The organism is Corynebacterium sp. MSK004, from assembly GCF_030232515.1.
Lineage (GTDB): Bacteria > Actinomycetota > Actinomycetes > Mycobacteriales > Mycobacteriaceae > Corynebacterium > Corynebacterium hesseae.
On the sequence record NZ_JASPKB010000005.1, the window covers coordinates 172644 to 230314 of the forward strand.

At 61.7% G+C, this 57671-nt stretch carries 53 protein-coding genes and 1 tRNA gene (2 of these 54 cut by a window edge); 21 read left to right on the plus strand and 33 right to left on the minus strand.

Annotated elements, in window-relative coordinates:
* On the minus strand, window positions 1-604 hold the 5' portion of the coding sequence (locus tag QP999_RS07580; protein ID WP_284848010.1) for a hypothetical protein. Its footprint begins 173 nt before the window's first position; 604 of the gene's 777 nt are visible here — the first part of the coding sequence; it begins with the start codon at window positions 602-604; its stop codon lies off the left edge, out of view.
* Window positions 605-763: 159 nt separating this feature from the next.
* Between QP999_RS07580 and QP999_RS07585 the strand changes: the two genes are divergently transcribed.
* Entirely contained in the window at window positions 764-1903 is a 1140-nt protein-coding gene (locus QP999_RS07585) for an Mrp/NBP35 family ATP-binding protein (RefSeq protein ID WP_284848011.1), read from the plus strand.
* Window positions 1904-1910: 7 nt separating this feature from the next.
* Here QP999_RS07585 and QP999_RS07590 read toward each other — a convergent pair whose 3' ends face one another.
* The 3 genes from QP999_RS07590 to sigE form a co-directional block, all read right to left on the minus strand.
* Entirely contained in the window at window positions 1911-2489 is a 579-nt protein-coding gene (locus QP999_RS07590; protein ID WP_284848012.1) for a twin-arginine translocase TatA/TatE family subunit, read from the minus strand.
* A gap of 67 nt (window positions 2490-2556) precedes the next feature.
* The gene (locus tag QP999_RS07595) at window positions 2557-3006 is read right to left on the minus strand and encodes an anti-sigma factor family protein (protein ID WP_284848013.1); all 450 of its coding nucleotides are present in this window, start codon (window positions 3004-3006) and stop codon (window positions 2557-2559) included.
* A gap of 95 nt (window positions 3007-3101) precedes the next feature.
* The gene (gene sigE, locus QP999_RS07600; protein WP_070528939.1) at window positions 3102-3767 is read right to left on the minus strand and encodes an RNA polymerase sigma factor SigE; all 666 of its coding nucleotides are present in this window, start codon (window positions 3765-3767) and stop codon (window positions 3102-3104) included.
* Between the two features lie 163 nt (window positions 3768-3930).
* Here sigE and QP999_RS07605 point away from each other — a divergent pair, with 163 nt between their 5' ends.
* A complete protein-coding gene (locus tag QP999_RS07605) occupies window positions 3931-4578 on the plus strand; it encodes an O-methyltransferase (RefSeq protein ID WP_070745649.1) in 648 nt (215 codons plus the stop codon).
* Between the two features lie 81 nt (window positions 4579-4659).
* On the opposite strand, the gene glgC is transcribed toward QP999_RS07605, so the two are convergent.
* On the minus strand, window positions 4660-5877 hold the full coding sequence (gene glgC / locus QP999_RS07610; RefSeq protein ID WP_284848014.1) for a glucose-1-phosphate adenylyltransferase: 1218 nt from the start codon (window positions 5875-5877) through the stop codon (window positions 4660-4662).
* A 166-nt stretch (window positions 5878-6043) separates the two neighbouring features.
* Here glgC and glgA point away from each other — a divergent pair, with 166 nt between their 5' ends.
* Window positions 6044-7198 (plus strand): glycogen synthase, encoded by a 1155-nt coding sequence (gene glgA / locus QP999_RS07615; RefSeq protein WP_284848015.1) that lies wholly within the window; start codon window positions 6044-6046, stop codon window positions 7196-7198.
* An 11-nt stretch (window positions 7199-7209) separates the two neighbouring features.
* The gene (locus QP999_RS07620; protein ID WP_284848016.1) at window positions 7210-8667 is read left to right on the plus strand and encodes a GH32 C-terminal domain-containing protein; all 1458 of its coding nucleotides are present in this window, start codon (window positions 7210-7212) and stop codon (window positions 8665-8667) included.
* A 512-nt stretch (window positions 8668-9179) separates the two neighbouring features.
* On the opposite strand, the gene QP999_RS07625 is transcribed toward QP999_RS07620, so the two are convergent.
* The 7 genes from QP999_RS07625 to dapE form a co-directional block, all read right to left on the minus strand.
* Window positions 9180-10064 (minus strand): methyltransferase domain-containing protein, encoded by an 885-nt coding sequence (locus tag QP999_RS07625; protein WP_284848017.1) that lies wholly within the window; start codon window positions 10062-10064, stop codon window positions 9180-9182.
* A gap of 10 nt (window positions 10065-10074) precedes the next feature.
* Entirely contained in the window at window positions 10075-10242 is a 168-nt protein-coding gene (locus tag QP999_RS07630; RefSeq protein ID WP_010187237.1) for a DUF3117 domain-containing protein, read from the minus strand.
* 89 nt (window positions 10243-10331) lie between these two features.
* Window positions 10332-10631, minus strand: a complete 300-nt coding sequence (locus QP999_RS07635; protein WP_070530397.1) for a DivIVA domain-containing protein — start codon at window positions 10629-10631, stop codon at window positions 10332-10334.
* 3 nt (window positions 10632-10634) lie between these two features.
* Window positions 10635-11372: a glucosyl-3-phosphoglycerate synthase gene (locus QP999_RS07640; protein WP_284848018.1), complete on the minus strand. Its 738-nt coding sequence runs from the start codon at window positions 11370-11372 to the stop codon at window positions 10635-10637.
* A 3-nt stretch (window positions 11373-11375) separates the two neighbouring features.
* Window positions 11376-12188 carry a dihydropteroate synthase gene (gene folP / locus QP999_RS07645; RefSeq protein ID WP_198531060.1) on the minus strand — a complete coding sequence of 271 codons (813 nt, stop codon included), beginning with the start codon at window positions 12186-12188 and terminating at the stop codon, window positions 11376-11378.
* 26 nt (window positions 12189-12214) lie between these two features.
* Window positions 12215-12985 carry an LOG family protein gene (locus tag QP999_RS07650; protein WP_070530393.1) on the minus strand — a complete coding sequence of 257 codons (771 nt, stop codon included), beginning with the start codon at window positions 12983-12985 and terminating at the stop codon, window positions 12215-12217.
* 7 nt (window positions 12986-12992) lie between these two features.
* Window positions 12993-14081, minus strand: a complete 1089-nt coding sequence (gene dapE / locus QP999_RS07655) for a succinyl-diaminopimelate desuccinylase (protein ID WP_070562101.1) — start codon at window positions 14079-14081, stop codon at window positions 12993-12995.
* 91 nt (window positions 14082-14172) lie between these two features.
* Between dapE and QP999_RS07660 the strand changes: the two genes are divergently transcribed.
* The 6 genes from QP999_RS07660 to QP999_RS07685 all read left to right on the plus strand — a co-directional run bounded on the left by QP999_RS07660 (window position 14173) and on the right by QP999_RS07685 (window position 20227).
* Window positions 14173-15531: an amino acid permease gene (locus tag QP999_RS07660; RefSeq protein ID WP_070530389.1), complete on the plus strand. Its 1359-nt coding sequence runs from the start codon at window positions 14173-14175 to the stop codon at window positions 15529-15531.
* A gap of 18 nt (window positions 15532-15549) precedes the next feature.
* A complete protein-coding gene (dapD, locus tag QP999_RS07665) occupies window positions 15550-16521 on the plus strand; it encodes a 2,3,4,5-tetrahydropyridine-2,6-dicarboxylate N-succinyltransferase (protein WP_284848019.1) in 972 nt (323 codons plus the stop codon).
* A gap of 126 nt (window positions 16522-16647) precedes the next feature.
* Window positions 16648-18078, plus strand: coding sequence for an amino acid permease (locus QP999_RS07670; protein ID WP_284848020.1), 1431 nt, complete (start codon window positions 16648-16650; stop codon window positions 18076-18078).
* A gap of 561 nt (window positions 18079-18639) precedes the next feature.
* Window positions 18640-19500 carry a type IV toxin-antitoxin system AbiEi family antitoxin domain-containing protein gene (locus QP999_RS07675; protein ID WP_070562107.1) on the plus strand — a complete coding sequence of 287 codons (861 nt, stop codon included), beginning with the start codon at window positions 18640-18642 and terminating at the stop codon, window positions 19498-19500.
* A gap of 54 nt (window positions 19501-19554) precedes the next feature.
* A complete protein-coding gene (locus QP999_RS07680; RefSeq protein WP_070524916.1) occupies window positions 19555-19764 on the plus strand; it encodes a helix-turn-helix transcriptional regulator in 210 nt (69 codons plus the stop codon).
* Window positions 19748-20227 carry a transcriptional regulator gene (locus tag QP999_RS07685; protein WP_284848021.1) on the plus strand — a complete coding sequence of 160 codons (480 nt, stop codon included), beginning with the start codon at window positions 19748-19750 and terminating at the stop codon, window positions 20225-20227. The genes QP999_RS07680 and QP999_RS07685 overlap by 17 nt, the downstream gene beginning before the upstream one ends.
* A gap of 419 nt (window positions 20228-20646) precedes the next feature.
* Here QP999_RS07685 and QP999_RS07690 read toward each other — a convergent pair whose 3' ends face one another.
* The 8 genes from QP999_RS07690 to typA all read right to left on the minus strand — a co-directional run bounded on the left by QP999_RS07690 (window position 20647) and on the right by typA (window position 28450).
* Complete coding sequence (locus QP999_RS07690) at window positions 20647-21210, minus strand: GtrA family protein (RefSeq protein ID WP_070524912.1); 564 nt, start codon at window positions 21208-21210, stop codon at window positions 20647-20649.
* A 107-nt stretch (window positions 21211-21317) separates the two neighbouring features.
* Entirely contained in the window at window positions 21318-22124 is an 807-nt protein-coding gene (locus tag QP999_RS07695; RefSeq protein ID WP_070562112.1) for a pseudouridine synthase, read from the minus strand.
* Window positions 22125-23210 carry a succinyldiaminopimelate transaminase gene (dapC, locus tag QP999_RS07700; RefSeq protein WP_070562115.1) on the minus strand — a complete coding sequence of 362 codons (1086 nt, stop codon included), beginning with the start codon at window positions 23208-23210 and terminating at the stop codon, window positions 22125-22127. It abuts the gene before it with no gap.
* A gap of 3 nt (window positions 23211-23213) precedes the next feature.
* Window positions 23214-23537 (minus strand): ferredoxin, encoded by a 324-nt coding sequence (gene fdxA / locus QP999_RS07705; protein WP_070524905.1) that lies wholly within the window; start codon window positions 23535-23537, stop codon window positions 23214-23216.
* A gap of 50 nt (window positions 23538-23587) precedes the next feature.
* Window positions 23588-23980 carry a hypothetical protein gene (locus tag QP999_RS07710; RefSeq protein WP_070562118.1) on the minus strand — a complete coding sequence of 131 codons (393 nt, stop codon included), beginning with the start codon at window positions 23978-23980 and terminating at the stop codon, window positions 23588-23590.
* Complete coding sequence (locus QP999_RS07715; RefSeq protein ID WP_284848022.1) at window positions 23977-24843, minus strand: PIG-L family deacetylase; 867 nt, start codon at window positions 24841-24843, stop codon at window positions 23977-23979. Before QP999_RS07715 ends, QP999_RS07710 begins: the two co-directional genes overlap by 4 nt.
* The gene (locus tag QP999_RS07720) at window positions 24836-26437 is read right to left on the minus strand and encodes an ABC transporter family substrate-binding protein (RefSeq protein ID WP_070562123.1); all 1602 of its coding nucleotides are present in this window, start codon (window positions 26435-26437) and stop codon (window positions 24836-24838) included. The genes QP999_RS07715 and QP999_RS07720 overlap by 8 nt, the downstream gene beginning before the upstream one ends.
* Before the next feature lie 102 nt (window positions 26438-26539).
* Window positions 26540-28450 carry a translational GTPase TypA gene (typA, locus tag QP999_RS07725; RefSeq protein WP_070562126.1) on the minus strand — a complete coding sequence of 637 codons (1911 nt, stop codon included), beginning with the start codon at window positions 28448-28450 and terminating at the stop codon, window positions 26540-26542.
* Window positions 28451-28722: 272 nt separating this feature from the next.
* Here typA and QP999_RS07730 point away from each other — a divergent pair, with 272 nt between their 5' ends.
* The 3 genes from QP999_RS07730 to QP999_RS07740 are packed head-to-tail and all read left to right on the plus strand — an operon-like array spanning window position 28723 to window position 30941.
* Window positions 28723-29442, plus strand: a complete 720-nt coding sequence (locus QP999_RS07730; protein ID WP_070524895.1) for an Rv1157c family protein — start codon at window positions 28723-28725, stop codon at window positions 29440-29442.
* On the plus strand, window positions 29442-29978 hold the full coding sequence (locus tag QP999_RS07735; protein WP_070530369.1) for a ribonuclease FAU-1 family protein: 537 nt from the start codon (window positions 29442-29444) through the stop codon (window positions 29976-29978). The genes QP999_RS07730 and QP999_RS07735 overlap by 1 nt, the downstream gene beginning before the upstream one ends.
* Window positions 29979-30020: 42 nt before the next feature.
* A complete protein-coding gene (locus QP999_RS07740) occupies window positions 30021-30941 on the plus strand; it encodes a DUF808 domain-containing protein (RefSeq protein WP_284848023.1) in 921 nt (306 codons plus the stop codon).
* On the opposite strand, the gene zupT is transcribed toward QP999_RS07740, so the two are convergent.
* Window positions 30934-31731: a zinc transporter ZupT gene (gene zupT / locus QP999_RS07745; protein WP_284848024.1), complete on the minus strand. Its 798-nt coding sequence runs from the start codon at window positions 31729-31731 to the stop codon at window positions 30934-30936. The genes QP999_RS07740 and zupT overlap by 8 nt on opposite strands.
* A 9-nt stretch (window positions 31732-31740) precedes the next feature.
* Window positions 31741-33678, minus strand: coding sequence for a BCCT family transporter (locus QP999_RS07750; protein ID WP_284848025.1), 1938 nt, complete (start codon window positions 33676-33678; stop codon window positions 31741-31743).
* 139 nt (window positions 33679-33817) lie between these two features.
* On the opposite strand from QP999_RS07750, the gene QP999_RS07755 reads away from it, so the two are divergent.
* The gene (locus tag QP999_RS07755; protein ID WP_284848026.1) at window positions 33818-34675 is read left to right on the plus strand and encodes a hypothetical protein; all 858 of its coding nucleotides are present in this window, start codon (window positions 33818-33820) and stop codon (window positions 34673-34675) included.
* A 71-nt stretch (window positions 34676-34746) separates the two neighbouring features.
* Here the strand turns inward: QP999_RS07755 and selB are convergent, their stop codons facing one another.
* The 3 genes from selB to QP999_RS07770 all read right to left on the minus strand — a co-directional run bounded on the left by selB (window position 34747) and on the right by QP999_RS07770 (window position 37940).
* Window positions 34747-36537, minus strand: a complete 1791-nt coding sequence (gene selB / locus QP999_RS07760) for a selenocysteine-specific translation elongation factor (RefSeq protein WP_284848027.1) — start codon at window positions 36535-36537, stop codon at window positions 34747-34749.
* Window positions 36538-37821: an L-seryl-tRNA(Sec) selenium transferase gene (gene selA, locus QP999_RS07765; protein ID WP_284848028.1), complete on the minus strand. Its 1284-nt coding sequence runs from the start codon at window positions 37819-37821 to the stop codon at window positions 36538-36540.
* 24 nt (window positions 37822-37845) lie between these two features.
* Window positions 37846-37940: transfer RNA gene (locus tag QP999_RS07770), tRNA-Sec, on the minus strand.
* Between the two features lie 35 nt (window positions 37941-37975).
* Between QP999_RS07770 and selD the strand changes: the two genes are divergently transcribed.
* Complete coding sequence (gene selD / locus QP999_RS07775) at window positions 37976-38953, plus strand: selenide, water dikinase SelD (protein ID WP_284848029.1); 978 nt, start codon at window positions 37976-37978, stop codon at window positions 38951-38953.
* Here selD and nrfD read toward each other — a convergent pair.
* The 3 genes from nrfD to fdnG are packed head-to-tail and all read right to left on the minus strand — an operon-like array spanning window position 38943 to window position 44359.
* Window positions 38943-40037, minus strand: a complete 1095-nt coding sequence (gene nrfD / locus QP999_RS07780; RefSeq protein ID WP_070524875.1) for an NrfD/PsrC family molybdoenzyme membrane anchor subunit — start codon at window positions 40035-40037, stop codon at window positions 38943-38945. The genes selD and nrfD overlap by 11 nt on opposite strands.
* Window positions 40034-41077, minus strand: coding sequence for a 4Fe-4S dicluster domain-containing protein (locus QP999_RS07785; RefSeq protein ID WP_070524873.1), 1044 nt, complete (start codon window positions 41075-41077; stop codon window positions 40034-40036). The genes nrfD and QP999_RS07785 overlap by 4 nt, the downstream gene beginning before the upstream one ends.
* Window positions 41078-41086: 9 nt before the next feature.
* Entirely contained in the window at window positions 41087-44359 is a 3273-nt protein-coding gene (gene fdnG / locus QP999_RS07790; RefSeq protein ID WP_246823655.1) for a formate dehydrogenase-N subunit alpha, read from the minus strand.
* Between the two features lie 86 nt (window positions 44360-44445).
* Between fdnG and QP999_RS07795 the strand changes: the two genes are divergently transcribed.
* Both QP999_RS07795 and QP999_RS07800 read left to right on the plus strand, forming a co-directional pair.
* Window positions 44446-45516: a lipoate--protein ligase family protein gene (locus tag QP999_RS07795; RefSeq protein WP_070597043.1), complete on the plus strand. Its 1071-nt coding sequence runs from the start codon at window positions 44446-44448 to the stop codon at window positions 45514-45516.
* 117 nt (window positions 45517-45633) lie between these two features.
* A complete protein-coding gene (locus tag QP999_RS07800) occupies window positions 45634-47004 on the plus strand; it encodes a dicarboxylate/amino acid:cation symporter (protein ID WP_070597044.1) in 1371 nt (456 codons plus the stop codon).
* 312 nt (window positions 47005-47316) lie between these two features.
* Here the strand turns inward: QP999_RS07800 and QP999_RS07805 are convergent, their stop codons facing one another.
* The 4 genes from QP999_RS07805 to QP999_RS07820 form a co-directional block, all read right to left on the minus strand.
* Window positions 47317-48597, minus strand: coding sequence for an HNH endonuclease signature motif containing protein (locus QP999_RS07805; protein WP_284848030.1), 1281 nt, complete (start codon window positions 48595-48597; stop codon window positions 47317-47319).
* A gap of 187 nt (window positions 48598-48784) precedes the next feature.
* The gene (locus QP999_RS07810) at window positions 48785-49975 is read right to left on the minus strand and encodes an MFS transporter (RefSeq protein WP_284848031.1); all 1191 of its coding nucleotides are present in this window, start codon (window positions 49973-49975) and stop codon (window positions 48785-48787) included.
* A 101-nt stretch (window positions 49976-50076) separates the two neighbouring features.
* On the minus strand, window positions 50077-51360 hold the full coding sequence (locus QP999_RS07815; RefSeq protein WP_284848032.1) for a D-arabinono-1,4-lactone oxidase: 1284 nt from the start codon (window positions 51358-51360) through the stop codon (window positions 50077-50079).
* On the minus strand, window positions 51357-52529 hold the full coding sequence (locus tag QP999_RS07820) for an alanine racemase (protein WP_070564357.1): 1173 nt from the start codon (window positions 52527-52529) through the stop codon (window positions 51357-51359). The genes QP999_RS07815 and QP999_RS07820 overlap by 4 nt, the downstream gene beginning before the upstream one ends.
* A 90-nt stretch (window positions 52530-52619) precedes the next feature.
* Between QP999_RS07820 and QP999_RS07825 the strand changes: the two genes are divergently transcribed.
* Window positions 52620-54167 carry a succinic semialdehyde dehydrogenase gene (locus QP999_RS07825; RefSeq protein WP_070530506.1) on the plus strand — a complete coding sequence of 516 codons (1548 nt, stop codon included), beginning with the start codon at window positions 52620-52622 and terminating at the stop codon, window positions 54165-54167.
* Window positions 54168-54178: 11 nt separating this feature from the next.
* Entirely contained in the window at window positions 54179-55141 is a 963-nt protein-coding gene (locus QP999_RS07830; RefSeq protein ID WP_284848033.1) for a winged helix DNA-binding domain-containing protein, read from the plus strand.
* On the opposite strand, the gene QP999_RS07835 is transcribed toward QP999_RS07830, so the two are convergent.
* Window positions 55127-56035, minus strand: coding sequence for a cation diffusion facilitator family transporter (locus QP999_RS07835; protein WP_284848034.1), 909 nt, complete (start codon window positions 56033-56035; stop codon window positions 55127-55129). The two genes, QP999_RS07830 and QP999_RS07835, sit on opposite strands and share 15 nt — an antisense overlap.
* Window positions 56036-56179: 144 nt before the next feature.
* On the opposite strand from QP999_RS07835, the gene QP999_RS07840 reads away from it, so the two are divergent.
* Both QP999_RS07840 and QP999_RS07845 read left to right on the plus strand, forming a co-directional pair.
* Window positions 56180-56833 (plus strand): HAD family hydrolase, encoded by a 654-nt coding sequence (locus tag QP999_RS07840; protein WP_284848035.1) that lies wholly within the window; start codon window positions 56180-56182, stop codon window positions 56831-56833.
* Between the two features lie 33 nt (window positions 56834-56866).
* Window positions 56867-57671, plus strand: the 5' portion of a protein-coding gene (locus QP999_RS07845; RefSeq protein WP_154736703.1) for a phosphate/phosphite/phosphonate ABC transporter substrate-binding protein. It continues 182 nt past the right edge of the window; only the first 805 of its 987 coding nucleotides appear in the window; it begins with the start codon at window positions 56867-56869; its stop codon lies off the right edge, out of view.

A 57671-nucleotide genomic window follows, 5' to 3' on the forward strand; every position in this document is an offset into this window, starting at 1 on the left:
TGAAGGAAGCGATCTCTAGCTTTTCATCGCGGTTAAATAGCCCGTCTTGGTAGACCACGACGTAATTCTGTGGAAGCTCCGGCTTTGATTTAGGGCAGCCTTCGGCACCGGCAGGCTCCACGACGGAGACCTCCGGGGGCAAAGACGCCATGAGCGCGACGTGGGTGCGCTCCAAAAAGTCCACGTCCTTCGTGCCCTCATCCTGGGCGGCCACATAGTCCTTGGAAATTGAGCGGGCTTCCTCCGGGTTGTAGACGCTTAAGAATTCACCCGTGCAGCCCACGAAGAAATTGCCGTTAGTGCTGACCCCGCTGACGTGCTCACCGCCCCGACGCACCAGCATGTTTTCCTGAGAAACGGTGGCCGCGCGCCCCTCATCGCGCAGGGTCTGGCGGTAGATTTCCGCCAAGAGGCGCTGCTCACGGGATGTCGGATCAATCATGATGGTGATCGGCGCCGAGGCCACTGGGTCCGGCTCCGGCTTGGGTTCATACCCGGAGCAGGAGCTTAGCGACGCCCCCGCAACCCCCACCAAAGCCACCCCAACAACGCGGGCAAAGGTGCGGGAACGTGCAGCAAGGCGGGGCATCAGAATCAGGCGCATTCTTTCCATTCAACCGGACATGCAGGACACATGTCACTGTTCTTCAGGGTTCTCAGTCCGCAGCACTGGGCCGCAGCATCTGGCTGAATCTTACACACCCTGCTGGCCAGAGCGCGGTGTGGCTCTCCCCGATAGCAAGTGACTAGACTAATGCGCGTTATGACTAGCGCTATTACTGAATCTTCCGTTCGCGACGCGCTCGCCCGCGTCGATGACCCAGAAATCGGACGCCCCATCACGGAGCTGGGCATGGTGAAGTCCGTGACTGTTAACGCCCCCGACGTCGACATCGAGCTTTATCTCACCATCGCGGGCTGCCCGATGAAGAGCACCATCGAGTCCAATACCCGCGCGGCCGTGGCGGAGCTCGATGGTGTCGGCAACATCAGCATCTCCATGACGCCGATGAGCGACGAGCAGCGTAAGGAGCTCAAGCAGAAGCTGCGCGGCGGGCAGGCCGAGCCGGAGATCCCCTTTGCCAAGCCCGAGTCCACCACCCGCGTATTCGCGGTGGCCTCCGGCAAGGGCGGCGTGGGCAAGTCCTCCGTCACGGTGAACTTGGCCGCGGCCCTGGTCAACAAGGGGCTCAAGGTGGGCATCGTGGACGCCGATATTTACGGCCACTCCGTGCCCAGCCTGCTGGGTTCCACGGCGGGCCCCACAGTGCTTGATGACGAAATGCTGCTTCCCCCCGTCTCCCACGGCATCAAGCACATTTCCATTGGCCAATTCGTGGAGGGCAACGCGCCCGTCGTCTGGCGCGGGCCGATGCTCCACCGCGCCCTCCAGCAGTTCCTCGCGGACGTCTTCTGGGGCGACCTCGACGTGCTCCTGCTGGACCTGCCGCCGGGTACCGGCGACGTCGCACTGTCGGTGGCCCAGCTCATCCCCAATGCGGAGCTGCTGATTGTGACCACCCCGCAGGCGGCTGCGGCCGAGGTGGCTGAGCGTGCCGGCTCCATCTCCCAGCAAACGCGCCAGCGCGTAGCCGGCGTGATTGAAAACATGGGTGCCATGGTCATGCCGGATGGTTCCACCATGGATATCTTCGGCTCCGGCGGCGGCAGCGTGGTGGCCGAACGCCTCAGCGTGCTGCTGGGCCACGAGGTTCCCCTGCTGGCCAGCATTCCGCTGGATCCGAGCCTGCGCGCCGCGGGCGATGCCGGAACCCCCATCGTCATTTCCGCGCCCGACTCCCCCGCTACCCAAGCCGTCACCAAGGTGGCGGATTCCATTGCGGTGCGCTCCGATTCCCTCGTGGGCAAGAAGCTCGGCTTGGGTGTCACTCGCAAAGGCTAAATAGCCTTTAGGTGACATCCTCCCAGGAGGAGCTGCCCTCGCCAGTGGGTGTAGTCCCACCGCGCGGGGGCTGTGTCGTTTTAGTCGCCTTCTCCCCCGCCGGCCGCTGTGCTCCGGCATTCAAGTCTGGGTAGACCTGCGAATAATCAAAGGTCGGCCGGCCAGTGTTCTGCTCCGGCGCTGGCTGCGCCGGACGCTGCTGCGTGTGCGCGGGCTGGTTGTTCATGTCCGCATCGTGCTCATAGGGGCTGGTGCTCTTCTTGATGTCCTCGGCCATCTTCTTGGGGTTGAAATCATCCCAGGCGGAATCGTCGCCGTCGAAAAGCGCCTTGGTGATAACCCCGCGCGGGCCCATGCGCGTCCACTCCGCTGCCTGGCTTAGGGGCACCCGGAGATCGTCGAACTCCGCGCCGAGACCACTCATCTCGCCGTTGAGCTCCGCCTTGGCGTTGGCAATGGCCTTGCGCGCCGCATAAATAGCCGCACGGACATCCATAATCACGCCGGGCAAACGCTCGGGGCCAATGATCACCAGCCCCAGCAGCACGATGACGAGGATCTCTACCCAACCAATTGAGGAAAACACGAAACTATCTTAACTACTTCGCTAGTGGTGACTGGGCGACGGGCGCGCGGAAGGCTTCGGCCTCTTGTTAGCCCCGCTGGTTATGCCGGATGGCGCGCACGACCATTTCCACCTTGTCCAGGAAATCCTGGCGTGGCTGGTGCGCAGGAGCTTCGGCATCCGGCCCGGGGCTTGCGCCCTGATGGGCGATGCCCGCGAGCTTTGCCATCAGGGAATCAGGAGCCTTGACATGGGATTCCACACTGCATTCACGAACCCACTCGGCGGCGTTGCGCTGGTGGTGGATTTCTGCCCGGCATTCCGGGCAGTGCACGAGGTGGATGCGTACGCGGTGGGCATATTTGGCTGCCATTTCGCCGTCGACAAAAGCGACGACTGCCTCGGGCCCCAAATGGCCGATAGTATCTGCCCGCTGGGCGCGGGCCTTTGCCTTATCGCGGACTTTGGCTTGGGCCTCGGTGAAGAACCCGGACAGGCTCAGGGAATGGCCATCGCCGCTATGTCCTTCTGCTTTCACCTCAACGTCACCTCAACTCAGTGCGAGTTTTCCCTGCCTAGGCATGCTGCCTAAGTCCGAACGTCTCGCGGTCTCAGATTCAAACGCTGCCCAGTCTAGCGCGTACGCAGCAGGCTGCGGGTGTCCGCGTTGGTCTGGGCTTCCTTTTCCAAGGCCGCGCGCAGCTGGGAGCGGCCGCGGTGAATGCGGGAGCGAACGGTACCCATCTTGACGCCGAGAGTTTCAGCGATTTCGTCGTAGCTCATGCCCACGACATCACAGAGAACCACTGCCACGCGGAAGTCCGGCGCCAGGTTATCCAGTGCGGACTGCAACGCCGGATCGAGGTTGGCCACCGTGTAGGCCTGCTCCGGAGTCATGTCCGTGCCGGGGACGCGCTCATAATCCTCCGGCAGGGCCTCCATGCGGATCTTGGAACGGTGGCGGACCATGTCCAAGAAGAGGTTGGTGGTGATGCGGTGCAGCCAGCCCCCAAAGGTTCCCGCTTGGTACTTATCCAAGGAGCGGAAGACGCGCATGAAGGTCTCCTGCGTGAGGTCTTCGGCATCGTGTTGGTTACCGGAAAGGCGGTAAGCCAAGCGATAGACATCATCGGCGTGCTCGGCCACGAGCTCGCCCCACGAAGGCATCTCGGCCTGGCCGGCATCGAAAGCAGCGGTTCCGGTCAACTTCTCAGTTTCAGCACTGGCATCATGGCTGCCAGTGGCGGAGGAATCGGTGGAACGGTGAGCGGGCTCAAACTCGCGCTGCTGTGTGGTCATGGCGAATATCTTTCTATAGTGCGCGCCGAAACTCCAGCCAGCATACTGTGAGCAGGCTGTGAATTCGTCACTCCTCTTACATGCGCTTCTTGAGTCACAGGCAAAGGCAGTTGCGGGCGATTCTCAGCACGCAGGCGTGGGGATTTCACTATGGTTTTCTTTTGTGACTACTACGGCTTATGACGCAATGCGAACCTACATCGAATCCACCAGCGAGGTCTCCGAGGTTCTCGCCGGCGCCCGCGCCCATGCGGAGGAGTATGGCCTGCCGGCCCCCGATGAGGCGACCGGACAGCTGCTGAGCACGCTCGCGGCTGTCTCTTCCGGCACCACCTCCCGCCCGCAAGCGGTGGCGATTACTCCCGCTGCATCCGTCGTGGGCCTCTACCTGCTTGCCGGCATGCCGGAGAATGGAATTCTCACCTGCATCGATCCGGAGGCCGAGCACCAGGCCAGCGCCAAGCAAACCTTCCGCGAGGCCGGCTACTCCCCCAGCCGCGGCCGCTTCCTGCCGTCCCGGCCGCTCGACATCATGGGCCGCCTGGCCAATGACACCTACCAGGTGATCTACGCCGAGGCCCCCGCGCTCGATATGCCCGCGCTGCTCAAGGCCGCTTGGCCTTTGCTGCACCAACACGGCACCTTGGTGTTGGCCAATGCGCTTCTCGACGGCACCGTGGCCGACCCCTCCCGCACCGACCGCGACACCGCCGCCGCGCGCGAGGCCGACGAATTCGCTCGCTCCCTTGAGGGTGCGGCCGTGACCCGTCTGCCGTATGGGGCGGGCCTGACGCTCATCACGAAGCTGTAGTCCGCCAAGCACCACAAAAGCGGGCGTGGAGTGGAGTTCAATCCACCCGCACGCCCGCCTTCAGCGCTGAGATAACGCGGCTTAAACCTTGACGTTCTTGCCCACGACAACCACGCCGCCTTCGGAGACCTTGAAGCGCTCCTCATCGCGCTCGCGGTCCACACCGATGATGGCACCATCACTGACCACCACGTTCTTGTCCAGAATGGCGTGGCGAACCACCGCGCCCCGGCCAATGCGCACGCCCGGCAGGATGACGGAGCCTTCCACCGTCGCGCCATCCGCCACGTGCACGTCCGAAGCCAACACGGAGTTGCGCACCGTACCGCCGGAGACGATGCAGCCCGGAGCCACCATCGAGGACTGGGCGATACCATTCTGCACAAACTTCGCCGGCGGGAAGTTGGAATCATCCGTGGAGTGAATGGGCCACGAACGGTTGTACAGGTTGAAAATCGGGTGCACCGAAATCATGTCCATGTGCGCCTCATAAAAGGAGTCGATGGTGCCAACGTCACGCCAATAGCCATGGTCACGCTCCGTGGAGCCGGGCACTTCATTGGCCATGAAGTCATAGACGTGCGCCTGCTCGCGCTGTACAAAATAAGGAATGATGTTGCCGCCCATGTCATGTGCGGAGTCCTCATCCTTTTCGTCTTCCAGCAAAGCGTCGATAAGCGCCTGCGTGGTAAAGACGTAGTTGCCCATGGAGGCATAGGTCATGTTCGGGTCGTCCGGGGTCGCCGGAGGATTGGCAGGCTTCTCGACGAACTCCGTGATCGTGCCCATCCCATCCGCCTGGATGCAGCCAAAGGCGGAAGCCTCCGAGCGCGGGACGCGGATGCCCGCTACCGAGCAGTCCAGGCCAGTCGCGATGTGCTCCTCCACCATCTGCGCTGGGTCCATGCGGTAGACGTGGTCAGCGCCGAAGACGATGACATAGTCCGGCTTCTCGTCATAAATCAGGTTCAGCGACTGCAGGATGGCATCGGCCGAACCGTTGTACCAGCGCTTACCGCGGCGCTGCTGGGCGGGCACGGAAGCAATGTACTGCGGGGTCGGGCCAGACAGGTTCCACGCTTGGGAGATATGACGGTCCAGAGAGTGGGACTTGTACTGGGTCAACACAGCAATTTTGAGGAATCCGGCGTTGACAAGGTTCGACAGCACAAAGTCGATCAGGCGATAGGAACCACCGAAAGGTACGGCGGGCTTAGCGCGGTCTTCCGTCAGGGGAAAGAGGCGCTTTCCCTCGCCGCCGGCAAGGACAATGGCAAGGACATTTGGAAGGCTTCTCACACCACCCAATTTATAGACGTTTTCTGCATCGCGCAGAGGAAGTGCGTTTTGTTTCTACCCCCTATTGTCGGTCTCGCACCTCCCCCGCTGCTTCTCGACGTCCCACCGCGCTGACCTGTCCGTCAATGTTTAGCGCGAGCTGTGGTTAATCCGTATTCTGGCGAGTATGAGAGCCGGAATTTTTTCTAAGGAGTATCCGCCAGAAATTTATGGCGGAGCGGGAGTCCACGTTGCAGAGCTCACCCGTTTCATGCGTGAGATCATCGATGTCTCTGTGCACTGCATGGGTTCTGAGCGCGATGAGAAGGACGTCTTTGTGCATGGCGTCGATCCTGCGCTGAAGGAAGCCAATGCCGCAGTGCAGACGCTCTCCACGGGTCTGCGTATGGCCAATGCCGCCTCCGATATCGATGTGGCTCACTCCCACACCTGGTACACGGGCCTGGGTGGGCACCTTGCCGGCCGCCTGTACGGCATCCCCCACGTCGTCACCGCGCACTCGCTCGAGCCGCACCGCCCGTGGAAGCGCGAGCAACTCGGTGGTGGCTATGAGATCTCCTCGTGGTCGGAAAAGAATGCCATGGAATACGCCGACGCCGTCATTGCGGTATCGGCCGGAATGAAAGATTCCATCCTGGATGCGTACCCCCGCATCGACGCCGACAAGGTGCATGTAGTCCTTAACGGCATTGATACTCAGGTCTGGCAGCCGGGGGCGTCGGCGGTGCTGGATAAGTTGGGCGTCGACAAGCAGCGTCCCATCGTTGCCTTCGTCGGCCGGATTACCCGGCAGAAGGGCGTGAAGCACCTGCTGAAGGCTGCCCAGAACTTTGACCAAGACATTCAGCTTGTGCTGTGTGCCGGCGCACCCGATACGCCGGAGATTGCAGCGGAGACCGAGGCCCTCGTGGAGAAACTGCGCGCGCAACGTGACGGCGTGTTCTGGGTCAAGGACATGCTCTCGCGCGAGGAGATCAAGCAGGTCTATTCCGGCGCGGACGTTTTTGTGTGCCCCTCTATTTATGAGCCGCTGGGGATCGTCAACCTTGAGGCAATGGCCTGTGGCACCGCGGTTGTGGCTTCCAATATGGGCGGCATCCCTGAGGTCGTCGTGGACGGCGAAACCGGCGTTTTGGTCAACTATGACGTAGATGACGAAGCCACCTTTGAAGCTGATCTAGCTGCCGCTGTGAACCGCGTCGCCGCCGATAAAGAGCTGGCACAACGCTTCGGCTCCGCCGGCCGCCAGCGGGCCATCGAGGACTTCTCGTGGGCTACCATCGCGCAGCAGACCGTGGACATTTACCGCTCGTTAATGTAGGAAGGACTGCCGTGACGCATAAAGAAACGCACCATCGCCCAGAACTTCACTTCGTTCCCGATAGCGGGATCCTCGACGCCCCCGCAGGAATCGTTCGGGACGGTCATACCTGGCACCTGTTCCACCAGTACCGCCCTGACACCGGCAAGCCTGCACGCTGGGGTCATTCAACCTCGGAGGAAACGGCCTTCGAGTGGCTGGAGTGCGACGACGTCCTCGCCCCCGTCGGCGGCGAGCTATCGCTGCGTGCAGGGTCCGTGGCGGAAGGTAAGGACGCTCTCAACCTGTACTTCACGTCGGTGACCTCGGTCGGTACGAGTGTGCGCTTGGCACGCTACACCGACTACGCCGATGAATGCATCGTGTCAGATGACCCTTCGGCGCTCGACCCAGACGTTGTCCGCTTCGGGGAAGCCGTAGGCGCCCACACCAATTATGACCGCTTCCGCTCGCCCTCCGTGGTCCCGGATTGGGCTAAAGAGGACCGCGAAGAGGGACACGATGGCTGGCTCATGCTGGCGCTGACTGGGCATTCCGACGCCCCTGTGCCGGTGATTTTGGACAGCCCCAATGGCGAATCCTGGACGCTCCTTGGGCCCTTGAGCTTCGACGGTGACCCTGGCTTTGAAGAGGGCGAGGTTCCGGCCACCTCCCCCATCCCACCGGTGGTTTCACCGCGTTTGGTACGCCTGCGCGACGAGGTGGATAGGGAAATCTACGACGTCCTCTTCGTCACCTTGGAACGCGAGGGCCGTGATGTCTCAGGCTACATCGTGGGCCGCCTTGATGGCACCGTGTTCACCGTGGCAAAGGGTTTCCAGCGCGTGGACTTTGGCCATGACTTCTCCCGTCCGCGCAACACCAACACCACGACCGGAACGATTCCGCAAGAACGCCGCTACGACCGCGCAGTCATCCTCGGACTGCTCAACGGCAACGGCCGCGGTGACGACGCCACCAAGCACCCCACATGGGAGGCCGAGGGCTGGGCTAATAGCTTGTCACTGCCACGTGCAGTCACGCTGCAGGGCGGTGTGCTCTATCAGACTCCAGCGGAGGGGCTGCCGGATGCTGTGAAGCTCTCGGACTACGCACGGTCTTGGACAGGCGTATTGGAGGTGCCGGCGGGCTCGAGCGTGACTGTCACGCTGAAGGACGGCTCCGGTGACTCCGCTGCGGTCATCCGCCACACGGGCGAGGAAATCAGCTTGGATCGCTCCATGTCGAAGGCCTTCGACAACTACTTCAAGGAGTCCGCGCCAGCAGTGGCCAAGCTGGCCGAGGGCGATTCGGATACCCTCACCGTCATTCAGGACGGTGCCAGCGTTGAGGTGTTCGTAGACGGTGGATTGGTGGCTATGAGCTCCCGCGTCTACTTCGAGGGCGGTTGCTCCGCTATCGAGGTCAGCACCGAGGGCGAGGCCACTATTGAGCAGTCCTGGAACAGGAAGGGCACCAAGCTCTCTTAAGAGCGTCGAACGACGATTATAGAAGGAGGCCCAGGGCGACTGGGCCTCCTTTTGTGTGTGGGCCCACTGTGAAGTACCAACCCCCGTAGCGCCCCTGCGCTCGCGGGCATCTTTTCTCGCGCATGCCTCATCAGTTCCACTCGCCCCCCTTCCGCCCTTCGCGCTCACCGGGAGCGGTCTTGGCGGCTGATTGAGGCTCTTGGTGAGCGCGAAGGGAGGATTCGAGGGGAGGATTCGACGAGAGGGGTCAGCGAAATAGCCAGCGCGTCAACGCAAGCTCCAGATCACAGTGAGCAAAAGTCCCAGGGGCGGTTGCACCACAGGCCGCCCCGCCCTTCGCGCTCACCGAAGAGCTAAAACCTTCCGACGGACCCACTGCCGGTGAGCGCGAAGGGTCGTTCCGAAGAGAGAAGGGTCGTTCCGGAGAGAAAAGGGACGCTCGGAAGAGAGAAGGACCATTCCCCGAGGCTGAACAGCAAGGGCTGGCAATGAAGCCGAGCGCAAGCGATGAATTAGGCCGAGCGCAAGCGGTCCAGACGGGCGTGGGCGGTCACGGTCAACGTCTGCGGCAAGGAGGCCATGCGCTCTGCCAGCTCTTCCGGACTAATGTGGCGCGCCGAGGGGCTCATCCCTACCTGCGCGGCGATGGACGCCTTGTCCAAGACGATGGGGAAAGAAATATCGACCGGATCCGCTGCCTGCTTAAGGAACCCTTCCGCCTGCGTGTAGAGGCGATCCACCTTGCCTTCTTCCACGCCGAGAATTCCCAGCGGCTCTCGCAGCTCATCCAGGTGACCGGACTGCGGGGTCAAGACGATGACCTCCCCGCCGGGTGCGAGAACGCGCTGGAACTCCGCCGGATTGCGCGGCGCGAAGACCACCGAGATGGCATGGATTGAATCATCCTTCAAGGGCAGGCGCTCCCACACATCCGCAACCACGGCGCCGACGCGCTCGTGCGACTTGGCCAGATGCTTTGCCGCATGCGTAGAGATATCGAGGCCCACGCCGCGAGCGCCCTCGATCGAATCGAGCGTGTGCGCCAGGTAGTAACCCGTGCCAGCGCCTACCTCCAGGAGCGAGGAGGCGGTGTCCTCATTGAGGCCTGCTTGCTGAGCCGCGTCCTGACTCTCCAAAGAATCTTGCACCGCTCCAGTGACTGCCTCCACGAAGGGCGCGAAATGTCCCATAGCCAGGTAGGTTTCACGGGCGGTGACCATCGCAGCATCGTCACCTTGATGCTTCAGACCCGCACCAGCTGCCAACGTGACGTAGCCCTGCTTGGCCACGTCATAGGAATGGCCGGTCTCCGACACGAGGCGGGAAAAATCATCCGCACCCTCAAGGGCGCTGCCATCGGCGGGATCGGCCAGAATATCGACGATATGTGAAAGCATGCTCCCTAGACTAGCTAGAAACTGCTACGAGGAGTGAACCCAACTCCGCTGCTTCTTCTTTGCTGAGCTCAATAACAATGCGCCCACCCCCGTCAGAAGGAATGCGCATGACGATCTTGCGGGACTCCTCTACCGCTTCCATCTCTCCACCAGTGGTACGGGGCTTCATCGCTGCCATATTGAGTCTCCTTCGACTGTATTTTGTACGTCCTTCTAGTCTAGCTCTTTTTCGGCCGCCGGCGGCAGACTCGTCGCTGTAGGCTCGGCCTAGGCCTGAACCGAAGGTTCTGAAGGTTCGCCCGATGACGCCGCCTTGGCACCCCAATGGCGCTCCACTGCCGCCAACAGGGCATCCACTTGGTCCTGGCGGTAGCCGCGCGCAACCACGTCAAAGCGCAGGTCATCGAAGCGCCCCTCCTCGAGGGCCCGCAGATTCTCTCGATCGGTATCCACGGCCTTGTCGGGAGCGCCCATGACAGGTCCCCGGCCTACGAAGCTTCCCCACGCCCACGTGCCGATGATGATGAGGGCAATGAGCACAACGATAAGAAGAATCCAGGACATCATGCGCTAAATCCTACCCAGCAATGGTGGCCTTTGGGCAACAGGCCCAACCACGCCAGCACGGGACAGGATGGTGCGCGCAACCACATCGGCCATCGGGGCTAGCTCCTCCAATGGACGGTTACGGTGGGTGCGGGTGCCCAGGTCAACCTCGGCGAGGGCATAGGGGCCATAGCGCTTGGCGACGTCTATCAGCAGCCCCGCTTCCACCCCGTACCCTTCCACGAACGGCAGCTCCATGGCGGCCGCGCGTCTTAAGGCGTATTCGCCGCCGAGTGGTTGGTCAATGTGTGCGAGCTCCGGGAAGAACTGCCGCAAAAGCGGCTTGGCGGTCAGCTCGGTCACGCGCCCGCCACCGGTGGGCTTTCCTTGAAAGCTGCGCTGGTAGCGCGCCTTAACCATCTGGATGTGCGGATCGATGAAAGACTCTGTGAGCGCGGAAACCATTCCGGGCGCGGCGGATTCTAGGTCCGCATCGATGAAGACGACGATGTCGCCCTCAGCTGCCGCCACGCCGCGCCAGAGGGATTCACCCTTGCCGGGGCGGGGCTCCTCAGGCAGGATCTCCCGCCAATTGAGCACCTGAGCCCCTGCCGCCTGTGCCTCAGCCGCAGTTTCATCGCTCGAGTCCGCATCAATAACGATGACCTCTTGAGGTTCATCCGCCAGGCAAGCACGCACCACGTGCGCGACTGTACGCTCCTCATTGAGCGCAGGGATAACCACAGAAACGCTGTCGGTCATGGCTTAGGCTAGCCCCCGCGTCGTGGCCAAGGGAGCCATCTGGCCCTGGATGGCGGCGGTCATGCGGATGACGTCGAGAGTCGGGGCCACCTCATGGACGCGAAAGGCCGCCACGCCCCGTGCCGCCGACCATGCCGTCGCTGCCAGCGTGCCTGCGACGCGCTGGTCCACGGCGCGGTCGAGGGTCTCCCCCACAAAGTCCTTGTTCGACAATGCCATGAGCACCGGCCAGCCGGTCGCCACGATCTCGTCGATGCGCCGCAGCAGCTCCAAGCCGTGGAAGGTGTTTTTGCCGAAGTCGTGCGTAGGGTCGATAAACGTCAGCTCCTCCGGGCAACCGAGGTCGGCGGCTCGCTCGGCCAGCCGCGTGGTCTCGCTGATGACATCGGCAACCACATCATCGAAGTGCACGCGGTGCGGGCGGGTGCGCGGGGTGACGCCACCGGTGTGCGAGCACACGTAGCCCACCTTGTGGTGGCCAGCCACCTCGATGAGTTCGGGGTCCCAGCCGGCCCACGTGTCATTGACCAGACCAGCACCGGCGGCGATAGCCGCTTCTGCTACCTCAGCGCGCCACGTGTCTACGGAAATCAGCGCCTCTGGGCGGCGGCGGTGCAGCTCCGCGATGGTGGGCACGACGCGCTCGATTTCCTCGGCGGCGTCGACATGCTGACCCGGGCCGGCCTTGACGCCTCCGATGTCGATGATGGAGGCGCCGTCGTCAAGCGCTTGCTCCGCGCGCTGGATTGCTGGGTCGAGCTCGAAGGTGGCGCCCTTGTCGTAGAAGGAGTCTGGGGTGCGGTTCACAATCGCCATGACCCGCGCGAGGTTGTGCGCTTGGGTCACTTGCTCTCCTGCTCCCGCAGGCGCTTGTCCGACATGACCTTGTGCGCGGCCAGGATGTGGGCGACGGCTTCATCGATATCGTCGGTAACCAGGAAGAGATCGAGGTCCTCGGCGCTGATGAACCCGCCCTCGGCCAGGGTCTTCTTCATCCACTCCACCAGTCCGGACCAGTATTCAGTACCCATGAGCACGATGGGATAGTTGGTCACCTTGCCAGTTTGGACCATGCACATGACCTCGAAGAATTCATCCATGGTGCCCATGCCGCCGGGAAGACAGATGAAGGCCTGGGAGTACTTGAGGAACATGGTCTTGCGGGCGAAGAAATAGCGGAAGTTAAGCCCCAGATCCACGTAGGGGTTCAGGCCCTGCTCGTGCGGAAGCTCGATGCCCAAGCCCACAGACAACCCTCCGGCCTCGTGCGCGCCGCGGTTGGCCGCCTCCATGATGCCGGGGCCACCGCCGGTGATGACGGCATACTTAGCCTCCACGAGGCGGCGCCCCAAGGCCACACCTAGCTGGTAGTTCGGATCCTCCTCCGGGGTGCGAGCGGAACCGAAGACGGTCACCGCCTTGGGCAGCTTGGCCAGGGCGTCGAAACCATCCACGAACTCGCCTTGGATGCGCAGGACGCGCCAGGGATCGGCGTGCTGCCATTCGTGATCCGCGCCGGACTGCAGCAGGCGCTGGTCAAAGGTGGAGGACTGCTCTCCAGCAGTACGCACGAGAAGTGGTCCGCGCAGAGTGCGCAGTTGCTCAGGCGTCATGGTGGTCTTATCCCTTCAGGTAGTTCAAGAGTGCGGTCGAGACTTCGGTGATCTGGGTGACGGGCACTTGCTCGTCCTTCTTGTGGGCAAAGCCCGGGTCACCAGCGCCGAAGTTGACGGCTGGGGTCCCCATCTCGGAAAAGCGGGCCACGTCGGTCCAACCATACTTGGCGCGGACGTTGCCGCCGACGGCGTCGACAAGCGCGCGTGCCGCCGGCTGGCCCAGGCCGGGCAGGGCGGCGCCGGCGATGTCATCGACCTCCACGGTGATGTTCTCGTGTTCGCCGAGGACCTCCATCAGGTGCGCCAGCGCCTCCTCGGAGCTGCGGTCCGGGGCGAAGCGAAAGTTGACGAACATCCAGGCCTCATCCGGGATGGTGTTGGTGGCCACGCCGGATTCGAGGTGGACGATGTTGAGGCCCTCCTTGTAGGTGCAGCCGTCAATCTCCACATCGCGCGGCTGGTAATTGGCCACGTTGAGCATCACCGGCACCAAGGTGTGGGCGGCGTTGGAGCCCAGCCAGGCGCGGGCCGAGTGCGCGCGGGTCCCGTGGGCGGTAACGCGCACGCGAATGGTGCCCTGGCAGCCGGCCTCGATCATGGCGCCGGAAGGCTCCCCCAGCAGAGCGAGGGCCCCCTTCAGCCATTCCGGGTGATCCTTTTGCAGGTGGCCCAGGCCGTTGAACTCGGTGGCAACCTCCTCGCCCTCGTAGGCGATGACGGTGAGATCGTGCTTCAGCTCGTCGGAGTTATATAGCTGCGCAAAAGCGTTGAGGTAGACGGCCATGCCCGACTTCATGTCCACGGTGCCGCAGCCATACATGATCTCCCCGTCCTCCGACATGGTGTGGGGGACGTTATCGGCCAGAGGAACGGTATCGATGTGGCCGGCTAGGACCACGCGGCTTTCAAAACCCCGGTTCGTCCGGGCACACACGGTGTTGCCATAGCGTTGCACCTCCACCGTGTCCTGGTCCAGATCGCGCAGGGCCTCCTCGACGGCGTCGGCGATCGCCTCTTCGTGATGGGAAGGGCTCGGGATATCCACCAGGGCCTTAGTGAGCTCGATGGGATCGGAGAAGAGATTTAAAGTCACAACCCGCCATGCTAGCGCCCCCGGATGCTCAGCGCATTGCGTAAAGTACTTCCCATTACAAACAATCAATAGCGTTGAAGGTGATCACCCTATGGCAGCGGCCACACAACTTAAAACCCGCCACCTCACCATGATGGGTCTCGGATCCGCGGTGGGTGCGGGGCTCTTCCTGGGCGTGGGCCTAGGCATTCAGGTGTCCGGCACCTCCGTTCTCATCTCCTATGCGGTAGCTGGCGCGCTCATCGCCTTGGTGATGTGGATGCTCGGAGAGATGGCCGCGGCGCGGCCTTCGCTGGGCGCTTTCTCCACTTATGCAGGACAGGCTTTTGGGCCGTGGGCCAGGTTTACGTTGGGCTGGATTTACTGGTTCATGCTGGTCATGGTGATGGGCGCGGAGATTACCGGTGCCGCGGCTATCATCTCGAATTGGTTCGGGGTCGATCCGTGGATACCGGCTTTGGTGGCTGTGGTGTTCTTCGCCGTGGTCAACTTTGCCGCCGTGGGTGGTTTCGGCGAATTCGAGTTCTGGTTCGCCATTATCAAGGTGGCCACCATCGTGGCCTTCCTGGGCGTCGGCGTGCTCATGGCTTTAGGCATCCTGCCCGGAATGGACCTCTCACTGGCGGGCCACAACTTTACAGAGAACTTCCTGCCCAACGGCGGCCCCGGTTTTGCTGCCGGCCTGCTCGCCGTGGCTTTCGCCTTCGGTGGCATCGAGCTGGTCACCATTGCCGCGGCGGAATCCGAAGACCCAGCCCACAACGTCGCTACTGCCGTGCGCGCCATCATCGTGCGCATCATGGTCTTTTACATCGGTTCCATCCTGGTTATCACCCTGGCCTTGCCTTTCAGCTCCATCCAGGACGCCGACGTCGCCGCGGACTCGCCCTTCACGCTGGTCCTCGCCGCCGCGAAAATCCCCTTCGCTGCGGGATTCATGGAAGCCATCATCGCCCTAGCGCTGCTCTCTGCCTTCAACGCACAGATCTACGCCACCTCCCGTCTGGTCTATGACATGGCGAAGGACCATAGCGCGCACCACATCTTCCTTCGGACGAACGCCTCCGGTTCCCCCATTTTTGCGGTGGTGCTCTCCATCATCTTCGCCTTTGCATCGGTGGTGCTGCAGTACTGGAACCCGCCGGGATTGTTGGCCTTCCTCTTCAACGCGGTTGGCGGCTGCCTGCTGGTCATCTGGTGTTTCATCGTGGCCTCCTATATCAAGCTGCACCCACAGATGCAGGCCAACGGCGAGCTCACCACGCTGCGCGTCCCGGGCTTCCCGTGGCTGCCGTGGCTCACCGCCCTAGCGCTGGTCGGCCTCACAATTCTTATGCTTTTCGACGCCTCCGCCCGCAACCAAGTCCTCGCCGTCCTCATCCTGACCGTGGCCCTGGTTGTGATCTTTCACCTACTACCGGGTAACTCACGGCGCACGACAGAGGCGTAGCTGCTAGGGTGTGAGCCTATGACTTCAGCATCCGCACGCGGCCTGGCAACCATTACCCACGACGGCACCGTCCTGGACGTTTGGTTCCCGGCAGTTCACACCGATATTTCTGTAGACGCCAGCGGCACCGAGCGCTTGGAGGAGGTTCCGCAGCAGTTCGCTGACCTGGTTGGCCCCGATGAGGAGCGCGGCGTCGCCCGCATCGCCGTGGAGACTAAGATTGCAGACCTTGACGCAGCACCTGCCGATACCTACGACGCTTACCTGCGTCTGCACCTGCTCTCTCACCGCGCAGTCAAGCCTCACGGCCTGAACGTGGACGGGATCTTCGGCAAGCTGGCCAACGTGGTGTGGACCAACTACGGCCCCTGCGCGGTTGCCGATTTCCAGATGGTCCGCGGCCGCCTCGCTTCCCGCGGCCCGGTCGTGGTCTACTCCGTCGATAAGTTCCCGCGCATGGTGGACTACGTCGTCCCGTCCGGCGTGCGCATTGGCGATGCCGACCGCGTGCGCCTAGGCGCCCACTTGGCTGAGGGCACGACCGTGATGCACGAGGGCTTCGTTAACTTCAACGCCGGCACCCTGGGCGCCTCCATGGTCGAGGGCCGCATCTCCGCGGGTGTCGTCGTGGGCGATGGTTCCGATATCGGCGGCGGCGCCTCCATCATGGGCACCCTCTCCGGCGGCGGCAAGGAGGTCATCTCCATCGGCGAGCGCTGCCTGCTCGGTGCGAACTCGGGTGTGGGCATTTCGCTTGGCGACGACTCCGTCGTCGAAGCCGGCCTCTACGTCACCGCCGGCACCAAGATTGCGGTCTTTGGCAAGATTGCTCAGGCCCTGGGTCTGTCCGAGGGCGAGACTGTCAAGGGCTCTAAGCTCTCCGGCGTCTCCGGCGTTCTGCTGCGCCGCAACTCCGTCACCGGCGCCGTCGAGGCCGTGGACTGGAAGTCTGAGGCCGTGGCCCTCAACGAGGACCTACACAAGAACTAAGCGCTGCTGTTTGAGGCCCCCGTTTCTGCGGGGGCCTTTCGCGATCGTGGGATTGAGCCCTCCACTTTGTACAGAAGCGCTATTTAATCGCCCCTTTATGCCCAAACGCCTAGGCAGCTGCCTACAATGCTAAAGGTGACTGCTCAAAACGATTCCTCCTCTCGCTCACTCGGCAGCGGCTTGAAAGTCCGCCACCTGACCATGATGGGGCTGGGCTCCACCATTGGTGCCGGCCTTTTCTTAGGCACCGGCGTAGGTATTTCCGCCGCCGGTCCCGCGGTCCTTTTGGCTTATCTCATCGCTGGCTTCCTTGCCATCTTGGTCATGCAGATGCTCGGTGAGATGGGCACGGTCATCCCCGCATCCGGCTCCTTTTCCGAATACGCGGAGCACGGCATCGGCCGCTGGGCAGGCTTTACGCAGGGCTGGATTTATTGGCTCGCCACCGTCGCCGTCCTCGGTGCGGAAATTACCGGCGCCGCCGGGTTCATCGGCGCGTGGTTCGACTGCCCGCCCTGGATTCCTGCAGCCATGTGCGTGGCTCTTTTCGGAACCATCAACCTGCTGCGGGTGCGCTTGTTCGGCGAGTTCGAGTACTGGTTCGCCTTCATCAAGGTCGCGGTCATCATTGCCTTCCTCATCATCGGTGTATTGCTGATCTTCGGGCTGCTTCCTGGCCACACCTTCATCGGCACGTCTGTCTTCCTTGCCGACGGCTTCATGCCCAACGGCCTCGGCGGCGTGGCCGCCGGTCTGCTCGCCGTAGCGTTTGCTTTCGGCGGCATCGAGGTCGTCGCCATTGCCGCAGCGGAATCCGAGGACCCCGAGAAGTCCCTCGTCAACGCGGTGCGCACCACCATTACTCGCATTTCGGTCTTCTACTTGGGCTCGGTCCTCGTCATCACCTTCCTCCTGCCCTACTCTTCGCTCGGCTCCGCGCAGTCTGCCGCCGAGTCTCCGTTCACGATGGTCTTGGACCGGGCTGGAATCCCTGGTGCTGCGGCCATCATGGAAGTGGTCATCGTGCTCGCGCTACTCTCAGCGTTCAACGCGCAAATCTACGCATCCTCCCGCATGATGCACTCGCTGGCCTCCCGCGGTGAGGCGCCCAAGCTCTTCGCCGCAACAGATCGTCGCGGCGTGCCAACCGCCGCCATTGCGCTGTCCGTTGTGCTCTCCGCAGTCATGGTTGTTCTCAACTATGCGGATACCGGATGGCTACTGTCCTTCATGCTGAACGCCGCTGGTGCTTCGCTGCTCATCGTGTGGGTCTTCATTGCAGTGAGCCAGTTGCGCCTGCGCCCACAGCTTGAGGCCATCCACCCGCTGCCGGTGCGCATGTGGGCCTACCCCTACCTCACGTGGTTCGCGCTGGCATTGTTTGCAGCTATTGCGGTGCTCATGCTTAGCGACGCCTCCGCCCGCATCCAACTCTTCTCCGCCGCCGCCATGTTCGCTGTGCTCGCTGTCGCGGGCGTGATCAACGCTAAGGCCCGCGGAATCTCCCCGACCGCTCGCCTGCCCCTACCAACAGCCGAGGAGCTGAAGGCCCGCTAGCCGCCCCTCCCGCTGCCACTCCACTCCCTTCGCGTCCCTTCCTCACTCCTCCTCGCAGCCACCTCACTCCCTTCGCGCTCACCGGCGCACTGCGTAGCACCGTATCTCCGCTCCCTGTGGCCGCCAAGGGCATGCCGCATGAGCTGTCACCCCAGCAAGCGCCCTTCGCGCTCACCAACGAAGGGCGGACAATGACAGGCGCCTGCCCCGTGAGCGCAAAAGGTAGGTGGACCCGAACGGCGCTCGATGCAATTCCCAACCTCACCGATGCAATTCCCGACCAAGCCTATGCCCTTCGCGGTCACCGCCGAAAGCTCTAGCAGCTAATCAGCGAGCCCGGTGAGCGCCAAGGGCGCGGAGGGATTTAAGGGGCTGTGTTGGTCGACAACGCCGAATCGATGCGGCGATCCGAACACTGCAAAGCCCAAACGATAGGGAATGCGCTAGACAGGAAGACGACGCGTCAACATAAACCCTCAGAATCTGGCTTTGAGGCAGGGTTATCCACAGGCGGAGAATTGACTATCGACTCGTCGCCAAGCACTGCATACCTTGAGTTTCATGAAGGCATGGACTACCGCAGAGCTGCGCGAGATGGGGTTGAGCAAGGAGGCAATCCGGCGGAAGCTTCGCGCGGGAAAGCTGTTTCGCGTGCATCGGGGGATTTATAGCGATGAGTGGTCGCCGTTAGCTGTGGCACAAGCTCTGGCTCACGGGCTGAGTCGAATACATTTCACGGGTAAGACCGCGCAGGAGATTCACTTGGGGCGGAATTTGACGTTTCCGCTGGAGGCCGAGGGGCCACGAACGCTCAAGGGGAAGAACTTTCGGGTGACGCATTCGCGGCTTTCGGCCACAACCCTGGTCAACGGACTTCCGGTCATTCAGGTTCTCTGGGCGGCGCGGCGAATAGCCGCAGCGTGTGGTCAATTGCTGGAAGAGCATTATCGCGGCAAGACGGGCCCTGAGCGCTTAGACAACGACCGGCGGAGAATGCGTCGGATTCCCCGGCGTCTAAAGGAGGCTATTCGCCACACACCCATCGGCGCGGACAGTGTGCCGGAGCGCCAACTCAGTCGAAGACTGCGCACGACCGGAATCTTCCCTGAACACAATGCGCTCATCGCGGGCTACCGCTTTGACTTGAAGATTGGCAAGCTCATCGTCGAAGTCGACGGTTGGGAATACCACAAGGATGGCAGGGCTTTTCAAGCAGACCGTACGAAGCAGAATGCGGCCGTGGCACATGGATATACGGTTTTGCGCTTTACTGCCGACGATATCCGCTACCACCTCGATGATGCCTTTTTGCTTATCAAAGCGACTCTTGAGCTGCTCAAAGGGCGAAATCCCAAGCTCCCTTCTGCCGCGACCCAGCCTTATTGGACTTGGCACTTATGCATGCAAACATTGCCATCATGACAAGTTTGCTTTACACTAAGGCATGTAAGCGTTACACACCGTAAAGGAGACCAGATGGCCGAGCACCAGAACATGGTTCGCAAATGGCGGCGCTGGCTCGAGATGTCTCAAGCTGACCTTGCTGAAAGAGCCGGAGTTTCCCGCCAAACTATCGCCAATATCGAACGCGGCAACTACTCTCCCTCCGTCTACCTAGCGCTAGACATCTGCCGCGAACTAGGAAAAACCGTCGAAGAAGTCTTTGGAGATGAACAACATGATTAACGCCCTGGCCAACTACACCCTCAACGAGATCGAGCGCGCCTCCCGCGACGAATACGAACGCGAGACTTTCTACAAGGCGTATGCCATCAGCGCTACCCCGAAACTCTTCCTCGAGCTTGTCGCCGCAGCCATCCTCGCCTGGGTCCTCCCTGGTCAGATGAGCATGCTGTGCTTCCTCGCCATCGCACCGTCTATCATCGGCAATCTCTTCGGCACGGCGTGGCTGCGCAAACGAGTCGCTACCCCATCTGTTGGCCGTAATTGGTCCGCCATGGCCGTCTACCTCGTCCCGCTCATTGTGATGTTCGTCGGAATTGCCCATAACGCTTACGCACCGGACTCCACCTCCTACTTGGTTGGCGCTGGGGCTGGCGTGACCGCCGCCATCATCTTCACGCCATTCCTTCGCCGCCGCCAGCACCAACGCGACCAAGAGCGCCTCGACGCCGAGCTCGACGACTAGGCAGCTCTTCCCCGCCCACCTTCCTCCATCCCGCCCTTCGCACTCACCGCGGACGGCGGGTTCCTCTATTTTGCAGGCGCCGGTGAGCGCCAAGGGAGAATAGGGCCACGCCGAACCAAGCTCCGAAGTGCATCTCACCCCGCCATCTCACCGGTCAAACCGCTAACACGCCCTTTCGCGCCCACCGGTAGCAGTAGCTACCGAATTTATTGGACGCCCGTGAGCGCGAAGGAGGCATTTCCACCAATTACCCCTAAGCGCTCACCAGGGCGATGGAGCGCTTCCTCGCCGTGATTCTGGTAAGCGCGAAGGGAGCATGTGCTTGCCGACGCCCCCTTCCCGCTCACCGCGACATGAAAAAGGCCCCGCCGGCCGACGCTGGTGAGCGCGAAGGGTTGGGCGGGGCGAAGGGTCGATAATTAAGCCGGTTCGGTCTCGTGGACCACGACCGGCGCCTTGGGCTTCGAGCGGAAGGTCCACAGCTTGTTGAAGATGAAGTTAATCGGCATGGCTACCACGATTGAGATGGCATTGGCCCAGTAATACATCGTGCGGAAGCCCGTGGAGTCATTGAAAATATCGGGCGGCAGTTGCAACGGCGAGGTCGGATTCATCAGCAAGTACTGCACAGCAAGAGTCACCAAATACGCGCCAATGCCCGTAATGAGGAACGGGAAGAAACCCCGCAACCACGAGACTTTGCTAACGGATTTAAAAGTCCACATGCGGTTGAGCTGGTAATTCCACGTATTCGCAACGAGGAAGGCGATGGTGGAAAAGAGCATGAACCAGCGCACGTGAAACTGGGTGCCGAAGAGGTTGAACATCGCGTCATGCGGCGTAGCGCCGAACCAAGCCAACCCACACTTTGCGGCCAGGATTGAAACTGCAATATTGACCAACGCGCCCGAACCGCCAACCAGACCGAACTTAATGAACTGGCCAAAATTCGAGGCAAAGCGAGCAAAGCTCAGATCCGCCATGGACACGCCCTTCGTACAAAATGCTCAATTATGATGAATAAAACTTCATTTGAGTTTAGTCGTTCAATCAGCACAAACTAAAACGCACGCTGCATTAGCGCCCAATCTCACAGCTTGAACTCACGCTTGCGGCCGGTAACTGGATCGCTAAAACTCAAAGCGACATGGGAAAGCAGCAGCGGCGTGGAGAAATCATAAAGATCCAAGCCTCGATCCACGGGATAAGTATCATCCCCCACAATCGGATGTCCCAGGTGGTTAAGTACCACGCGGATCTGGTGGGTATGGCCGGTGAGCGGCCATACATCGGCAGTCGTTCCACTAGCACGCACGCGGGTCACCGTAGGCGTACCGGTGGAATCCACGAGGACCTGACGTTCACCACGCACGCGCCGCATCCCCAGCCGTACAGTGCCGTCGAAGGAGAAGGGCGCGGCCACCTGAGCCCGGTAGTGCTTCACCACCGCACGCTCCTGAAAGAGTTGCTGATACGCAGCGCGCGTGCGGGGATTGCGCGAGCACAGCACCAACCCCGAAGTCAACCGGTCCAGCCGCTGCAGCGGCACGATGGAGTCCTCATTAAAGTCCACGCGCAAGCGTGTCTGGAGCGTCTCGCGGACGATGCGACCATTCGACGTCGTGGGTAAGAAGTGCGGCTTGTCCGCGACTATCAGGTCCCCGTCCTCATATACCACCCGGTAATCAAAGGGAATGGGCTCTTCGGAAGGTACCGAGGGGTGATACCACGCCAGCGTAGGGCCAGGCAACACCGTGCCGGGCTCCAAGCGAGTGCCAGGAGAAAACGCGGAATCGCCCGCCTCACCTGCCCAATAGGTAGGTGTGGCGGGCACAGTGCCGGTGAGCATCACCTTGCGCGGGCTAATCCCCTCCCGCGCCGGCGGGCGAAAAGCCACTTACTCAGCCAAGCGCGCGACGGCCGCTGCAATGCGCTCGTCCGTACCGTTGAGGCCAATGCGCACGAACTGCTCGCCCGCTGGGCCATAGAAATCACCCGGTGCAACGAGGATGCCGCGCTCGGCCAGCCAGTCGACGGTCTCGCGGCAGTTCTCACCGCGCGTTGCCCACAGGTAGAGCCCAGCCTCGGAGTGCTCGATCCTAAAACCAGCTCCGGTCAGCGCCCGCATGAGATCCACACGGCGCGCGGCGTAGCGTTGGCGCTGGAGGGCTTCGGAGGGGTCGTCGTCAAGCGCGGCAACCATCGCCGCCTGGATGGGGCCCGGAACAATGAGCCCCGCGTGCTTACGCAGCTCCAGCAGCTCGGCGATGAGCTTGGCATCGCCCGCAAAGAAACCGGCGCGATAGGAGGCCATGTTCGCGCTCTTGGACAGCGAATGCATGGCGATAAGCCCGGTATTGTCGCCATCGGTCACGCGCGGGTCCAAGATGGACACCGGCGGGTTCTCATCATCCCAACCCAAGCCCATGTAGCACTCGTCCGAGGCCACGATGGCATTGTTCACGCGCGCCCAAGCGACGATCTCGCGCAGCTTCTCGACGCCCAGCACCCTGCCCGTCGGATTCGACGGCGAGTTGATGAACACGAGCGACGCATCCTGGAAATCCTCGTCGGCGCGCAACGGCTTAGCACCGGCCAAGAGCGCACCGACTTCATAGGTGGGATAAGCCACCGTCGGGAAAGCCACGGTCTCACCGCGCATGCCCAGCAAGGTGGGCAGCCAGGCGATGGCCTCCTTGGTGCCGATGACCGGCAGCACCGCGTCCACGTTCATGGTGTAGCGGCGCTCAAGTGCCTTCGCGATGGCCTCGCGCAGCTCCGGAGTGCCCTGAGTCTGCGGATAGCCGGGAGCCTCGGCCGCTGCGGACAGCGCTAACTGCACGCCAGGGGCAACTGGATCAACGGGATTGCCCACCGATAGGTCAACGATCCCGTCCGGATGCGCCTGGGCTTTCTTCTTGGCACCGGCAAGCGAGTTCCACGGAAAATCCGGAAGCGTGCGTCCAAGCGGCGTGCGGCTCATACTCTACTCCTGGTTCTGGGGTGGGAGCTTAGCGATCATCGGGACGTCAAAGTCCTGCGGTCCAAGTGCTGCTGCGCCACCCGGAGAGCCGAGATCATCAAAGAAGGCAGCGTTGGCGTCGTTGTAGTCCAACCACTCATCCGGGACGTCATCCTCGTAGAAGATGGCCTCCACCGGGCAAGCCGGCTCGCAGGCGCCGCAGTCCACGCACTCGTCTGGGTGGATGTAGAGCATGCGCTTGCCCTCGTAGATGCAGTCGACCGGGCACTCTTCAACGCAGCCGCGGTCCATCACGTCGACGCAGGGCTGCGCGATGGTGTAAGTCATAAGGTGTTTAAACTCCTGTGTGTCACGGGTTTTCTACGAATAACAGTATGCTACTCCGAGGCGAAAAATGGCCAAACGCTGCCCGCGATTCCCGCGGCGAACAGCAGCAGGCTGAGAATATTATTGGCCAGCAGGCTGCCCTCCCCGAAGGCGGCTCCCAGCATGAACGCGAGAAAACCTGCGACCCAGGCCAGTCCTGGCACGCCTGCGATGTAGGGATTCTCACTCCACAGACGCGCTGTGCGAGTCAACACCCCGTTGAACCAGAAGGCGATGAGGATGGTGATGGGAAAGGCCACGCTGGCCCCGTCAAACCACGGCACCCGGGCGGTAAGGTAGACCACCTCGAGCGTCAGCGAGCAGAGCGCTCCCACGACCAGCCACACCAGGCCACCTATTTGCTCGCCGCGAGAGAAGTCTGTGCGAATGGCGCGCTCGGTCACTTCTCCCCCAGCAATGAGTCCTGCGGCTCTCCCTGACCAAGCTGGTAGAACTCCTGGCGCAGCAGCGGCATCGTGAGCAGATTGGACAAGGCATAAGCGGCGGGGACTTGGGCGGGGTCCTGAAGTCCCGCCTGGGCGGCGTGGGGGTTGACGGTGGTGAGGGAGCCGTCGGCAAGCCAGATCTGCGTGGCGTGCGCCAGCATGGCTGCGCGCTTGGCAGCACGTGCCGCGTCGCGAAGTTCATAGGTCACGTCACAGCCGGCGTTGGTGAAGTTGTCCAGGTACGCCTTGTCCGGCAGGCTCCAGCCTTCGGGCGGCGTGATGACCTCCAGACCCCGATAGTGCGCCGCGCGCTCGAAGACCGCCCACCAAATGCGCTGCTCTGGTGCGGCGGCCGCATGCACAGCCTTGTGCACCGCGATGTGGTCTGGGTGACCGTAGCCGCCGTCCGGGCCATAAGTCAGCACCGCGTGCGGACGCAGTTGTTCAAGGCGGCCGCGCAACAGGTCTGCTGCTTCCTCCACACGGTTGACCAGGGCCCGCGGGTGATCATGGGCGGCGGAACCTTCCATCCCGGAGTCGCGAAAATGCCCGAAGCCGCCTAGCTGGATGCCATCAACGCCTAATGCGTCGAGCGCGTGCTTAAGCTCCCAAGCGCGGAACCCTCCCAGCTGATCTGTTTCCGCGAGGCCTTGGTAGGGCTCACCGATGATTTCGCCCTCCTCCCCCAGCGTCGCGGTAATCACGGTGACCTCCGCACCGCGCGCGGACAAGTCCGCCAACGTGCCGCCTGTAAAGAGCACCTCATCATCCGGGTGCGCGTGAACGGCCACGACACGGTAGCCGGTGAGATCCTTATTCATCGTCTTTCCTCCACTGCGGTGCACTAATCAGACCGGAGTCCCAGTCCTTGATGCTTTGTCCGGGGCCAACAATACCCTTGCCCAAAGCGTGGATTCGCACCTCATTAAGCAACGGGACGAAGAGAACTTCTTCTTTGTTGAGGTGCTCCACCTGCTCTTGAGCCGCTGCGGAGTCGAGCTTTCCCGACAAAATATCGGTAGCAGTCTTCGCGGACTCTTCAGGGCAGAACCCCGACTGCGTTGCCGCAGGCCGTGTGGGCGTTGCACACACGAAGTAGTTAGCCAGACTCAGCGCATCGATGCCGTTTTCGTCCCACGCCACCACGGCATCTACCTTGCCAGCCGGGAGCAAGTCAGAAGTTATGGTAGCCGGGCGTTCGGTGACGACCTCCGCGTCGATGGCCTTGGCTTGCAGCACGTCCACGATGGTGGTGGCCGCAGCCAGGGCAGTTGGATTGAGGGGATCCGCGGCGATGCGCACGGGTTTGCGGCCCGCACGCTCACGCAGCGGGGCAAGTTCTGCGTTGCTATCGAAGGGATTCTCCCCCGGTTCGAGCTCCGAAGCGCGGCCGGTGGCAAGCCGGGCCAGCTGGTCGGTGTTGAGCAGCGAAGCCAAGGCGCGGCGTTGCGGCTGTTCCTCGAGTGCGCCCTCGGCGGCCGACATCTCCAGGCGGAGCTGACGCTGCCGGGTCACCACACCGGTATTGACGTTGCTGAGCAGGCTCAGATTCTCCAGGGTGGTCTGCTGCGGGGTGAAGTCAGCAAACCCAATCTGGTGCGAGCGCAGCATGTTCACCGCCTGTGCGGTATCGCGCACAGCGCGCAATTGGATCACGTCGATATGTGCGGGATCCTCTCCCCAGAACCGGTCATTGCGGTTAAGCGTGATAATCCCTCGCCCGCGGTCCATCCCCTCGACGAGGTAACGTCCAGCAGAGGCTGGGATACCCTCAGCTAAGGCCGAGGTGAAGTCCTTGTCCTCCAGCACATGGGAGGGCAATAGGTGGGCAAAGAGCTTATGCCAGTCCTCCACGCGGTGGTCGAAGTCCACGGTGACCACTCGCCCATTACCGGAAGTCCGCACGGCCGAAATTGCCCGGTAACCGGACACGTTTTTAGCGCCCGGAGTGCGCGTGATCTGGGACCACAAGTAATTGAAGTCAGAGCCACTGATCGGCGTCCCATCGGACCATTGCGCTGGCGCGGCGATGGTGTAGCGCACCCGCATGGCAATACTGCCCGGAGCGTCGATTTCCTCGGCGGATTCGAGGACATCCGTGTCCATCTGGTCCCCGTGGAAGGCCGAGGGCAGCACTAGCTCAGCGATTTGGTTGACCAGTTCCGAATTATTCGCCACGAGGTGCGGGTTGAGCCCGCCGCGCAGCGGGTCCACCCCAATGGCCACGGTGCTGCGCTTCGGCAGTGCGTCTTCCTTGGGTGCTGCCTCCGGCGGCGGAGTGGTGATGCTTGAGTTCGTGGGCGTGGCGCTGCGATCTTCCTCGTCCACAACCGGCGGCGGCCCGGGGTTGGCTTGGCATGCAGTCAGCACGGCGGCTGCGAGAATGACTCCGAGCCGGGGCAGGAAACGGTCCACTCCACACAACCTTTACGTCCGGAAAACTCTTCCGCGCTATTTTAATACCCCGGGGCAGGTGGTCCTAGCGGTGGGGCGCCGCTTGGCGACGCCCACAGCGGCCTACTTGTTGAGCTGCTTAGCGCGTGCGGCCGCGCGCTTGCGGTCGGTGGCAGACAGTTCAACCTTGCGCACGCGCAGGACCTTCGGGCCCACCTCGACGCACTCGTCGGTGCCACAGAACTCCAGAGCCTCGTCGAGGGACAGGGTCTTGGCCTTAGCCAGCGTGACGGTGGCGTCGGCGGTGGCGGAGCGCATGTTGGTCAGCTTCTTTTCCTTGGTGATGTTGATGTCCATATCCTCATCACGGTTGTTGGCACCGACGACCATGCCCTCATAGGCCTCCATGCCCGGCTCCACGAAGAAGTCACCGCGGTCCGCCAGCTGCTGCAGAGCATAAGCGGTGATCTGGCCGGAACGGTCGGCCACGAGCGAGCCGGTCGGGCGAGCCTTGATGTCTCCGGCCCACACGTCGAGACCATCGGAGATGGAGTTAGCGATACCGGAACCGCGGGTCTCCGTCAGGAACTGGGTGCGGAAACCGATCAGGCCGCGCGCTGGGACGCGGAAGACCATGCGCACCCAGTCGCCCTCGCGGACATCCATTGACTGCATCTGGCCCTTGCGGGAGGCCAGCAGCTGGGTGATAGCACCCTGGAATTCCGATGGGGAGTCGATGGTGAGCATCTCGTAGGGCTCCATGGTCTTTCCATCGATGACCTGGGTCACCACCTGTGGCTTGCCGACGGTCAGCTCGAAGCCCTCGCGGCGCATATTCTCGATGAGCACGGACAGTGCCATCTCGCCACGGCCCTGAACCTCCCAAGCATCGGGACGCTCAGTCGGCAGCACCTTGATGGAGACGTTACCGATGAGCTCCTGGTCCAAGCGGGCCTTGACCATGCGGGCGGTGAGCTTGTCGCCGCCGCCCTGGCCTGCCATCGGGGAGGTGTTCACGCCGATGGTCATGGAGATAGCCGGTTCGTCGACCTTAATGCGCGGCAGCGGCTTCGGATCCTCAACGTCGGCGATGGTGTCACCGATCATGATGTCGGAGATACCGGAGATGGCCACGATGTCGCCGGCGATGGCCTCGGTGTCCGGCTGGCGCTCGAAGCCGACGGTGCGCAGCAGCTCGGCCACCTTGACCTGCTTGACGTGCATCTCGCCCTCGTCGTCGTAGTGCATCCAGGCCACCTGCTGGCCCTTCTTGATGGTGCCGGAGTAGATGCGCAGCAGTGCGATACGACCCAGGAAGTCGTCGGAGTCCAGGTTGGTCACGTGGGCCTGCAGCGGGGCGTCGACCTTGGCAGAGGGCTCGGGGAGGACTTCGTAGATGACGTCGAAAAGCGCCTGCAGGTCGTCGGCGTTAGGAACGTTGCCGTCACCCGGGTTTTCGGTCGAGGCCTTGCCCTCGCGGCCGGAAGCGTAGAGAACCGGCAGGTCCAAGAGTTCCTCGGCGGCAGCGGCTGCTTCCTCATCTTCGAGGCCGGCAGCGATTTCCAGCAGAAGATCCTGCGCTTCGATGACAACCTCGTCGATACGGGCGTCGGGGCGGTCGGTCTTATTCACGCAGATGATGACCGGCAGCTTGGCTTCCAGTGCCTTGGTGAGCACGAAGCGGGTCTGCGGCAGGGGGCCTTCGGAGGCGTCGACAAGCAGCACGACGCCGTCCACCATGGAGATACCGCGCTCGACCTCGCCGCCGAAGTCGGCGTGGCCCGGGGTATCGATGACGTTGATGATGAGATCCCCGCCATCCTTGCCCAGGCCCTTGCGGTGGATGGCGGTATTCTTCGCCAGAATGGTGATGCCGCGCTCGCGCTCCTGATCATTGGAGTCCATGACGCGATCCGAGTGTTCGCCATGGTCGCCGAAAGCGCCGGACTGCTCCAGCATGCCGTTGACGAGGGTGGTTTTACCGTGGTCAACGTGCGCGACGATGGCTACGTTACGGAACTCAGTATTACTCACGTGTGGGGTGCTCCTTTAAAGCATGATGCGTTAGCGGTATGAACGGCCCTTAAATATACTCTCTAGCCCTTTCATGTGCAGCATCGCGCGCATCGCACGCATTAGCGCGCGATGTAACGAAACGATATCAACCGCCGACATACCGCACAGTAGGTCTCTATTTAGAGTTGACTACGCCAAAAAAGTGAATATTGTGGCAGCAGATACTATTGCGACGCATGTGATTTAGTTTCCTGCCGCCACGATCCCCTACCCAAACACAAGGATTTTCCATGGCCCTTTCCGAACAGCGCTCTTCCCGCTCCGCCCGCCGTGGCGTCGCTGGACTAACTGCTGCCGTGATGATGGGCTTCCTCAGCATCACGCCAGCACATGCCGGCGCCCCCGACCTCTCCTCGCTGGTGAACATTCCACAGAGCAGTAACCCGCTGGACAGCCTCGGCCGCCCCACCCCGGAGACGCAGGAGCGTGTTCGCGCTTTCGCGGCACAGCCATGGATCCCACAGGAGGCCCGCAGCGCCATCCTCACCGCCCTTAACTTCTCCGCCGGTGACGGCGGCGAAGGCGGTGTGGCCATGCCGGAGGGAAACAACCCCGGCTTCCGCCAGTTCTACTGGCCTACGGTCTCCGCGCAGTGCATCGGCGGGCAGGGCGATTCGGTGGGCTCCGCCATCGCCGTGCCTGGCCCGACCGATATGCCGGCCCCAGGCGCAGGCGAAGGAGAAACCGTCTTCCTCTTCACCGCGCTGGGCACCCCCACCGCCGCTGAGCAGCAGGGTGCCATGAGCGTCCAGTGGTTCAACCTGGATACCTTCCAGTTCGGCATCACTCCCCTGTTCAACAACGGCATCAACGCCGATGGGCCGACCACGGTCTCGGGCCGCGCAGCAACGGGCAAGGGCACCGTCGTGGCGGTCCTCTCCGGTGCGGTCAACACTGCTGAATCCTCGTGTTCTTTCCCACCTACCGCGGCTTACCTCGAGGTTAACTAATGAGCACTGACCTGCACCCAGTCAAGCAAGAAACCTTTAACACCACCGACAACATCAACGTCGACCCGAAAGGTTTTCAGCGGGAGGTAGACACCTACCGGGTCACCGACTTTGGCCTTTACATGGCCCGCGGCGCCAACCACCCGCGCTTCGGCTACCTTGAATCCTGGTTGCTCCCGGAGCTGGGCCTGCGCGCCAATATCTTCCACTTCCGCGAGGGCGTGGATGTCCACCAAGATTTCTACATCGACGTCGCTGATATCGACGTCGACGGTGATGTGTGGACTACCCGCGATCTTTATGTCGACTTGGTCTCCACCTCCGGCGAGCCGGTTGATGTGCTCGACATCGACGAGCTAGCCGCCGCAACCTCCAACGGCCTCATCAGCGCCGAGGAGGCCGAGCGCGCCATGGAGCGCACGCTTACCGCCGTCGAGGGCATCACGCGCTACGGCGATGACGCCATGAGCTGGCTGCGCACGCTGGGCATGGAACTTACCTGGGCAGAAAATGTGGAGCTCGTTCCTGCCGAGTAACCTAGGGTAAACACTTACCCCTACACCACAAGGAAGTGAGCCATGGCCGGTGGCCTTTTTGCCCTGCTTGATGACGTCGCCCTGATCGCCCGCTCCGCTGCCTCCAGCGTCGACGACGTAACAGCATTGGCCGGAAAGACCTCGGTGAAAGCAGCGGGAGTCGTCGTCGATGACGCCGCTGTCACGCCCCAATACGTCCAAGGCGTCAAACCGCAGCGTGAGCTGCCGATGATTTGGCGGATTACCAAGGGCTCGCTCATCAACAAGCTCGTCATCATCCTGCCGATTGCGCTCATCCTGTCGTGGATCGCTCCTTGGGCGCTCACCCCCATCCTCATGTGCGGCGGCACATACCTGTGCTTCGAGGGCGCGGAAAAGATCTTCCATGCCGTCCTCCACCGCGGCGAAGAGGAGCAGCAGACCGTTGAAGAAAAGGGCACCGACGCGGAGGATTCCCTGGTCAAATCCGCGATCACCACGGACCTCATCCTCTCCGCCGAGATCATGGTGATTTCCCTCAACGAGGTCATGGACCAGCCCTTCTGGCTGCGCCTAGGCGCCTTGGTTGCCGTCGGAATTCTCCTGACTTTGGGCGTCTATGGCGCCGTCGGGCTCTTGGTCAAAATGGACGATATCGGCCTCGCCCTGCTCAAGCGCCACGATGGCGATTCGGCCGTGGGTACCGCCCTAGTCAAGGGCATGCCCATCGTGCTCAACGTCATCGGCATTATCGGCACCGCCGCCATGTTGTGGGTCGGCGGCCACATCGTGGTCAAGGGCTTGAGCGAGTTCGGCGCTGAGCAGCCCTATGGCTTCATCCACCACGTAACCGAGAGCATCAGCAATGGCGCGCTCGCCTGGTTGGCGGACACCGGCTTGTCCATGGTGTGCGGCTTTATTCTGGGCGCCGTTATCGTCACCATCATTATGGCGGTCAAGGCCACCGCGGAGCGCGTTAAATAAACATCGCGAGCGACACTGCCATGACCGCCATACCAGCGATGAGGCCGTAGATGGCGCAGTGGTGTTCGCCGGTCTCCTCCGCCGTGGGCAAAAGCTCATCCAGGGAGATGAACACCATGATTCCTGCGATGACGGCAAAGCTTATGCCAAACGTCATCGGGCCAATGAACGGCATGAGCAGAGCGAATCCAATAATGGCGCCGACAGGCTCAGCGAGCCCAGAAATCGTGGCCCACCAAAATGCCTTCGTGCGCGAGCCCATGGCGCTGCGCAAGGGAACCGCAACCGCAATGCCTTCCGGAATGTTGTGGATGGCGATGGCCACAGCAACGGGGATCGCAATCTCGGGGGCTTCGAGGCCCGAGAGAAATGTGGCAAATCCCTCGGGGAAGTTGTGGATGGCCAGCGCGAAGGCGGTGAATATGCCGGTCTTCATCAGCCTCTTGCGGCGTGCTTCTTCCTCTGTAGTGGCCGGCTCGTGCGGGTTAATCTCCTCGGGAACGAGGCGGTCGATAATGGCGATGACCGCAATGCCGGCGAAGAACGCCGCCATCATCGTCCACGTGGCAGTGGCCTCTCCCCCAAGGGTGCTTTCCAGCTTCTCTAGGGACTGCGGCAGGATCTCCATAAAAGAGACGTAGAGCATCACGCCCGCGGACAAGCCCAGGGCGGCGGCCATGAACTTCGGGCCGGGCTCGCGCTTGCCGACGGCCAGGGCGCCACCGATGGACGTCGACAAGCCAGACAGCAGCACGAGGCCGAATGCGAAGGCGACGGTGGCTAGATCCATAGTGGGAAACTATAGCTTGTCGGTGCTGTCCTCTGGCGGTAGCGCAAGTGACTCGCCGTCCTTGACTGTCGGGTCGTCGTCGGTGTATTCGCCGGTCTCATAGTCATAGCCCACGGCGTGTCCATCTTCATCCGTGCGCGCGTACCACTCGGTGACTTCAACCGCGGTGGAATCAAAGTCTGCACCAGTGGCGTAGGCGGAATCATCCGTTGTGGGCTCAATGGCCAACGCAAAGTTATCGCCGTGGTCCCGCACGCCGTGGATGATGGCATTGGACACTGCTTGTTCTTCATAGAACGTGCGGATCGCGGCGGGGTCGTGACGCAACTCCCGAATCAACGCGATGCACATGAGCACAATGATGACCGCGAAAGGCAATGCAGTCACGGTGATGAGGTTCTGGAGGCCTTGCAGCGCATTACGGCCGCCCGCGAGAAGAATCACTACGGCGATTCCCGCCATGCACATGACCCAGAAGATGGTGACCCCGGGCTTCGGCTTCGGGTTGCCGCGTTGCGTGAGCTGTGAGTTCACGATGGACGCGGAATCCGCCGTGGTGATGAAGAAGACGATGAGCATGACGAGCACGAGCGGCGCCATGATCTGCGACCCCGGCAGGTGATCCAGAACGGTGAAGAAGATATCTTCTGCAGGCGGCATGGAGTCAATCGTTCCATCGGGCGCAATATCTCCGTCGCGACGCTGCAGCCAGATTGTCGTTCCGCCCAGAATGGTGAAAGCACAGACAATGATGGCGGAAGGAATAAGCAAGACGCCCAAGATGTACTGGCGGATGGTACGCCCGCGCGAGATCTTGGCCACGAACACACCGACGAAGGGCGCCCAGGACACCCACCAGGCCCAGTAGAACGTGGTCCAGGAGGACAAGAATGACACCATTTCTTCGCCTTGTCCCATGTTGGCGGAGAGCATGCTCGGCATCTCATCGAGGTACTCAATGATGACGGCGGGCAGCATGTTGGCCAGGAAGGCGGTGGGCCCCACGACAAAGAAGAAGACCGCGAGCCCGAGCGCCAAGACAAGGTTGATGTTGGACAGCCAGCGGATTCCTTTCGATACACCCGAGACCGCGGAGAAGATCGTGCCGATGGACAGCACTATGATGATGACCAGTGCCGCCGTGTTGCCCGTGGTTGACCAGCCGCTGACGATTTCCACGCCGCGGCCGATCTGCAAGGCTCCAATACCAAGTGTTGCCGCGGTGCCGAAGAGCGTGGCGATGATCGCTAGCCCGTCGATGATGCGCGCGGGTATGGAGTCCGTCTCGCGGTTGCCAAAAAGCGGCATGAGGATAGAGCTCATCAACGGCACTCGCCCGCGGCGGTAGGACACGTAGGCCACGCACAGTCCGACGATGGCATAGATTGCCCACGCATTGATTCCCCAGTGCATTGCTGCTTGAGCCATCGCGCCCATGACGGCGTCATCGCTGGCGGCCTCATAAGCGCCGGGCCGGGGTGACAGGTAGTAGCTCAGCGGTTCGAAGGGGCCGAAGAAGATAATTCCGATGCCGATGCCGGCTCCAAAGAGCATCGCTGCCCAGCTCACAGTGGAGAATTCCGGCTTCTCTCCATCCACGCCCAAGGGGATTTTTCCGTACTTGGAGAAAGCAAGGATGAGGAGCAAGAACATCAGGAAGGTTGCCAGGGTGGTAAAGATCCATCCCAGGTTGCGCATGACCCAGTCCAAGGCCGCGGAGGAGGCGTTGAAAACCTGATCGGGCGCAAAGACGCCCCAGGCCACAAAGGCCACAATGAGTCCGCCCACGACGATCAAGATGGGCTTGTCCACCCCATACTTCACCTTCTGGTCCTCGATAGACACGCCCGGCACCAAGGCCGGGTGAATGTTGTGCGGATAGATAATATCTTTAAGAATCCGCTTAGCCTCGCGCGTACGCTTCTTGCTCTGATCGGTATTGTTCACCGAACTACGAGAATCAGCCGTGATGGGTCTTCACTCCTTATTCGATATGTTGTTGTTTAAGTCTTCTATCGACCGTATCGGAGATCCGGCTCCTGCGTAAGCTTGAGACAAGTCCGTCGATTCCCATCTGACCCACGAGGTGACTGACGCAACTATGGCGCTGTATCCGCTAGCTCCTTCTTATTTTGGTGTCGAGCACGTCGCGGTTCTTGAGCACGTGAACTTCTCCACCGCGTTGAGCATCCCTGGGTTGGCGCAGGAGCCTGCGCTCGTCGACGTTTCCTTGCTCCCCGACCCCACCACCGGGGGCTGGCGCGTACATTCAGCTTTCGGTTTCTTGGGTTCACTCGATGGCGAGGAGTCCGCAGAGTATCCCGCCCTGAATCGACTGCGCACGGCGGCGATGAACCCGGCGACGCATGCCACCGTCGACATTGTCGACGGTGAGGTGGAGATCGCCCTCGCCTTGGGGCTCGACCCGTGGATGGTTCCCGCCAACAACCAACCGGCGGGTACCGCGCTGCTCAACGGCGGACAGGGCGCGCTTGTTCGCGTCGCGGAAGGCGAGCTCACCGCATATCAGCTCCGCACGATGGGCACGGAACAGTTCTTCGTGACGCTCGTGCTTCTCGACGACACCGTCCTCGCCACCCACGACAACCTCGTCCTCGGTCCGTGCGCGGGGCTCTCCGATGCCCCAGCGCTGGCCGCCGCGTTCGCGGCCGCCACCCAATCCGGTGCCTCCCTTGCCGCCCGTGCTTATGCTGCCGCGGGCCGCATCGCAGTGGACCTTCCCCTCGACCCCGAAGACCCTGCTCACCCTGCTGAACTCTTCATGCCCGCGGCCCCACCTCTGCCAATCGACCCAGACAAGCCTGCCATCCCGCCAGTGCTCAACCCCAATGCCGATTGGGAGTTCACTGCCCCGGCCGATCCCCTTGCCTCACCGCTGCCGGCCGGTCCACGAGCCTTCGCGTCCCCCAAAGACACCTTTTAACTGGCACCTTATGCGCTTAACCTAATACACTGACCTGGGATTTCTCCGAAATCCGGCCACAAATGGTGCCTTTACTTTGGTTCCTTTGCCCCTGCCGCGCGCACGAATCGCTTTCCGTCGACTAGGCGCGTCGCACCCGTGGCGTCGAGGTGCTCCAGCACCGGGATGGCAACCCGGCGCGTCGTTCCAAGTGCCTTGCGCGCCTCCGAGAGGGTGAAGGGCTGTTCCAACTGTGAGACCACGGCGAGTGCCTCGCGCGGAGCTGAAGGCAGAAGCACCACACCGTTAGCCAGCCGGAGCAGGCGACCGGCGCGTTCAGCAGCGGCCAGCTCTTTCGGTCCCAGTCCCAGCTCTTTGAGGTCTTCCGCTTCCGGGGCAGCAAAGGGGTCCTCGCGCAGTCGCCGCTCGAGCTCCGCCACTCCCCTCTCCGCGGGGCCGAGGTCGACGGTCTGCCCGGGCATGCGCAGCACGCCATCAACTGTCTCGAGCTTGGCAGCTGCTACCGCTAGGCCTAACAAGGCCGGCTCGGTCAGTCCCAGTGCATCCATGGCCGCTGCCTTCGTCAGCCCCGGGGAGAGCGGATTCGCCTCGGCATGGGCTTCCACAGCCTGAATCAAAGCCCCTTTCCACGCAGTGACCTGACTGGCGGCGATCCACCAGTCGCGGAACTCAATGACTCCCGCCGGCTTCTCTGCCACAGAAAAGCCGTCGCGCACAAGACCACGCAGCTCCGCGTAGCCACAGCGCTTGAGCCACTGGGCCGGGTTCGTTGCTTCTAAAGCTTCTAGCTCAACAGCGCGCTTCTTGGCATCACCGCGCCTATTTAATTCAGCTGGGTGCACATCCACCACTTCTAAACCGGCCACGACGTGCCGCCCGCCCGGACTGCGCACCACAAACCTATCGAGCAAAGTAAGCGGTAACGGGCTTTCCAGAGTCAACCGCGCGAACTCACCTCTTAAAGGCCGCAGCCGCGCGCCCACTCCCGCGGTGCCGATGTGCACCACGAGGTTCTGCGGAAGCTCGCTCATGTCAGTACCGAACGTTCGCCGCACATCCACGGTGTCGAGCACACGCCAGCACCCAGGGCTAAGCAAAGCATCTCCGCGATGAACCTGGTCCGCAGCCACCCCGCGCAAGTTGAGCGCCACGCGCGTGACGGGTGCAGCGCTGTCCACTGCCTTGTTCTCACTGTGCACCCCACGCACCGTGACGCGTTGCCCACTGAGCTCAAGGCCATCGCCTACCGAAACCGTCCCGGCCGCCAGCGTTCCCGTCACCACGGTTCCAGCGCCCTTCACGCTGAAGGCGCGATCCACCCACAACCGCACGCGCGCCTGCGGATCCGACGTGGGCATACCGGCGAGAACCCGGTCCAGTTCGGCACGCAGCTTCTCCACGCCCTCGCCGGTCTTCGCCGAGACTTCGACTACGGGAGCGTCGGCAAGCGCTGTTCCAGCCAGTTCTGCTTTGACCTGCGCGGCTACCTCTGCCCGGCGGGCAGTATCAGCCCTATCAGCACGAGTCAGCGCCACCACGCCGTGCTCGATTCCCAGAGCGCGCAGAGCATCGCGGTGGTCTGTGGACTGTGCCTGCCAGCCTTCATCGGCCGCCACCACAAAGAGAACCACCGATGCCGGCCCCACCCCGGCCAGCATGTTGCCCAAGAACTTCTCGTGCCCCGGCACATCGACAAATGCGACGTCCGCGCCCGAGTCCAGCCTCGTCCACACAAAACCTAAGTCGATGGTCAATCCCCGCCGCTTTTCTTCCTCCCAGCGGTCCGGTTCCATCCCCGTCAACGCCTTGACCAGGCTCGACTTGCCGTGATCCACGTGCCCCGCAGTGGCCACTACATACACCTAGATCACCGCCCGCAATGCCGCGATGAGTTCTGCATCCTGTACCTCCGGCACGCAGCGCACATCCACCAGGCAGCGTCCCTGATTCACGCGCGCCACCACAGGAGGCTCACCCAACCGCAACGGCCGCGCCAACTCCTCTGGCAACGCCACGGCCCACCCCGGTAGCGGCACCTCGGGTGCCCCGCCGCCGCCGACGCGTCCGGCGTGTTCGACGACCTCACCGCCAACTGCCGCTGCCACCTTCTCCGTGCGCTCGCGGTGGCGCTGCGGATCAATGTGGAGCGCGTCCTGCACGGCGTTGGAGGGCGTGGACAGAGAGGCCTCGAGCGCGTTGAGCCGTAGCTTATCGATGCGCACCGCCCGCGCCAACGGGTGCTTCTTGCACGCAGCAATCGCAGCCTTCGTGCCCACGAGCACCCCGGCCTGCGGGCCGCCGAGCAGCTTATCCCCTGAAAAGAGGACAACGTCGGCGCCATCGCGAAGAGCCTCGCTGGCGGAGGGTTCTGCCGGCAGCGCGTCATCTGGTCTAAGCAACCCCGAACCGATATCCACGATGAGCGGCAAGTCGGTAAGCGCACGAAGCTCAGCAACCGATACCGACGAGGTAAACCCACTGATCAGGAAGTTGGAGGGATGCACCTTCAAGATGGCTCCCGTGTCCTCCCCCATCGCCCGCTCATAGTCCGCCACGTGCGTGCGGTTCGTCGCGCCGACCTCCCGCAAGCGGGTGGCCGTGGACTCGATGAGCTCGGGCAAGCGGAATCCCGCGCCAATCTCAATGAGCTCACCGCGGGAGATGATGACTTCCTTGCCAGGGGCCAAGGCCGCCGTAGCCAACAGCAGCGCGGAGGCACCGTTGTTCACTATCAGCGCATCCTCCGCGCCGGGGCATGCAGCCAATACCGCATCAACGGCCGCGCGGCCCCTATCTCGTGAGCGCAGGCCGCTGTCCAGATCCATCTCAACGTCCGTATACGATGCCGCGGACACTAGCGCATCTACCGCTGCCGGCGGTAAAGGAGCCCTGCCCAAGTTCGTGTGGATGATGACGCCAGTGGCGTTGATGACGTGGCGCAAGGAATATGGCTGCACAGCATCGAGCCTGGCGGACAGCTCCTCCTCAATCTGGGAGGGGGCGAGGGAGCCGGAGCGGGCGTCGGCAAGCACGGCGTCGATGATCGCGCGCACCGAGTGCGGCGCCAGGCGGTGGTGGGCATCCTGCACCGCCGGGTACTGGAGGATCTCATCCATCTTCGGGATAAAGCGGCGGGGGTCAGTCATCAAAGTTCCTCCTAGCTGCGCACATGGCGGAGACGGACAGGAATCGAACCTGCCAGACCGAGATACTCGGCCTCACCGGTTTTGAAGACCGGGGCGCCCACCAGGACACGTACGCCTCCGTCTGCTCACCTTACACGGGGCTAAAGTAGGACTTATGACTGACATTAAACTTACGTCCTTTGCCGCCGGTGGCGGCTGCGCCTGCAAGATTCCCCCGGGAGAACTCGAGTCTGCTGTGGAGGGCCTCGTGGGTACCGCGGACCCCAACGTGCTGGTGGGGCTTGACGACGGCGACGATGCCTCCGCCGTGCGCATCCCAAACGGCCTGGCGGTCATCTCTACCGCGGATTTCTTCACGCCGATGCTCAATGATCCCTACGACTGGGGCCGCGTGGCTGCTGCCAATGCGCTTTCCGACGTCTACGCCATGGGCGGCACCCCCATTACCGCCATCAACCTGGTTGGCTGGCCACGCGAGGTGCTTGGTCTCGACATTTTGCGCGAGGTTCTGCGCGGCGGCATGGACGTGGCATCTCAGGCCGGCATCTCCATTACCGGCGGTCACTCCATCACCGCACCGGAACCCACCTATGGTTTGGCAGCCACGGGTATCGTCCACCCGGACAAAATCCTGCGCAACGACGCCGCCGAAGCAGGGCTTCCCATCACGCTGACCAAGCCGATTGGCGTGGGCATCCTCAATAACAAGCACAAGGCCACCGGCGATGTCTCCCAGGCCGCGGTGGACTCCATGACCGCGCTTAATCGGGATGCCTCTGCGGCAGCCGTGGCGGCCGGGGTGCGCGCGGCAACCGATGTCACCGGCTTTGGTCTTCTGGGCCATCTCTACAAGATGTGCCGCGCCTCCGGTATAGGCGCAGAGCTGGACTTCTCAGCTGTTCCTGCGATTGAAGGTGCCAAGGATGCCTTGGCGGATGGCTTCATCCCGGGTGGCTCGCGCCGCAATCTGGATTGGGTGCGCCCCCACCTCGACACAGATTTGAGCGAGGAAGACTTGATTTTCCTCGCCGATGCCCAAACATCCGGTGGACTCCTCGTCATCGGCGAGGTTCCCGGCTACCCAGTCATTGGCCGGACTGTGCCGGGCGATGCACGGATTTCTATCCGCTAGTCACCGTCGAATGGCTGAGGCCCTCTGCCCTGCGGCGGGCTTCAGCGCGCCGCTTTTGGGGGCCAATGCTTGTCGACGGATCCTTCACCGCCTCCAGCCCAGCGTTGAGCACGCCAAAGCGCGTGCACGCGGATCCCGCCATGAGCGCCACGCCGGATACCACCGACACCGCGCGCGACTTTGTCGCCGACGCGATTACGGTTCCCACCCCACCCGCGGCGATGAGCGCCTCAGAGGCCTTCATGAGTTTCCCGGGCGTGCCTTCGTGCAGCGGGCGAAGAGGCTCAGGCTCCATGTTCGCTTCCATGACACGGGTCGCGGCCAGATCGGCCGCTGCGGCAGTAATACCGAGCGCTCGTGCCGCGCCCGCATTCTCCACCGGGGTAAAGACCATGACAGCACCCGACGCCGCTGCCGAGGCCGAGGACACGAACACATAGGGCAGGTGCTTCTTCGCGTCATTCCACGTCGGGTTTGATGTGTTGGCCAACAGCACCGCGGTGTAACCCGCCAGCGGTCCGCCAAGCACGCCGGCGACAGCGCCTGCTGGGCCCGCGGCCTTATTGAGGAGGCGGCGAAGCGGCTCCGGCAGCACACCACCGACCAGCTCGTCCGCTTCCACGACCGCGGGCAGGGCCGCGGCGGAAGCGAAGCTGCCCAGGATCCACGAGCCGATGGACATCGGCGAGGTCACCTTGAAGACGCGGAACATGTTGAGCAGGCGCTCTGGGCGGCCGAGGTCCAGCACCAAAAAGACCGAACCTACCGACGCCGCGGAGAAAGCCGTCAACCGCGTCGAGCGTTTCAGCGGTGCGTTCCCAGTGGCCTGGGCACCGGCGGCCAACATCGCAGAACCGCCGGCCACGCCGCCGAGGAAGAAATAGCCGCCGATGGGCCACTCCCACGGCGGGGCCTTGACTACTGGCTTGCCGTAATACGAGGAGAACTCGAAGTCCTCGGCCATGCGCTCTTCTTTGGAACCATCCTGTGCGCCGGCTCCGACTCGTCCACGCCGGCGCTTCTTGCCGCCGCCACGCCTGCGCCTAGGCTCCTGCGGCGGGCGGTACTCATCAAACTCGCTCACTTGCGGCCTCCCAACATGAATGCCCCGGCCACAGCCAGCGCCATTCCTCCGATAGCTTTCGCTGCGGTCTTGTACATCTGCGGCAAATCCGCCGTGGGCACGCGCGGATCCGGCGGCAGCCCATAAACCTCAGGAGAGTCGAGCAACAAGAAGATTGATCCCGTTCCCCCAACACCATCTTGCGAGTTTGCTCCGTAGAGACGAGCCTCCGTCAGCCCTTGCTCGTGGAGGACGCGCACGCGCTCCCGCGCTGCGGCAAGCATCTCCTCGTAGGGGCCGAATTGGATGGAGTCCGTCGGGCAGGTCTTGGCGCAGGCAGGCTGCTCACCAATTTTCAGGCGGTCATAGCACATGGTGCATTTCTGGGCCACGCCCAGATTCTTAATGGGCATGGCCTGTCCCGGTGTATGGTCGGGGCCCTGCGGCTTGAGTTGCTTCAGCTTTGCCAACACGTTTACGCCCGCGTGGTCCGGAACCTGGTAGTCCACGGTGGCCGTTTTATCCGCCTTCAGCGTCACGCCGCCGTCATCGCGGCGCTCAATCACGCCGAACGGACAACCGGCCACGCATGTCCCGCAACCATTGCACACATCATCTTGGACCACGACGGTGCCGAATTCGGAACGGAACAGCGCGCCTGTCGGGCACACGTCCAAGCATCCAGCGTTGGTGCAATGCTTGCACACGTCGGAGGACATCAACCACCGGAAATCATCGGTATCCGGGGTCATGCTTGGGGCGGAAGCTTTGGGCATGCCTAGCGAAACAAGTTTCCGTCCCTCCTCGCGAGCCTGTTGAATACGCTCGTTGCTTTGCTCAATGAAGGCCACGTGGCGCCAAGTATTGGCGCCCAGCGAACCAGTGTTGTCATAAGAGTCACCGGTGACCGCGTACCCCTCAACCGGGTTTCGGTTCCACTCCTTACACGCCACCTCGCAGGCCTTGCAGCCAATGCAAATCGAGGTATCCGTAAAGAAAGCCATGCGCTGATAGGACTCATAGCCGTGCTTATCAGCCTTTTCGGTCAAAAGATTAGCCATTGGTCCTCCTTAGCTTTCTTTGCCTTCATAGTCGGCGACGTTTCCAGCGGTCGCATCATCACCCGTGTTGTCCTCAGTAGCTGCTTTCTCAGTGCTGAAGGCATCGTCAACATCCAGGATCCGGTTGCCGGAGTCCACGGTGAGGTGCGCTCGTTCTTGGTACTCGTGCAAGAGCTGAAGACGTGCCTCGCCACGCGGACGGCGGCCCGGCTGGATATCGCACGCGCCCACCTTGGAATTCTGGATGAATACGTTTGGTTCCAGGGTCAGGCCCAACAGGTCGTTGGCGCCATCGCCGGCTACCTCGGTGGTCTCCGATTCTCCGTAGTGATACGGCAGACCGATCTGGTGGAAGTCCTCACCATTGATAGTAAGCATCTCCATGCGGTCCGTTACCAGAACCTGTGCCTCGATGACACCGCGTGGGGACACGATGGTGGCCCACTCACCGTTGACCAATCCACGCTTGGCGGCCAGCTCCTTGTCCACCTCGCAGAAGAGTCCCGGCTGCAGCTCCGCCAAATAAGGCAGGCGGCGTGACATCGCACCCGAGGTATACATCTCCGTCAGGCGATAGGTGGAGAAGACGAACGGGAAAACATCAGCACCGCGCTCCCCCGGCTCCGGGCGGGAGAGGTTGTCTTCGCGCTTAATTGTCAGACGCGTCGGCGACTGCTGCTGCTTGTACAGCGCATTGTGTACCGGTGATTCTTGCGGCTCGTAGTGAGTCGGCAGCGGGCCGTCAGACAATCCCTTCGGCGCGAACAGCCAGCCTAGGCCGTCGGCCTGCATGATAAACGGATCGTCGCCATCGAGGGCATCAGGGCCAATGGCGTCGACAGGTGCCACGTAGTCCGGGCGCTTCGTCAACGGGAAGTCGGGCACGTCATCGCCAACCCACTTTCCTTGCTCTTCATCCCACCAGATGTACTTCTTGCGCTCCGACCACGGAGTTCCATCCGGCTTTGCGGAAGCACGGTTGTACAGGATGCGGCGATTGGCCGGCCAGACCCAGCCCCAGTCGAGAGCAACCTCGTTTTGCTCCGAACCCGGAACCTTCTTCGCGGCATGGTTGATGCCGTCCTTGTACACACCGGTGTAAATCCAGCAACCGCCGGAGGTGGAGCCATCGGTACGCATTTCTGTAAAGGCAGGCAAGAGCTGCCCCTTCTTCGGGCCGTCGAGATAGTAACCGTTGATCTCCCGCAAAATCTCATCCGAGCTCGGATCGCCGTGTTCATCTTCGGTGTAGTCCCAAGTTACGGACTTGATTGGCAGGTCGCGCGGATCAGTCGAATCCGCGAGGCGCTCCCTAATCTTCTTGCCCAGCTGGTAGAAGAACCACGCCTCACTGCGCGCTTGCCCGGGCGGCGGAACCGCTTGGAAACGCCACTGGACCATGCGCTGAGTCTGGGTAAAGGTTCCGGACTTCTCCACGTGGGTAGCTGCCGGCATGAGGAAGACCTCAGTAGCAATGTCCTCAGTCTTCAGCTCGCCGTTCTTAATCTCCGGCGAGTCCTTCCAGAAGCTTGCGGTCTCAATCTCTTGGAAGTCGCGAACAACCAGCCACTTCAGGGAAGCGAGACCGCGGCGCTGCATACCACCGTTGGACTGCGCCACCGCCGGGTTCTGGCCGAAGACAAAGTAGCCCTCTACCTCATGGCGCAGCATGGCCAGCAAGGTCTCATAGGTCGAGTGCGCACCAGAGAGACGCGGCATGAGGTTAAAGCCCCAGTCGTTCTCCTTAGTAGCGGCATCGCCCCAGTAGGATTTCATGAGCGAGACCGCGTAGTTCTCACCCAATTGCCAGAAGCCCTTCTGGTCCGCCGCGCGGAAAGAATCCAGGTAATCCGACCAGGTTTCCTGGTCCACATGCGGCATGGGCAGGTAGCCCGGAAGCGAGTTGAACAGGGTCGGGATATCCGTCGAACCCTGAATCGAAGCATGCCCGCGTAGCGCCATGATGCCGGAACCGGGGCGGCCCACGTTACCCATGAGCAGCTGCAGGATTGCCGCGGTGCGGATGAACTGTGCACCCAGAGTGTGCTGGGTAAAGCCCAAAGCGTAGGCGAAGCACGTCGTGCGCTCCGGGTTAGAGTTCTGCGCAATGGAATCCGCCAAGTAGTAGAAGTCCTCCGGCGAAATGCCGCACGTCTCCTCCACCATCTCCGGGGTGTAGCGCGAGTAGTGGCGCTTGAGAATCTGGAAGACCGTGTTCGGGTCCTCCAGCGTCATGTCCTTCTCCACGTTCCACGAGGAGCCCTCGGGCTTTTGGACATATTGCCACGAGTCCGTGACATATTTGCCCTTCTCTGCGTCGTATCCAGAGAACAGGCCCTCCAAATCCTCGGTGTCCTGGAAATCCGGCGAAATTATCGACGCCGCGTTGGTGTAATTCACCACATAATCGTGGAAATACAGGTCATTATCCAACACGTACTTGATAATCGCGCCGAGCAACACCACGTCGGTGCCACCGCGAATACCGATGTGACGGTTCGCAAAGGCAGACGTACGCGTATAACGCGGATCAACGTGAATAATGCGCGCGCCGCGCTTCTTGGCTTCAACGACCCATTGGAAACCAACTGGGTGGCATTCCGCCATGTTTGAACCCTCGATGACGATGCAGTCCGCATTCGCCATATCCTGCAGCGGTTGGGTTGCGCCGCCGCGGCCAAACGAAGTTCCTAGACTAGGAACGGTGGCGGAGTGTCATATGCGCGCCTGGTTTTCCACCTGAATGGCGCCGGTGGCAGTAAACAGCTTTTTGATGAGGTAGTTCTCCTCATTATCCAGCGTCGCACCGCCCAGTCCAGCGATACCCATCGTGCGGTTAAGGGGACGCCCCTGCTTATCGACGTCCTCCCAGTGCCTTGCGCGCGATTCCACGAAGCGGTCCGCGATCATGTTCATCGCGGTCTCTTCATCGAGCTCCTGCCATTCGGTGGCATAGGGTGCTCGGTACTTGATCGTGGTAATGCGAGTCGAGGAGTTAATGAGCTGCTCAGAAGCCGAGCCCTTAGGGCACAGACGCCCGCGGGAAATTGGGGAGTCCGGATCGCCCTCGATTTGGATGACCTTGTCGTCCTTAACATAAACGCGCTGGGAACAGCCCACCGCGCAATAGGGGCACACCGATTGCACCACGCGGTCCGCATCTACGGTGCGTCCGCGCAGATCTTCGCTCTTAGCCGACTGCGTAGACACATCGCGACCGAAGGCATCCTTGTTCCGGATCTGGCGCACGACGGGCCAGTTCAGTGGGCTAAAACGTGACATACCTTAAACCTACTTGCTTGCCCCAGCGTTTTCCAGCTGCCACTACCCCGCCTCTCCGAACAGCACCGCTGAGTACGCTGACAATTATGAACCACACTAAGCACTTTGAGCTCAAGGTCCCCGGCGGCAAGTTGCTCGTCGTTGACCTCGATTTAGACACCAACAACACGGTCACCGCCGCAAAGGTTTCCGGTGACTTCTTCCTCGAGCCTGAGGAGGCCTATGAGGCACTAGCCCCCGCCTTGGTCGGCATCACCACCGCCACCTCGACAGAAGAGATCCAGTCCCGCCTCGTTGCGGCCCTGGCTCGCGTTGACGCCCCGGTAGCTCTCCACGGCTTTGACACCCACCACCTTGCCGTCACCGTTAAGCGCGCGCTATCTGGTGGCACCGATTTCACCGACCACCACTGGGAGATCCTGCGCCCAGGTGTTCTCCCCACGCCCGTAAATGTCGCACTTGACGAGGTTCTCCTCAACGAAGTTGCTGAAGGAAAGCGCGGGCCCACGCTCCGCTTTTGGGAATGGGAAGACCGTGCCGTCGTATTCGGTTCCTACCAGTCCTATGCCAATGAGCTGGATCAGGAGGGCGTCGACAAGCATGGCATTGTTCCGGTGCGCCGAATCTCCGGCGGTGGCGCGATGTTCATGGAGGGTGGCAACTGCGTGACCTATTCCCTGTACGCCCCGGAATCGCTCGTGGCCGGCTATTCCTACGAGGCCAGCTACGAATACCTGGACCAGTGGGTGCTCGCGGCGCTGAACAAGCTTGGCGTCAATGCATGGTACGTGCCGATTAATGACATCACCTCGGACGGCGGCAAGATTGGCGGCGCCGCCCAGAAGCGCCGTAAGGGCGCGGTACTGCATCACACCACGATGAGCTATGACATCGATGCGGACAAAATGATGGAGGTCTTGCGCATCGGCAAGGTCAAGGTCTCGTCGAAGGGCCTTGCCAGCGCAAAGAAGCGCGTCGACCCGCTCCGCCGCCAGACCGGCGTACCCCGCGAGGAGATCATCGAGACCATGGCGCGCGAGTTCGCCACCCGCTATGGCGCCGTCGACGCCGTGCTTTCCGACGACTCCCTCGCCGCCGCCCGCCGCCTCGTCGACACCAAATTCCTCAACGATGAATGGACCAAGCGTATCCCATAATTTGCGGGGGAATTTCTGGGCAGCGTACGGTGTTATAAGTTCAAGTGAACCGATCGGTATGATCGTACCGAACTAAATGGTCCATTTCTATACAACACTGTCTAGAAGGAAAATCTCGTGTCAGACACTTCCTCTCGTGCATCCTCACGCACGCTGCCCTCGTGGGCCACCGGCTTTGGCGCCCAAGTTATCGCCGGTCTCATCATCGGCCTTATTCTCGGCTTCATCGCCTCCGGCATGGAGTCCGAGTGGCTCTCCGATACCCTGTCCGGCGTCGGCGGCGCGTACGTCCAATTACTCAAGGTGATGGTCCCGCCGCTCATCTTCGCGGCTGTCGTCACCTCGGTTGCCAACCTGCGCAAGGTGGCTAACGCCGCCTCGCTGGCGATCTCTACTCTGGTCTGGTTTGCCATTACGGCCTTCTTCTCCGTCTTGGCTGGCATTCTCGTCGCCCTCGTGATGAAGCCGGGCGTAGGCACAACTGTCGATGCTTCCACCGCCGCCGACCCATCCCACATCGGCTCCTGGACCGCTTTCCTCCAGCAACTTGTCCCCGCCAACTTCTTCGGTCTCACCGCTTCGCTGAGCGAAGATGAAATCTCCCTCAGCTTCGGTGCCCTTCAGCTCCTTGTCATTTCCCTTGTGCTGGGCATCGCCGCGGTCAAGGCTGGCAAGGCGGCCGATCCCTTCCTGCACTTCACCGAATCTTTCCTCAAGGTCATCCAGGTGGTCCTCTGGTGGATCATCCGCCTTGCCCCGATTGGCACCGCCGCCCTCATCGGCAAAGCCGTGGCCACCTATGGTTGGGACGCGCTTAGCTCCTTGGGCAAGTTCGTCCTCGCGATGTATGTGGGCCTTGCACTTGTAATTTTCGTGGTCTACCCCGCCGTGCTCGCATTCAACCGGATCCCGGTAGTTGGCTTCTACAAGCGAGTCTGGCCCGTCTTTTCCCTTGGCTTCGTCACCCGTTCCTCCATGGGCGTCATGCCAGTTACCCAGCGCTTTACGGAAAAGGCCATGGGCGTACCCCGCGAATACGCCTCCTTCGCCATTCCGCTGGGCGCTACCACGAAGATGGACGGCTGCGCTTCCGTCTACCCGGCCATCGCCGCCATCTTCATTGCACAGTTCTACGGCGTTGATCTCTCCTTCACCCAGTACCTGCTCATCATCTTCGTTTCCGTCATTGGTTCCGCAGCAACCGCCGGCACGACCGGCGCTACCGTCATGCTGACGCTGACGCTCTCCACGTTGGGCCTTCCGCTCGCCGGCGTGGGTCTGTTGCTGGCCATCGAACCCATCATTGATATGGGACGCACCGCCGTCAACGTCACCGGCCAATCACTGTGTGCCACCATCGTGGCCAAGCGCGCCGGCATTCAAGACGAAGCCGTCTGGGATGCTGCTGGTAACGGAGTCTCACACATAATGAACGAGGACCAAGACGCAGACGAGCCCGAGACACAGCCGGTCAACACGACTGCATAACTCTTCCTGCCCCTCCCCAAGCCTTCCTAACACGCAAGAGCCGTGTAGGAAGGCTTCGGTATTTCTGCCCAAGCGACGGGCTTTACCCGTCGTTCTTTTCGACGGTGTCAGTGTAGAGCTCGGCACTTGGAGCTATGGGGTCGTCGTTCTTTCCGACGGTGGGTGTGTTCTTGGGTTCTTTCCCTTCCGACTGTTTGGAGTGGTGTCGCCGTTTGATTCGACGAGGGCTAGGCCCCTGTTCTTCGTCATCGTCGTCGTTTGAATCGACGGGTATTCTCGCCTTTTTCGTCGTTTGATTCGACGACCCAGGTTTTAGAAGGGGATGTCCTCGCCGCTGTCAGTGTCGGTGTTGGCCTGGGTTTCGGCTTCGGCGTTGGCTTTGGTTTGGGCTTGTTGTTGTGCGTAGTCGTCGAGTTCTTGTTTGAGGTGTTGGGCTTCTTCGCGCACACGTTTCCTGGTGGCGGTGATGTGTTGGGCGACTGTTTGCGCCCACCGTTTTTGCTTGGGTGCCAGGGGCCCGTCGGCTTCGTTGATGGTCCAGGTACCGTCAGCGAAAAGCCAGATAACATCCCCACTGTAGGGGTCCAGCAGGTACTTTAAGGTGCCATCGGTTTTCATGTTGTGATGGCCTTGGCATAAACATGCCAGGTTCTTCGGATGGGTTGGCCCGCCTTCAGCCCAGTTATGCCGGTGATCCAATTGGGTAAGAAAGGCAGGTTCCTCGCATCCGCCGACCCGGCAGGTTCCGTCGCGGCCTTCGACATGCTTGCGCATAATCAGGCCCGGTTGGTAGCCGTCTGCTTCGGCTACCTCGCCGGTTAAATCCCGGGTTTTATCATGCGGCATGGGCGTTTGGCGCCAGCCGAAGCCTTCGATGAAGGTCGGGGCATCATCTATATCGCAGGCTTGGTAGGTGTGTAAGACTACGGTGGCTGGTGGCTCAATCTCACCGGAAAGCAGCTTTTTGACAGCATCCGGAATCGTCAGATCATGCTTGGCAGCGGTGTGGTGGATGAAGGCATCGAGTTTAATGCCGGTGTCTTCCCCAACCTGGAGTTCCAGCCAGGCAGAGGTTCCGTTGGAAGAAAAGCGGTAGGTGTCTTTGGGGCGGGTGTCGCGAAAAGCGATGGAATCATCCAGGGTTTTACAGATGTCGCGGACTTTACGCCTGATTTGGCTGCGGGTAGGAAAAGCCTGATTGGGTTTCGAAGGGGTGAAAAAGTCAGCCAGGATGGTGTCGATAAAATCCAGGGTTTCCGTAGTCAAGGCGGTTAGTGCCGACATGGGCTGGTCAATAGCGATGAGGGACTCGATGTCGAGCAGGCAGTGGGTGTCTTGTATGGCTTTGACTTTCGGCAGGCTATCAAGCCGGTGGATGGCACGCAGTCCGGATTTGATGTGACCTTCCGGAAGTGACCAGGCCGCCACTAAAGATAGGGCGGTGGTGTTGATATCGGCTTGTAGGCTGGGCATGGCAGCCTGCCAAGTGTCATAGATGGCACGGCGGGCTTTAGCGCGAGCAACCGCGTGTGGGTTATTAGGGTTGGTCGTTGAGAAGAAAAAGGTAGGCGGGCGTGTAGCGGTGGTGGTCATGGGTATCTCCCCCGAGATAAACCTGCATTAGAAGAAATGTTCTAAACATAATCCTAGCGGCCACCGCCACACATCGCTATAGCCAGTGGTAAATTCCCGTCAAATCATTACTATAAACGGGGGTAGACACCATGGGTTAGCCAGGACATTCGACGCCAACCAACGAAAAATCCCACCAACGTGGAATCTATTCGTAGCGCACGTCACCACGTGCAACGTCCTTGCGCCCATGAACAATGAAGTAGACCACCGAGGCCACCAGCATCAAGGCAGCCAACATCCAGTACATGACGGAGTAACCCGCCGCGGAGATGATCTGCCCCAGCAGAATCGGACCAAAGCCAATACCTAGGTCTAGCAGCAAGAAGAAGGTCGAGATCCCCGCACCCATTTCGTGCATCGGCACCAGGCGCACGGCGATAGCCTGGCCCGCCGGAAGAATTGAGCCGTAACCAAAGCCCACCAAGGCACCCGCAGCAATGATCTGCCAATCAGCTGCAGCCAGAGCAAGGACTACCAAGCCAGCAATAAAGAAGACGAGCGAGGAATAGATGATGATGTTGTCACCGCGACGATCTTGCAGCTTGCCCAGCACAAAGCGCAGAATGAGGCTCACCACCGCATAGGCCAGGAAGAAGTAGCTAGCGCCCTTCTCCAAGCCTGCATGGGAGGAGTAGCCGTTAAGAAACGTAATGATGCCCGTGTACGCGACGCCAACCAAAAGGATAAAGACGCCAAAAGGCGCCACCGCTGGGTGCACGATATTTCCCAAGGAGAAGGAGACGCTTCGACGCTCCTGCGCCGGTGCCTTGACGACGAGTCCCAACCCCAAGGCCACTACCGTGAGTGTCAGCGCCACCATAAACACGGTGTTATAGCCAGCGTGGTGGACAATCGCCAAACCAGCCGCTGGACCAAAGGCAGTGGCTAGGGTCGTCCCCAAGGCGAAGTAGCCGGTCCCCTCGGCACGACGGTGGTCCGGAATCACCGATTGCGCCACTGCCATCACAGCAGTCGAGGCCACCGCATAACCGAAGCCGTGCAAAATACGGACGGCAAAAAGCATCGGCAACGAGTGCGCTGGCATGTACAGCGCCATGGCTACAGCCACCACAATAAGCGAGGCCACCAACGAGCGTTTTCGCCCAGCCGCGTCAACGATGTAACCGGAGAAGAGACGAGCAATTGTCGCCCCCACCACAAAGGCACTGGACGCAAACCCGCCCGCCGTATCCGAAGCCTGAAACTGCTCCACGGCATAGAGCGCCATGATGGTCACAAGCAGATAGAAGACCGTGAACTGGGCGAAATTTACCAACCACGCAAACACGAATGTCGGCGTAATGAGGGACTGGGATTCAGAGGACGTTTGAGACACCTTCTTCGATAGCGTTATGGAATTAAGACTTCCACACGCTACCAAAGATCAGAGATACTTTCGAATCCAATTCACGGGTTGCACGGCGCTTGACGACGCCCCTACCCGAACAGTTTTCGCAGGTAGGATGAACCAAACTTCCACTCCGGATCCATCTCTTCACGCAGCTCACAGAACTCATCAAATCTTGTATAAAGTTGAGCAAAGTCGTTCCGGGACAGGGAGTTCATCTTCCCCCAGTGCGGGCGCCCACCGGCCGCGCGGAAAATGGGTTCCAGCTTCGGCATGTAGTCCTGCGGATTCAACGCACGCGGAATGTGGAATGCAATGTACATCGACTCACGGCCAGATGCCGTCGAGAGAGCAACGTCATCCGCGGCCGTCGTGCGCAGCTCCATCGGGAATCCGATGCGCCAGTCCTGTTCATCGATGAAGCGACGGATTTCGCGGACGGTGGCGGGGCCGTCGGCAAGCGGCACGGCGTACTCCATCTCGTGGAAACGAACCCGGCGCGGGCTGACAAACACGTCGTGAGCAGCGGAACGGTAGCGGTTATGAGAGATGACCGAGGTAGCGAACTTGTTGAGCGTCGGAATCGTTCCCGGAATCAGGCGCCCCAACGCCAAGGCGGCGGCAAAGGCGCCGTTGCCAATGAGCTCGTCGTCGATAAGTGCTTTGAGACGTGAGCGGCGCTCCCCGTTCGGTTCGAGGCGCGTGTTGGCCTTGACCATCGCGCGGTCGGTGTGCGGGAACCAGTAGGACTCGAAGTGATCGACGCCTCGGGAGAGCTCCTCCCAGTTGTCCATCAGCTCATCGAAGGCAATGCCAGATTCCTCAGCCAGCAGGTCGAAGGCATCCACGCACTGCATTTCGACCTCGACGACCACGCCGAGTGCGCCCACGCTGACCACCACGAGACGAAGGAGTTCTGGGTCCTCGTCGATGGAATAGGTGCGGACGTTGCCGTCGGCGTCGATGAGCGTCAGGCCCGTGACCGTCCCCGCAAAGCCGGTGTAGTTGATGCCGGTGCCGTGGGTCGAGGTGGAGATCGCGCCCGCCAGCGATTGCGGGTCCACATCGCCTTGATTCGCCAGGGCAAGCCCGAATGGGCGCAGCAGTTTGGGCACGTCTCGCAGGCGAGTACCCGCCAGGAAGCGGACGCGCTTGCGCTGCTTATCGACGCTCACCAGCCCACTCACATGGTCGAGGTTGAGCATCGTCTCCTCCCCCGCCGCGATGGGGGTGAAGGAGTGGCCGGCGCCCACCGCACGCACGCTGCGGGAGCGGCTAATAATTCCGGGGATCTCGTCTATACGGGATGGCTGTACAAACTCCTGCGGTTTCGTGGTGACCGATCCTGCCCAATTGCTAAATGTGGTTGTCATCGGAGTGTCCATCCTTGTCCTCTATAGGTGTCCCATACATCAACGCCGTCGTGCCCGACGGCGAGGAGGCGGTCGACGTTTTCCGTCATTTCGCCGGCCTTGGCGTGGCGGAACCACACCAGGTCCTCAACGCTCAGGTCAGCCCCGCGCAGCGGAGTCTGCACCTCACCGGCGCCCTCCGTGCTGGAGTAGCTAAGGCCCGCCGGCCACACCGGTACGGGGACGCGATCCTTCGCGGGAGGGCCGGAGGCGATCCAGCCGCCGGAGTTGACCGTGGCCCAGCCCGGCGCGGGCACACGGGATACTTGGCAGACGAAGAACGCGGCCGCCTTGTGGTTAATGCCAGTGAAATCATCGAAGATCGCTGGCGTATAAAAACCGGAGCCAGCGGCCAGCTCGGTCAAGGTTCCCTCGGCCGCGGATTCCTGGAGGCTGCCCGTGCCACCGCCGTTGACGAATTCGATGTCCGCCACGTCCCGCGCGGCCGCTACGCAGGCTCGGCGCCGCGGGGCGAGGTCTGTCATGGATTTGGTGCGCAGCCAGCGCTTGACCGCTCCTACCGGACCTGGCAGGCCATCCGCTACGGACGCCACCTGCCCCTCATAGGCCATGAGCCCCACCAACCGGTGACCGCGCCGAAGAATTTCACGCGCCAGCGCTGAGACCTGTTCCGGAGTGCGCACGGGCGAGCGCCGCGGGCCGATGACCGCACCCGGCAAATGGAGGGTGCAGTCAATATCGATGGCCACGCGTACAGAACCCTCGAGCAGGCTCAACAGCTCCACGCTATCCACCATGACGGTGATGGATTCGCGCGCCGTGTCATCTGCGGCGAGCTCACGCAGGGCTTGACGGTTAACGCTCGGGTAGGCCACTACGATGTCGCGGAAACCCTCCCCGACCAGATGCAGCGCCTCCGGTACGGAATACGCGAGGATGCCTCGGTAGCCCTCATGCTCGAGGGCACGGCGTAGTGCCGCCACGCTGCGTATTGACTTCGAGGCCACGCGGATGGGCAGTCCCCCGGCGCGGGTGGGCATCTGTGCAGCGTTGTAGTCGAATGCATCGAGGTCGATAACGCCGACGGGCGCTGAGCTTTCACCGGACCTGACGAGCGGCTCAACGGCCGAACGCACCTGGGCCTGTGGAGTGGTCGCGAGGATTGGCATAGCGTCATCCTAACCACAACTAGTTTAGTTTGTGAGACAAATCTCGAAAAACTCATAGCGGCATCCCATATTTTTGGGACAATAGACCGCATGAAAACCTTCACTCAGACACGCCTGCCCCAGCGAGTGCACAATTTCTTGGATACGGACCCCGCCCGCGATGTTCGCGGCACGGGTGAGCAGAACCAAGCTCACGCGCCGTTTAGCGGTGACAAGCTCTTTAGCTTCCCCGTCGCCACCGCCGGGGACGTCGAGAAGGCAGTCACCTATGCACGCACCGGCGTCGGGCAAGGTGACCGCGCCGCTATCCTGCTGCGCCTGCACGACCTCGTTCACGAGAACGAGGAGCTCATCCTCGACCTGATCCAAGCCGAAAACGGCAAGTCCCGCTCCCACGCCTATGACGAGCTGATGGATCTGTATAACTGTGCTCGGTTCTATGCCGTCAACATCCGCAAAGCTTTCGGAAACGACCGCCACCCCGGCGCGCTTCCCGTGCTGACCAAGACACGCACGCAGTACTACCCACTCGGCGTGGTGGGGCTCATCTCCCCGTGGAATTACCCACTGTCCTTGGGCGTGGGCGACGTCCTGGCAGCACTCTCCGCCGGCAATGCCGTGGTACACAAGCCGGACTCCCAGACCACGTTGACGGCAATTCTGCTGCGACGCCTAGCCATTGAGGCGGGCCTTCCGGAGGCCGCCTGGCAGCTGGTTCCCGGCCTGGGTGCCGAGGTGGGTGACGCCCTGGTTCCTCTGGTGGATGGGCTCTCCTTTACCGGTTCCACCCAGGCTGGCAAGTCGATTGCCACCCAGGCCGCGGGGCGCCTCATCCCCACCATGCTGGAGTTGGGCGGCAAGAACCCGATGCTCGTGCTTGACGACGCCCCCCTTAAACCCACCGCCCAAGGTGCCGTACGCACCGCCTTCTCCTCCTCCGGGCAGCTGTGCATGTCCGCCGAGCGCGCCTATGTCCACGAGAGCGTCTTTGAGGAGTTCCTCGCAGAACTCAAGAACGCCCTGGACCAGCAAGTGCTCGGGGCAGCATTCTCCGATGCTGCCACCATCGGCTCGCTGACCTCGCAGCGCCAGCTCGATGCAGTAGTTTCCCACGTCGAGGACGCCCTGTCCAAGGGCGCCACCGTGGTATATGGCGGAAAGGCTCGGCCGGATCTTGGGCCCTTCTTCTATGAGCCCACCGTGCTCACCGGCGTGACCCCAAAGATGGATCTCTATGCCACCGAGACTTTCGGCCCAGTGTTGGCGGTATACCCGGTGAGCTCCGATGCCGAGGCCATCCAGCGCGCCAATGACACCACCTACGGTCTTTCTGCCTCAGTATGGTCCGGAAATTCCCGCCGCGCGTGGAAGGTTGCCTCCCAGCTAGAGGCCGGCATGGTCAACATCAACGAAGGCTTCGCCGCCGCCTACGGTTCTATCGCCGCGCCAGGTGGAGGCGTCAAGGAATCTGGCCTGAACCACCGCCACGGTATTACCGGCATGCGCCTGTGGGCCAACGAGCGCACCGTGGCCGAGCAGCGCCTGCACCCGCTTGCGCCGTCGGAGTACGTCTCACCGGAACGCTTCCGCCAGCTGGTTTCGACGGGCATGCAGCTGATGAAGACCTTCCGGCTCTAATGTAGACAGCCATGAAGGAACTTAACCGCGACGAACTTCTAGCCCGCCGGCTCATTGCTCAAGGCCTCGCCCCATCGGCCGCGAGATCACAGCTCTCCTCGGCGCAGGACGTCGCTGAGCATCTCCTCGCTCTGCAGGGGCAGACCTACGATGCCGGCATCACAGCACTAGCCCTTCGCGCCGGCTGCACTGATCAAGAGGTGCTCGGTGAAGTTGGACACTATCGCGTGGTGCGCTGTTGGCCACAGCGCGGCACGCTGCACTTCATGCCGGCTGCCGACGTCCGCTGGATGTCCCGCTTGCTCTATCCGCGCGTGGCCTCCAGCCAGAAATCCCGGCGACCGAGCTTGGGGCTCAGCGAAGACATGGTGGCAGCAGCTTCGGAAGCACTACATGGCGCAGCCACCGAGCCTCTCACTCGCACGGAGGTCTACGAGATTTTCGCTGAGGTTGGAGTGGACCCCACAGAAGGCAGGGGCTCCCACCTACTCCGCGCATTCGGCGGTGCCGGTGACTTGGTACAGGGCCCAAAAGCTGGCAACCAAGAGACCTTCCTCCATGTCGATGCGCTACCTACCGTCCAGCGTGAACCGGACCAACCGCTCTCAGAGCTAGCCCAGCGCTATGTCGAAGGCCACGGCCCCGTATCCGTAGCCGACCTCCAAACATGGTCCAAGCTCAGCAAATCCCAGGCTGCCAAGGCTCTTGCGAGCACGGAGGCCACGACCGTTAGCCATGATGGGCAGACACTGTGGATGGCGGGCTGGCAGGAGGATGTCACCGCGAGCGAAATCGACGGTGCCTTAAAAATCCGGCTCGAACTCCCCGCCTTCGACGAATACCTGCTGGGCTATGCCAACAAGGATTGGATCGTGCCCGATGAGATCCGAGCAAACGTCCTCACTCGAAATGGCCTCAGTTGGCCGTGGGTCATGGAAGGCGGGCGCGGCGTAGCCAGCCTACGGCATCCGTAGGATGCGGCGATGAACCGTTCCTTCGGGCTCGACATGGATAAACACTTCCGCACCGGGAAAAAGCTCATCGATGGCGTCTTCGATGCGGTCGGCGATTGTGTGCGAGTGCAGCACCGTCCACTCGCCGGGAACATCCATGGTGAGGTAAACAAGGCGCTGGCGCCCTGCCGCGACCGTGCGGCGTGAGGTAAAGGAAACATCGTGACGGCCCTCCAGCTCATTGAGCAGAGCATCCAGCCTGGCGTGTTCCTCTTTGGGCAGGGACTCCGACAACAAAGAGCTCAAGGATTCCTTGAGCAGCTTATCCCCAGTCCACAAGATATTAATGCCCACTGCCAGCGCAATGACGGGATCCAACCACAGCCAGCCAGTCAGTGCGACCGCACCAATGCCGAGGAGGACGCCGACGGACGTCCAGACGTCGGTAAGCAAGTGCTTTCCGTCCGCCTGCAAGGTAGCTGAGCGGTGTTGCTTGCCTGCACGCACAAGCAGGAGGCCCACGCCCAAGTTCAGCAAAGAGGCGATGAGTGACAGTAAGAGGCCGAGCCCAGGTTGCTCCAGCGGCTGCGGAGCCAGAAATCGGCGGATGGCCGTGTAGATAATCATCGCGGCGGCCACGAAAATCATCGCGCCCTCTACCAACGCGGAAACATACTCGGCCTTGCCGTGGCCGAACTGGTGGTTTGCATCTGCCGGCTTCGCCGCAATTTTGATAGCCACAAACCCCACGACGGCGGCTACGAGGTTCACGCCGGATTCGAGGGCGTCGGAAAGAAAGCCCACCGATCCCGTTGCCGCAGCAGCGACGACTTTGAGCGCGATCGTGGCCACTGCGGTGGCGATGGAGAGCTTCATGAAGCGTTCGAGCAGCAGTTGCTCGGTTGGAAGAGACATGTGTGTCCTTCTATATGTCCTTCGCTGAGGAAAATTTCTATTTACCGTGAGTCAGGCTACCAAAGGCGAGTGTGCACGTACTGTTCACGCATTGTTTACCGCGTGTGGTCGTAAAGTACATAAACCGTCGTTAGTTTGTACTTCATGTCCAAAGACATATCTCCCCCAGTTCTCCTCTTCGATTTCGACGGCACCGTTAGCCTGGGCCACGGGCCCGTGCTGGCCTATGCCCGCCACATCGGGGAGGCAACCGGAAACCACTCCATCCCCCACACCGCCGAGCACATGCTCTCAACGAACGACGCCTCCCTAGTGCACTATCGCGACGGCTACGACCTCGTCCGCAGCCTCGCCGCGGATTGCGATGTCCCGGAGGACTCCTGCCAACAGGCCTACATGGCCTCCCGACTAAACCTTGCGGACACCGGAATCAAAGCGCCCGAAGGCCTCGCCGAGTTTCTAGGCTCGTATCCCGGCCGCGCGGTTCTCGCCACCAACTCCCCCGAAACTGGCCTCGCAGAGGCGCTAAAGGTTTTGGGGCTGAGCAACTCCTTCGACGCCATCTACACGAGGGTGGGCAAGCCCGACGGCTTGACTCGAATCCTCGAATCTGATTCCCCCGATAGCCCCATCATCGCTTTCGGCGATATCTGGGATTTCGATCTCGCTCCCGTGGCTGCCCGTGGCGGGCGCACCGTTTTATTGGAAACACCGTTCGCCACCCCCGCAGACGCCAACCCCACGTGGCGCGCTCAGCGCGTCACCGACATCTTTTCTGAACTATCTTCCGCCTTCTAGCACTCCCCCCCCTCGACACAGAAAGACATTCTCATGCGCCGTTTCACCGCCCTCGCTGCCTCCGCCCTTGCACTGTCGCTCTCCCTGACCGCTTGCTCCTCTGATTCCTCCTCAACCGATGACTCGAACTCCCCCGACAAGCTCACCCTCGCGCTCATCCCAAACGAGAAGGTCAACGATCTCGTCACCACCGCAAAGCCGCTGACTGACTACCTTTCCGAGGAGCTCGGCATCGAGGTCGAGGGGGTCGTGACCAAGGACTACCAGGCCGCCGTCGAGGCCATCGGCTCCGGCCAGGCAGATATCGCCATCGCCTCCGCCGCGCAGCTGGCCTCCGCCGAAGACATGTACGGCGCTCACGCCGTGCTGCAGGACGAGCGCTTCGGCGCGGATTCCTACGCCGGCCAGTTCGTCACCAACAACCCCGACAAGTACTGCGAGGACGAGCCGGTGGCCTCCACCTATGCTGCCAGCGGTGCCGACTACCTGTACTGCAACGGCACCGCCACCCCGGAGGAGAACAAGGGCCAGGGTCCGAAGGGCCTCGAGGCGCTCAAGAAGATCGATGGGGAGACCACCGTCGCCATGCTGGGTGCTACCTCCCCCGCCGGATACCAGCTGCCGGTCATGGCCATGGAATCCCAGGGCATCGACGTCGACAGCCTCAAGAAGGTGCCAGTGACCTCCAACGATGCCTCCATCATGGCGGTCTACAACGGCGATGCCGAGGTGGGCTTCAGCTTCTGGGATGCGCGCTCCACCATCGACGCATCGGAGGCGCCAGATCTGGCTGAGAAGCTCGTGGTCTTCGGCTACACCGACATGTACCCCAACGGTG

Excerpts from the sequence above, each read along its gene's own strand:
- QP999_RS07680 (WP_070524916.1), top strand. The coding sequence starts at position 19,555 with ATGGCCGAGCACCAGAACATGGTTCGCAAATGGCGGCGCTGGCTCGAG.
- QP999_RS07795 (WP_070597043.1), top strand. The coding sequence starts at position 44,446 with ATGAACCACACTAAGCACTTTGAGCTCAAGGTCCCCGGCGGCAAGTTG.
- selD (WP_284848029.1), top strand. The coding sequence starts at position 37,976 with ATGACTGACATTAAACTTACGTCCTTTGCCGCCGGTGGCGGCTGCGCC.
- QP999_RS07785 (WP_070524873.1), bottom strand. The coding sequence starts at position 41,077 with ATGGCTAATCTTTTGACCGAAAAGGCTGATAAGCACGGCTATGAGTCC.
- QP999_RS07660 (WP_070530389.1), top strand. The coding sequence starts at position 14,173 with ATGGCAGCGGCCACACAACTTAAAACCCGCCACCTCACCATGATGGGT.
- QP999_RS07585 (WP_284848011.1), top strand. The coding sequence starts at position 764 with ATGACTAGCGCTATTACTGAATCTTCCGTTCGCGACGCGCTCGCCCGC.
- fdxA (WP_070524905.1), bottom strand. The coding sequence starts at position 23,537 with ATGACTTACACCATCGCGCAGCCCTGCGTCGACGTGATGGACCGCGGC.
- QP999_RS07675 (WP_070562107.1), top strand. The coding sequence starts at position 18,640 with ATGAAGGCATGGACTACCGCAGAGCTGCGCGAGATGGGGTTGAGCAAG.
- selA (WP_284848028.1), bottom strand. The coding sequence starts at position 37,821 with ATGACTGACCCCCGCCGCTTTATCCCGAAGATGGATGAGATCCTCCAG.
- sigE (WP_070528939.1), bottom strand. The coding sequence starts at position 3,767 with ATGACCACACAGCAGCGCGAGTTTGAGCCCGCTCACCGTTCCACCGAT.
- zupT (WP_284848024.1), bottom strand. The coding sequence starts at position 31,731 with ATGGATCTAGCCACCGTCGCCTTCGCATTCGGCCTCGTGCTGCTGTCT.
- QP999_RS07825 (WP_070530506.1), top strand. The coding sequence starts at position 52,620 with ATGAAAACCTTCACTCAGACACGCCTGCCCCAGCGAGTGCACAATTTC.
- folP (WP_198531060.1), bottom strand. The coding sequence starts at position 12,188 with ATGGCGATTGTGAACCGCACCCCAGACTCCTTCTACGACAAGGGCGCC.
- QP999_RS07640 (WP_284848018.1), bottom strand. The coding sequence starts at position 11,372 with ATGACCGACAGCGTTTCTGTGGTTATCCCTGCGCTCAATGAGGAGCGT.
- QP999_RS07815 (WP_284848032.1), bottom strand. The coding sequence starts at position 51,360 with ATGACAACCACATTTAGCAATTGGGCAGGATCGGTCACCACGAAACCG.
- QP999_RS07830 (WP_284848033.1), top strand. The coding sequence starts at position 54,179 with ATGAAGGAACTTAACCGCGACGAACTTCTAGCCCGCCGGCTCATTGCT.
- QP999_RS07820 (WP_070564357.1), bottom strand. The coding sequence starts at position 52,529 with ATGCCAATCCTCGCGACCACTCCACAGGCCCAGGTGCGTTCGGCCGTT.
- glgA (WP_284848015.1), top strand. The coding sequence starts at position 6,044 with ATGAGAGCCGGAATTTTTTCTAAGGAGTATCCGCCAGAAATTTATGGC.
- QP999_RS07735 (WP_070530369.1), top strand. The coding sequence starts at position 29,442 with ATGAGCACTGACCTGCACCCAGTCAAGCAAGAAACCTTTAACACCACC.
- dapC (WP_070562115.1), bottom strand. The coding sequence starts at position 23,210 with ATGAGCCGCACGCCGCTTGGACGCACGCTTCCGGATTTTCCGTGGAAC.
- QP999_RS07740 (WP_284848023.1), top strand. The coding sequence starts at position 30,021 with ATGGCCGGTGGCCTTTTTGCCCTGCTTGATGACGTCGCCCTGATCGCC.
- QP999_RS07650 (WP_070530393.1), bottom strand. The coding sequence starts at position 12,985 with ATGACGCCTGAGCAACTGCGCACTCTGCGCGGACCACTTCTCGTGCGT.
- QP999_RS07625 (WP_284848017.1), bottom strand. The coding sequence starts at position 10,064 with ATGCTTTCACATATCGTCGATATTCTGGCCGATCCCGCCGATGGCAGC.
- QP999_RS07685 (WP_284848021.1), top strand. The coding sequence starts at position 19,748 with ATGAACAACATGATTAACGCCCTGGCCAACTACACCCTCAACGAGATC.
- QP999_RS07630 (WP_010187237.1), bottom strand. The coding sequence starts at position 10,242 with ATGGCAGCGATGAAGCCCCGTACCACTGGTGGAGAGATGGAAGCGGTA.
- QP999_RS07730 (WP_070524895.1), top strand. The coding sequence starts at position 28,723 with ATGGCCCTTTCCGAACAGCGCTCTTCCCGCTCCGCCCGCCGTGGCGTC.
- QP999_RS07840 (WP_284848035.1), top strand. The coding sequence starts at position 56,180 with ATGTCCAAAGACATATCTCCCCCAGTTCTCCTCTTCGATTTCGACGGC.
- QP999_RS07670 (WP_284848020.1), top strand. The coding sequence starts at position 16,648 with ATGCTAAAGGTGACTGCTCAAAACGATTCCTCCTCTCGCTCACTCGGC.
- QP999_RS07805 (WP_284848030.1), bottom strand. The coding sequence starts at position 48,597 with ATGACCACCACCGCTACACGCCCGCCTACCTTTTTCTTCTCAACGACC.
- QP999_RS07690 (WP_070524912.1), bottom strand. The coding sequence starts at position 21,210 with ATGGCGGATCTGAGCTTTGCTCGCTTTGCCTCGAATTTTGGCCAGTTC.
- QP999_RS07835 (WP_284848034.1), bottom strand. The coding sequence starts at position 56,035 with ATGTCTCTTCCAACCGAGCAACTGCTGCTCGAACGCTTCATGAAGCTC.
- QP999_RS07635 (WP_070530397.1), bottom strand. The coding sequence starts at position 10,631 with ATGATGTCCTGGATTCTTCTTATCGTTGTGCTCATTGCCCTCATCATC.
- dapD (WP_284848019.1), top strand. The coding sequence starts at position 15,550 with ATGACTTCAGCATCCGCACGCGGCCTGGCAACCATTACCCACGACGGC.
- QP999_RS07715 (WP_284848022.1), bottom strand. The coding sequence starts at position 24,843 with ATGAATAAGGATCTCACCGGCTACCGTGTCGTGGCCGTTCACGCGCAC.